This window comes from Tersicoccus phoenicis, from assembly GCF_001968835.1.
GTDB classification, from domain to species: domain Bacteria; phylum Actinomycetota; class Actinomycetes; order Actinomycetales; family Micrococcaceae; genus Tersicoccus; species Tersicoccus phoenicis.
In genome coordinates this window covers 1-56679 of record NZ_MRDE01000007.1, presented here as the reverse complement: position 1 = coordinate 56679, position 56679 = coordinate 1, and the positions used below count along the sequence as shown (strand labels likewise).

The window sequence follows — 56679 nt, the reverse complement described above, 5'->3', positions numbered from 1 at the left end:
CCGACTCGGCATCTACAACGCCGCCGAGAACGCCGGCGTCGTCCTCGGTCCCGTGCTCGGTGGCACCGTGCTCGCGGTGACGATGTCGGACTTCGGCGGCTCGTTCGTGATCTGTGGTGCCGTCGGCCTCCTGGCCCTGGCCGCGATGCTCCGGCTCCCCGACGACGAGATCAGCAGCGCCCCACCACGTGAGTCCGGCGCACCGGCGGGCATCGCCGCCGGCCTGCGCACGCTGGCGCGAGGAGTGCGCGAGATCGTGGCCGACCCGGCCATCCGGCTCGTCAGTCTCGTCGAGGCGGTGCTCTGGATCGGGATCGGCTCCCTGCAGGCGTACCTGCCGATCTACGGCGTCGGCGTCGGGCTGTCCGTGTGGCAGATCGGTCTGCTCGCCGGTGGCCAGGGCGTCGCCTCCGTCGTGAGTCGACCCCTGATGGGGCGCTATTCCGATCGCCTCCCGACCCGCGTTCCCCTGATCGTCGCCGGAGTCGCGCTCTGTGTGGTCACGTTGATCGCGATCCCGTACACCGGCGACTTCCTTCTGCTGCTCCTGTTCAGTGTGATCTTCGGGCTCGGGACCGGGATCGTCACACCGTCGACCATGGCGATGATCGGCGATCTGGTCACGCGCGGCAACTACGGGTCCGCGATGGGTGTCTTCGGTAGTCTCTGGGACGCCGGACACGCCCTGGGTCCGGTTCTCCTCGGACTGCTCGTCGCGTGGCTCGGATATCGCACCTCCTGGCTGGTCATGGCGCTCGTCATGCTCGCGGCTCTGGTGGTGTTCCTGAGCGGCACGGCACGGCTGCGTGCACGGCACCACCCGGACCGGCGACGACGGGAGAAGAATTCGTGACACCGTCCCCGCGGCTGCGGGCCTGGCGCTTCGTCGTCATCGTCGGGTTCATCAGCCTGCTCGCTGATCTGGTCTGCGACCGTCGCCGATCTTCCGGCCCTGACCACGTTCACGATCATCGTCCAGGCGCGGTGGCGGTGGCCGTGTTCCTGGCTGCCTGGCTCGCAGGGACTCTGCGCCACGGCCGTGACGGCGGGTGATGTCGTGTCGACAGGGACATGTCGCGGCCATGCCCTTGCGGCGAGGCGGCGAACGTGCAAGCGTGAGCAGTGCGGTGATGGAGCTCACCGGGGCCACGGCCCGAACGACCGACTGGTTGATGGCGCCTGTGACGAGAGGAGTCACCGGTGCCCGGTCAATCCGAGAGCGGCTTCACCAGCATCCTGACGCCGGGGAACTTCCGTTCGCTTTCCGTCCAGTCCACCGACACGGTGCGTGACCTGGCCCTGGATCGGGTCTTCGAACGGATCGGCGGGAGCACACCCACAGCGGCTCACGCCTTCGGTACGCTGCTCACCGCGGTGGGCGACGTCCGCTACCGACAGGACGTCTTCCGCGCCCTGGAGGAGCCCGCCCTTGCCGACGCCGTGGCCGGATTCCTGACGTCGATGACGGCGAGCGATCGGTGTGAGAGCGCGGCGTCCCGCGCCTCCGGCCCCTACCTGGCTGAACTGTGGCACCTCAACGCGCTCACCGGCTACGTCGCGGCGGTCGAGAACTTCGACGAGGCGTTGACGGCGGCACTGACGCAGTCCCCGGTCCGTTCGACCGGCTGGGACGGTCTGCAACGGCATGTGGCCGTCTACCGCGCGTCGGCGGTCTTCGGCTCGCTGGCCGTCCGGGCACCGCGCCTGCGGGAGGACATCTCCCAGGCCCGGCACAACCTCCTGATCCGGGACGGCGGCAAGGTCGCCGTCGCCGCCACGGACGACGAAGCGGATCTCGAGCAAGCGGTGCTGTCCGTCTTCGCCCGGTTCCGCCACGGCGAGGCCGCCGACCACCACACGGTGTTCCGCGAGCCGGCGATCGACCACGTGCAGGCGTGGATCCTGGAACGAGCCGCGCAGATCCATCCCGGGCTCTTCTCGTCGTTGGTGTCACTCGCGCGGGACACCGGGACGTACCGGGACCCGGCCATCGCCCGATTCGTCGACGAGGTGCCCTTCTACCTGGCGTACCTCGATCAGCTGGCGCCGCTGCGCCGATCCGGTCTGGTGACGTGTTATCCAACCGTGTCGACGAGCCGCAAGGACATGCACGTGACCGACGGCTGGGACCTCGCCCTGGCCGCCCGCGCGGTGGCACAGGGAGATCGGGTGGTGACCAACGACCTGCACCTGACCGGCCCGGAGCGGATCCTCGTGATCTCCGGCCCGAACCAGGGTGGGAAGACGACCACCGCTCGCATGTTCGGCCAAGTGCACTATCTGGCCGCCCTGGGGTGCCCGGTCCCGGGCCGGACGGCTCAGCTGTCCCTGTGTGACCAGGTGCTCACCGTCTTCGAGCGCGAGGAACGTCTGGACACGCTCGAAGGCCGGCTCGGTGACGAGGTCGACCGCCTGCACGCGGTCTTCGCCCGGGCCACCACCCACACCGTCATCGTCGTCAACGAACTGTTCGCGTCGACGGCTCTGCACGACGCGCGGATCCTCACCGCGGACGTCCTGCGGCGGATCTGTGCCCTGGACGCGCTGTCGGCCTGCGTCACCTTCATCGACGAGTTGTCCCGCCTCAACGAGCACACCGTGAGCATGGTCGCTCGCGTCGACACCGATGACGCCGCCGTCCGCACCTTCCGGGTGGAGCGACGCGTCGCTGACGGCCGTGCGTACGCTCGCGCCCTGGCCGCCCGACACGGGCTGACGCTCGACCAGATCCGCAGCCGCCTGGACCGCTCCGGCGTGGCGCTCGAGGAGCACCGGCCATGAAGGTGCAATTGATGGATCCGGGAGATGATACCGAGCTCGGCGACGACGACCCGCCGTTCGCCGAGGACGTCGCGGCAGACCTGCACCTGCACTACCTGTGGGATGCCATGAGCGGCGGCGATCCCTTCCTGCGTGCCGTGGCACGCGCGGCCCTGCTCCGTCCCCTCGCGGATCCGGGCACGATCCGGTACCGGCAGGAGGCGCTGGCCGACTGCCTCCGGCACCCCGCGACGATCGCCGAACTCTATGACATCGCCGTCGACGCGGTGACCATCCGGCGCAGTCTGTTCCTGCTGCCCGTCCACGGTCATCCCGACCTGGAGCTGTCCACGGCGGTGCGGATGCTGACCGAACTGGCCGATCGGCTCGACCGGCTGCGCCGGGTCCGCGCGCCGGTGACCGGCGGCTTCGCGTCCCCGGCGTTCCGCCGGTTCTTCGCCATGATCGAACAGGAGCTCGACGACGCATTCATGGCTCGGCTGCGCCGCACGCTGCGCGAGCTGTCATTCCCGCAGGGGCTGCTGACGAGCGCGGGAATCGGGCCGGGTGGTGAAGTGGTGAGCCAGATACTGCGGCGGCCCCGGGAGGAGAACCGGCGCCTGTTCGATCGGACGCCGATGAGGCGACCGGTGTTCTCGTTCACGTTGCCCGACCGGGACGAGGCGGGGGCCAACGCACTGGCTCGACTCCGAGACCGCAGCGTGAACGATGTGGCCAACGCCGCCACCCAGTCCGTCGACCACGTCCTCGCGTTCTTCACCGCGCTGCGCACCGAACTCGCGTTCTACCTCGCCTGCGGCAACGCCGTCAACGCCCTCCACACACTCGGAGCCCCGACCTGCACCCCGGACCCGTGGGCCGCCGACGCGACCGTGGCCATCGGCCTCTACGATCCCTGCCTGGCGCTGCGGACGGGCCGGGCACCCGTGGGCAACTCGGTGGACCTGCACTCGGACCTGCTCGTGATCACCGGTGCCAACCGTGGTGGGAAGTCGACGTTGCTGCGGTCTCTCGGCACCGCGCAGCTGATGATGCAGGCGGGGATGCCCGCACCGGCGCGGGACCTGGCGATGCGGCCGGTCGGTCAGGTCTACACCCACTGGGCGCGGGAGGAGGACGCCGAGCTGCGTCGAGGCAAACTGGACGAAGAACTGGGCCGGATGGGCAGGATCATCGCCGTCATCCGCCCCGGAGACCTGCTGCTGTGCAACGAGTCGTTCTCCGCCACGAACGAGGCGGAAGGCTCCCAGCTGCTGCTCGACGTGACGCGGGCTCTCGTCGACGCCGGTGTCCGGGTGCACAGCGTGACCCACCTGTACGAGTTCGCCCGCGCCGTCGAGCGGATCCCCACCCTGCGACCGGACTTCCTGCGCGCTCCCCGCACTGACGCCGCCGACCACCGTTTCCGGTTGGTACCCGGGCCTGCGCTGATCACCAGTTTCGGGCTCGACGTCTACGACCAGGTCTTCGGCGGTCACGATGCGACCGCGGCGGTCCACCGGCCCACTTCGGGCCACGGATCCGCGGGATGCCGATGCAACTCCGGCGACCCGGATCCCGAGCCGGGGGCCCGGGCATGACCGGCCCGACCGAGCCGTCCCGGTACGACCTGCCGCTGGCCCCGGACCCGGACCACGACCTGAGCGTCGACGAGGTCCGCGTGCTGTGGTCCTTCATCCACGGCGACATCATGAACAGCCAGTTCCGTGCCCGACTGCGGGCGCACCACGGACCGTGCGAGCGGCATGCCTGGGCCTACGCGGTGACCGAGATCGAGTTGTGGGAACAGGGCGCCGGTCGGCGCGGCGGACACCAGCCGTTCGACGTCGCCGTCCTCTACACGGACCTGCTCGAGGAGATGTCCACGCGCCTGCGGCGGCAGCGGCGGCGCCGTCGTGACCGGATCCTGCGCCGGGACGGGACCTGCCTGATCTGCGACGACGTGCGCGGCCGGCAACCCACCCGATTCGTGGTCACGCACGCCGGCTTCGACCCCGCGAAGCTGGCCGCGGAGGCCAACCGGATGCGCTACACGATCGCGTGGCTCCGGGAGACCGCGCCCTGCTGGTCCCCGCTCGTGTGCCCCGACTGCACCGACCAGCCGACCACGACCGGTGCCGCGATCAGGTGCCGACCCCACCTGGTGCTGCACCACGCCGACCTCACGGACCACGTCCTGCACTCCGAGCTCGATGCGCTCGACCTCTGGACCGCCCGGCTGCGGGCCCTGCTGGGTTCCATGACCGCCGGGGGCCGGCCGTCCACACCGGAGGAGGACGCCGCCTGGGTGGCGGCCGTGGCGTGGTTCAACGGCTGGCGGTTCCCCTTGACCGTGGTGCCACCGATACCGAACGATCGGAGTCGGGACACCGGGTCGCGCAGCACCACCCGGCCGTCAGCGTCACCTGACCAGTGACGACCAGCAGCGACGACCAGCAGTGGTCGAAGGAAAGGACGCGTCATGGCGCAGCAGCAGCTCACGTTCACCGAGGTCTCGGCACTGGAGATCCTGGACTCCCGTGGTAACCCCACCCTCCAGGTCACCGTCACCACCGGCGACGGTGGTCGCTACCGGGCCGGGGTCCCCTCCGGCGCGTCCACCGGCACCCGGGAAGCGGTGGAACTGCGGGACGGCGATCCGGAGCGGTACGGGGGCAAGGGCGTGACGAAAGCGGCGGCCGCCGTCGACGGCGAGATCGCCGACGCCCTGCGCGGGCAGCGTTGGACCTCGCTCCCCGACGTGGACGCCGCGCTCATCGACCTCGACGGTACGGCGACGAAGTCCCGGCTCGGCGCGAACGCGCTGGTCGGGGTGTCGATGGCCGTGGCTCGCGCGTTCGCCGGGAATGGGCCGCTGTGGCAGTCGCTGCAGCCGGAGGGTGTGCTGCCCCGGCTCCCGGTCCCCCACTTCAACGTCCTCAACGGCGGAGTGCACGCCCCGAACGACCTGGATTTCCAGGAGTTCATGATCGCGCCCGTCGGAGCGCCGTCCCTGCCGGAGGCCCTGCGTGCCGGGGCGGCGGTGTACGCGCGCCTACGGGCACTGCTGGCGGCCCGCGGTGACGCGACCGGCCTGGGTGACGAGGGCGGCTTCGCGCCGAACATCGCCCTGCCGGAGGACGTGTTGCGCCTCATCGTGCAGGCCATCACCGAGGCCGGCTACGAGCCCGGGCGCGACGGCGTCGCCATCGCCCTGGACCCTGCCTCCAGCGAGTTCTCGCGGGACGGCAGCTACCACGTCGCCGGGGAAGCCCTGAGCAGCGACGACATGATCGCCCGCTACGAACAGATGGTCACCGACTTCCCGGTCTGGTCCCTGGAGGACGGCCTGGCGGAGGGCGACTGGGACGGGTGGGCGAAGCTGACCACGCGGCTCGGGGACCGCGTTCAACTCGTCGGGGACGACATCTTCGTCACCAACCCGGCGATCATCACGGCGGCCGTCGAGCGGCGGATCGGCAACTCCTGCCTGATCAAACTCAACCAGATCGGCACGGTCACCGAGACGCTGGAGGCGCAACGCCTGTGCCGCGACGCCGGGTACACCCAGATGATCTCCCACCGCTCCGGTGAGACGCCCGACCCGTTCATCGCGGACCTTGCGGTGGCCACCGGAACGGGGCAGATCAAGGCCGGCGCCCCCGCCCGGGGCGAACGGGTCGCCAAGTACAACCGGCTGCTGGAGATCTCCGCCGCGGCCCCCGACCTTCCGTTCGGTTTGGCCGACTGACCCGTCGACCGGCGCTCCTGCACTCCCTGGTCAGCCGAGCGCGTCAGCCGAGGACCGGGAAGGCCACCGCCACGATCCGTTCGAGGGCGGCCTCGTCGGCCAGGGCGGGCATCCGCACCTCGCGGCCGGCGACGACGTAGAAGAACGCCGCGTCCACCTCGGTCAGGGGGATGCCGTGCAGCCGCGACCAGGCCAGCCGGTACAGGGCCAGTTGCACCGCCTTGTTCTGCAGGTCCCGGCCCGTGGGCACCGCTCCGGTCTTCCAGTCGATCAGGTCCCACCGGCCCTCCGCGTCCCGGAACACCGCATCGATCCGGCCACGCACGACGACGGAGCCGACCCGGGTCTCGACGGGAGCCTCGACCGCCGCGGGCGTCATGGCGGCGAACCGGGACGCCTGGAAGGCGGCGATCATGCTCGGCAGTCCGTGGCCGGCGTCGACGTGCGCGTCCGCCTGCCCGGGGAAGTCACCGAGGTCGAGCATGCCCGGTTGGCCGTACCATTCCTCGACCCAGGCGTGGAAGGCGGTGCCCTGGCGCGCCGCCGGTGAGGGCCGTCGTGGGACGGGACGCCGCAGCCGGGCGAGCACCGCGGCCGCGTCGTCGTCCAGTTCGACCAGCGTGGACGCGGAGATGTGCGTGGGCGGCTCGGCCCGGCTGGTGGTCGGCGGGGCGAGGAACCGGTCCAGCAGTACCGTGGTCTCGCGCTCCCAGCGAGGATCGGCGTCCGGGCCGGCCGGGACCCGTCGACCGCCGGACAGCGCCGCCAGCACCTCCGAGGCGGCCCGCTCGAGGGCAGGACGTCGGCTGCCGCCGGGCCGCAACCGCCGACCGTGGGCGTCGACCGGGGAGTCCAACGGGTCGTACGGCCAGCGGGCGGTCTCCGGTTGGTCGGCGTGCGGATTGGTCGCACCGGCGTCCTCGACCCAGATGCCGCGGACCACCACGGGGGCCGCCGTGTCCTGCCCGGTCAGGGTCTCGCCGGACGCGTCCTGCCCGGTCAGGGTCTCGAGTTCACCGAGGAACGGTGAGAGGGCGGAGGGCTTCTTGTTGCCGCCCCGCCACCGCGCGGAGGTGAGCACGAGGTGGCGCCGGGCGCGGGTGATCGCCACGTACGCCAGCCGTCGCTCCTCCAGTTCCGCGTGCTCACCGGCCCGATCGGCGTAGTCCTTCTCCGCCTCGACGAGGCTCTTCAGATCGGGCTGGTCGAGGTCCCACTGGGGCAGGTGCGCGCAGTCGCCGCGCAGCGGCCACGGCAGAGCCAGCTTGTCCGAACTCCACCGGGTCTTCTTGTCCGACGGGAACACGCCCACGCTCATCCCGGGCACGACGACGGCGTCCCATTCGAGCCCCTTCGCGGCGTGGGCGGTGAGCAGCTGCACGGCGTCGCTGCGCACGTCCGGTTGCGCCGTCTCCAGCCCGTTCTCCTCCTCCTTCGCCGCCTCCAGCCAACCGAGGAAGGCGACCACGTCGATCCGCGGACTGCCGGCCAGGAATGCCGCGGCGGCGTCGGTGAACGCGTCGAGGTTGCCGCGCGCCTGGTGGATGCTGACGCCGGGACGGGAGGCGACCTCGATGTCCAGCAGCATGGTGCGTTCCACCTGCCCGAGGAGGGTGGTCAACTCGTCCCCGAGGTAGCCGCGCAGGTCTCGCAACTCCGCGGCGAGACGGGCCAGCCGGTCCCGGCCTGCGGTCGAGAGGGACCGGCCGTGCGTCGACTCCCAACCCGGATCGGGCAGCCAGTCGATCGCCTCGATCAGGCTGGCCGCGTCGACGGTGTCGGACTCCACCAGCCGCGCTTCCTCCGCGGTGCCCGCGGTGGCCGCGTCCAGCTCCTCCCGCTGCCGGAGGGCCTTCTCCCGACGGGACGCCAGCACGCTCGACCAGTCCCGCAGCGTCATCAGGTCGCGCGGCCCGATCCGCCACCGCGCTCCGGCCATCAGCCGCATCAGGGCGTCCGATCGGCCCGGGTCGGCGAGCACCTGGAGGGTGCTGACGACGTCGACGATCTCCGGGGTGTCCAGCAGTCCCCCGAGGCCGACCACCTCGACGGGGATGCCACGGTCGGTCAGGGCCCGTCGGATCGGCTCGATCTGTGCCCGGGTGCGGCACAGGACCGCGACCGTCGGTGGTGCCGCCCCCGTCGCACCGGCCGCACCGGCCGCACTGGACCCACCGGCGGCACCAGCGGCTGTGCGGGCGGTGGGGGTGAGGTCGGGCCGCAGCGAGCAGATGTGCCCGACGATGGCCTCCGCCTCGTCCTCGGTCGTGGCGTGGTGCTCGATGACCACGCGCCCGGGACCGGCGCCGGGGCGCGGCTGCAGCGGTGGAACGGCTCCGGCGGCCCGGTTCCCGTCAGTGCCGGACCCGTCGGCGCCCGACAGCGGCGCGGAGACCAGATTCGCGGCGTCGAGGATGTGCTGGTCGTTGCGCCAGGCGGTGGTCAGGTACAGGGTGCGGGCGCGCTGCACGGAACCGTCCGGCGCGACCCGCGGGAAGTCCGCACCGAAGCGGTGCAGCTGTCCCGCGGACGCCCCGCGGAACCCGTAGATGGACTGTTTCGGATCGCCGACGGCGGTCACCGGGTGGCCAAAGCCGAACAGTGTCTTGAACAGGACGGCCTGGGCGTGGGAGGTGTCCTGGAACTCGTCGAGGACCACCACGGGGTACCGGGCCCGTTCCGCGGCCACGACCGCGGGCACCTGCTGCGCGATGCGGGCAGCGATGCACACGAGGTCGCCGTAGTCCAGCACCTCACGCCGGCGCTTGGCCTCGTCGTACTTCGCGACCAGACCGGCGATGGTGGCGAGGGTGCGCAGCCGGTCCAGCGCCTTCGTCGCGGCGTCGGTGGTCCGCGTCGGTTTTCCGGCGACGTACGGGAGTCCGGCGAGCCGGATGACCGTGTCCGTCAGCCACGCCTCGACCTGCGCGGGATCCTTCAGGTGCTCGGCGCACTCGGAGGCCATCTGCAGCACCCCGGTGACCAGGGTGCTCTTGGCGCTGACGAAGTGCTCGTGTTCGCCGTCGTACGCCTCGACCACCTGGCTGGCCAGCTGCCAGGCCTGCGCCTGACCGATGACGACGGCGTCGCGCTCCACGCCCAGGCGCAGCCCGTGGTCCTGGACGATGGACGCCGCGTAGGAGTGGTAGGTGCTGATCTGCGGGTCCAGGGCGGCCGCGCCGTCGGCGTCCGCGGTGGCGGGCAGCAGCCCGACCGCGCGGAGCCGGCGCAGGGCCGAGCCGACGCGGGTGGCCAGCTCGCCGGCAGCCTTGCGGGTGAAGGTCACGCCGAGGATCTGGTCCGGGGAGACCAGCCCGTTGGCGACGAGCCAGGTGATGCGCTGGGACATGGTCGCGGTCTTTCCCGACCCGGCGCCCGCGACGACGAGAAGAGGTTCCAGCGGAGCGGCGATGATGGCGGCCTGTTCCGGGGTGGGCGGCGGGCTGTCGAGCGCTTCGGCGAGCCGTTCGGGGGTGATCAGCTCGTCCCGCGACCCGCCGTCGCGGGTGTCGCGCGCTCGAGCGGTGGCGCTCATTCGGTCACCTGGCGTCCGGCTGCGCACAGCGGGCACACGCCGGGCAGCGTGCAGTGCGGCCGCTCGCCGGGCTGGTGCCGGGCCTCGAACGTCGCCCCGGTCATCGTGCTCGCAGCGGACCGGACCAGGTCCGGCGCCCAGGTCTCACCCTCGGCGAGAGGTGCCTGCGGCTGGACGCTCACCTTCTTCTCCCCGGTGCCAACGTTGACCAGGGCCGCGCCGCCGGGCCGGTCGCCGTCGGCGAAGCCGCCGGCAGCGACGGCCACCTGGTAGGCGCCCAGCTGCGGGTGAGCAGGCATCTCGTCGCTCCTCGGTTTGCGCTTGCCGGTCTTCAGGTCGGCGATGAAGAGGCGGCCCTGGTCGTCGATCTCGAGCCGGTCGACCTGGCCGCGTAGCACGGCGTGCACCGGCCCCTGTCCGGCGGCGCCGTCGACCGGGTGCAGTTCGACCGTGAAGTCCTGTTCCACGTGCAGCAGGACCCGTCCCTGCGTGCGGCTGAGACTGACGTACTCGGCGAACCGGTCCACCATGGTGCGGGCGCGTTCGTATTCCTTGTCCGTCTCCCACGACTCGGGCAACGCCAGCTGCGCCCACCGGCGGGACAGCTCCGCGCCGAGATCGGCCCGGGATCCTTCGGGCAGGTGTTCGGCGATGCCGTGGACCAGGGTGCCGAGGCTGCGGGCGAAGTCGGTGGCCTCCTGCCCCCCGGCCGTCTGGACGAACCAGTTCAGCGGCGAATCCTGCACGGCGGTGATCCGGGACGGCGAGACCGTCACCGTCTCGCCGGCCGCCACGATCGGCTCGTCGGTGCTCAGCGGCAACAACCCCCACCACGCGCCGGGATGGGCGCCCGGCACGACGACGCCGTTCTCACCACCGCCGGGGGTGTCCTGTCCGACGGCAGCGAGCCGAGCGAGTTGGGCCACCGCGGCGGAGCGCTCGGCCGCGTCGTCGGACTGGGCGTACTGGCGCAACTCGGCCACCAGGGCCCGGAGGGTGACCGGCCGGCCGACCGTGGTGTGCGGCCGGGGCCCGGTGGGGTCCGGCCACGGGTCGACGAGGTCGAGGAAGGCGGAGGGTTGCTCGTCCTCGGCGTCGACCCCCACGCAGATCAACCGCCGGCGGGCGCGCGAGACCGCGACGGAGAAGCTGCGCAGCTCGTCGTGCCGGATCTGCCGGAGCCGGGCCTGCACGTCGCGCTGCGCGGCGACCTCGGGACCGGCATCGAGGATGTCGACGAGTTCGGTGGAACCGAGCAGTTCTCCGCGCAGCCGGGGATTCGGCCAGACGCCGTCCTGCAGCCCGGCGACGATGACGATGTCCCACTCGCGGCCCGCGGCGGAGGCGGGGGTGAGCAGCTCGACGGCATCGCCCACGGGGGCACGGTCGGCGAGCGTGTCCATGGGCACCTCCTGCCCGGCCACGTAGTCGAGGAACTGGGCGGGCGAGGCACCGGGGAGCTGATCGACGTACCGCTCGGCGGTCTGGAAGAGGGCCATCATGGCGTCCAGGTCCCGGTCGGCTCGCTCCCCTACGGCACCCCCGCCGAGGGCCTCCCGCACCCAGCGGCGTTCCGCGCCGGACGCCTGCCACAGTGCCCACAGCACCGTCTCCGGCGTCGGGTCGGTCTGCTCGGCGGCCGCGGTGCCGGCGGCGAGCATGGCGGCGATCACCCGCGCCGGCTGCGCGTCGCGGGTCAGGCCGGCGAGCGCACCCGGCGCCTGCAGCGCCTCGATCAGCAGCTCGTCACTGGCGCGCCCGCCGCCGGCCTCCAGTTCGGCGGCGCGCAGCTGCTGCCGCAACCGGCGCAGTCCCAGGGCCGACCCGCCACCGAAACGCGAGGTCAACAGGGTGATCGCCAGCTCCGCGGTGAGCGGCCGGCGACCGAGGCTGACGGCGTACAGATCGAGCAGGGCCGCGACGGCCACCTCGTCCCGGACGGGCCGCTCCGCCGCCGGCAGCCGGATCGGCACGCCGTGCTGTGTCAGCGAGCGGGCGAGCGAGGTGAGCTTCCCTCCGGTTCGCGCGATCACCGCCAGGGACGCCCACGGCCGTTGCTCGTGCAGATGTGCTTCCAGCAGCCGTTGGGCCACGAACCGGGACTCGTGCAGGTCGGAGGCGACGACGTGCGCCTCGACGGCGGCGTCCGGGGCGGTCACGCCCGCGCCGGGCCGGGGGTCCAGCACGCGCCCGTGTGTCCCGCCGCCGGTCACGGGGATCCGGTCGGCGACCCGACGCCAGGCGGCGCTCGTCCCGGTTCCCAACCGCCAGGAGGTGGTCAGGGTGCGGGTGCGCAGGCCCGGCAGGTGATCGTCCAGCCCCGCGAGCAGGTCGGGGCGGGCGCCGCGGAAGCCCTGGACGACGGACTCGGCGGACGCGGTGAGGACGATGTCGGTGTCCGCGCCGATCACGTACAGCAGTTCGTGGATCGCCGGCGTGGCCTCCTGCAGGTCGTCGACCAGGATGAGGGCGAGCCGGGCGCGTTCGGCGGCGAGGAAGGCGGGGTTCTCCTGCAGCACCCGCCGGGCCTCGGTGATGATGCCGGCCGGGTCGAAGGCCTCGGGCATCCGCAGGTCCAGCACGTCCCGGTACTCCCGGTACAGGCGTGCGGCGGCGACCCAGTCCGCCCGGCCCCGGGCCTCACCGAGCCGGCCGAGGTCCTCGGCGGTCAGCCCGTACTCGGTGAGCCGGTCGAACAACTGACGGACCTCCTGCCGGAAGCCGCGGGTGCGCAGCGCGTGCTCCAGGTCGGTGGGCCAGACCAGGGGTGCACCGTGACCGGCCCGGTGCCCGGAGAGCAGGTCGGCGATGATCTGGTCCTGCTCGGCTCCGGAGAGCAACCGCGGCGGTGCGGGCAGCGCCAGGAACTTCTCCACCCGGGCCCGGCGCAGCAGGTCGAAGGCGTAGGCCTGCCAGGACCGGGCCGGGGAGGAGGCAACCGTGCGGTCCAGCCGCGCCGTCAGGGTGTCGCGCAGCCGGGTGGCGGAGCGACGCGACGGGGCCAGCAGCAGGACGCCGGCGGCGTCGGTTCCGGCGTCGACGGCGTGTACCGCCCGTTCGATCAGGACCGTGCTCTTGCCGGTGCCCGGCGCGCCGAGGACCACCAGGGCGCCGTGACCGGCGGGCGCCTCGGCGACGGCCCGCTGGTCGGCATCGAGCACGGGAGCACCGGACAGCGCACCGGTCGCCTCCACCACGTCGCTGCTCATGCCTCGATCCCATCATCGGCCACCGACAGAACTGACGGCGGCTCCTCCGGCGTGTCCGCGTCCCACCAGCCGTCCGCTGCCAGGGACCGATCCAGGCGAGCGAGTTCGTCCGGCGTGGGCTGCCAGCGGGCCTGCCGCATGCGCACCCGCGGCGCAGCCCGGTCCACGCCCCCGCGGACCGGCATCAGCGGTGTCCCTTCCCGCTCGTACGCGGCGGCAGCACGCGCCGCGAGCGGCGGGAAGACGGTCCCGTCGGCACGGAGCACCCGCCACCAGGCCACCTCGTCACCGTGGTGGCTCATCACCCGGCCGACCGTGCGCGGTCCCATGCCGTCCAGCAGGTCCGCGATGTCGCCGTAACTGAGCACCCGGCCCTCGGGGATGGCCGCGGCCACGCGGAGCACCGCCGTCTCGAACCCGTCACGCACCCCACCAGCGTAGGCGTCGGCACGGACGTCTCTGGCCATCGGGCCGGTCCGTGGCCGGTCCTCGCCCGATCCACGCAGTTCTGTCGGGGCGCGCCGGTACCGTGAAGGCCATGCCCAGCTGGCACCTGCTTCCCCGCGCGGCGTTCGACCTGGAGACCACCGGGCGCGATCCCGCCACGGCCCGGATCGTCTCGGCGTCCGTCGTCGTCGTCGACTCGGCCGGTCGGTTCATCGGGCGGCACGAATGGCTCGCGGACCCGGGCGTGGAGATACCGGAGGCGGCGAGTACGGTCCACGGAATCACGACGGCGCGGGCACGGGCCGAGGGCCGCCCGGCCCCGGTGGTGATCGCGGAGGTGACCGCGTCCCTGCGGGAGCTCTTCGACGCGCGGATCCCGGTGCTGGCCTTCAACGCCGTCTACGATTTCACCGTGCTGGCGCAGGAGTGCCGCCGCTGGGCGCTGCCGGACCCGCCGCACCCGATGCCCGTCCTCGACCCGTTCCAGATCCACCGAGAGCTGGAACGGCGCCGGGAAGGTGGCCGCAAACGCACGCTGGTCGCCCTGTGCGACGAGTTCGACGTGCCGCTCGCGCACGCGCACACGTCCGCGGCGGACGCGGCGGCGACCCTGGGGCTGGCGGACGCGCTGGCACGTCGCTGGCCGGAGCTGCAGATGCCGGCCCGCTGGCTGCACGAGTTGCAGATCGTCTGGCTGCGGGAACGCGCCGAGCGGCGGGCCGCCCATCTGCGCCGCGAGGGCTGGGCGGAGGCGGACATCCCGGGCCCGCACCCGTGGCCGGTCGGCTGAGGCGCGGCCGAGGACCGCGGGCGACGCGGGGCAGGGAGCCGGGCGGAACAGGAGGCGAGGCTTCAGAGCACGTCGGAGAGGAACTGCCGCAACCGGTCGGTCCGCGGCTCGCCGAAGACCTGACGCGGCGTCCCGGTCTCGACGACGATGCCGGCGTCCATGAACGTCACCGCATCGGCGACCGATCGGGCAAATCCCATCTCGTGGGTGACGACGACCATCGTCATGCCCGAGGAGGCCAGGTCGCTCATCAACGCGAGGACGCCCTTGACCAGTTCCGGATCCAGCGCGGAGGTGGCCTCGTCGAAGAGCATCAGTTCCGGCTCCATGGCCAGCGCTCGGGCGATCGCCACCCGCTGCTGCTGCCCGCCGGACAAGGCGGAGGGCCGGGCGCCCACGCGGTGAGCCAGACCCACCCGGTCGAGCTGGCGCCGTGCTGCCTCGCGCGCCCGCTCCTTGTCCAGGCCGCGCAGTTTCCGCAGGGCGAGAGCGACGTTGTCACCGACGGTCATGTGGGGGAACAGGTTGAACTGCTGGAAGACCATGCCGATCCGCTGTCGGTAGGCGTCCGGGTTCGCGCCGAGCACGGACTCGCCGTCGAGCGTGAGGTCACCACGGTCCGGTTCGATCAGCCGGTTCAACACGCGCAGCAGGGTCGACTTGCCGGACCCGGACGGCCCGATCACCGCGGTCGTCGTGCCCGCGGGGGCATCGAGATCGACGCCGCGCAGCACGTGGTTCGACCCGAACGACAGGTGGATGCCGGTGGCGCGCAGGTGGCCGGCGCGAACGGTGTCCGCGGGCGGGGAAGCGGGTGCGGGGGTGCTCACGGCTGTCCTCCTGGGGTCACGCCGGCGGGGCTGCCGGCGGGGCTGGTGCCGGCGTCGGCGGTGTCGCTCGAGGTCGGGCCCTCGCGCCGTCCTTCCCGGAGCCGGCGGTCGATCAGGTTGACGAGGTGGGTCAGCGGGATGGTGAGGATGAGGTAGAGGATGCCCGCGGCGACCAGCGGGGACAGGTTGCCGGTGTTGGCGGCGGCGTCGTTGCCGATCCGGAAGATCTCCCGCTGGCTGGCGAGCAGGCCGAGGAAGAAGATCAAGGACGAGTCCTTGATCAGGGCGATGAACTGGTTCACCAGGGCGGGCAGCACCCGGCGGATGCCCTGCGGGATGATCACCAGGCGCATCGTCGCCCCGTAAGGGAAGCCGAGCGCACGGGAGGCCTCCATCTGCCCCTTCTCGACGCTCTGGATGCCGGAACGGAAGATCTCCCCGATGTAGGCAGCCGCCATCAGCGACAGCGCGAGGATGCCGAGTGGATACGGGTTGGTGCTACCGGTCAGCTGCCGGATGACCGGGCCGAGCCCGATGCCGATGAGCAGGATGATGACGGCGGCCGGCAGGCCCCGGAAGATGTCGGTGTAGACCCGCGAGAGCCACCGCGGCAGGGCGTGCCGGGAGATGCCCATCACCGCCAGCAGCATGCCGAGCACGCAGCCGATGATGCCCGAGGTGATCGCCAGGATCAGGGTGTTGGGCAGCCCGACGGTGAGCAGATCCGGGATGACCTGCGCCATTGCCTTCCAGTCGAAGAAGGTGGCGATCAGCTGTGACCAGGCGTCCATGGGTCTCCCCCTGTCGTGTGGTTGGAGGCTGCCTACTTGACGGTGACGGCCTTGCTACCCGGCTTCCAGTCCGCCGGGGTCTTCCGGTCCGGGTACCACTGCTTGGTCAGCTTCGACCAGGTGCCGTCCGCGATCACGGCGTCCAGGCCCGAGTTCAGCGCGTCGATCAGGGCCGTGTTGTCCTTGGCGACGGCGTAGGCGGTGAAGTTCTGGGTGTTGACGACGCTCTCCCCGATCTTCGTGCCGTCACCGGGCTTGACCTGACCGGTGGCCTGCTGGGACGGGGCCACCCAGGCGTCGATCTGGCCGTTGCGGACGTTGGCGTAGACGGTGTTGTAGTCGTTGAAGCGGACCGGTTCCAGGCCGAGCGTGTTGGTCACGTAGTCGTCCTGCACGGTGCCCTGCACGACGCCGATCCGGGTGCCCGACTTCAGATCGGCGAACTTCTGCACCGGCGCGTCGTTCTTCACGACCACGGCCATGTAGCCGAAGTCGTACCCGTTGGTGAAGCCCACGTTCTGCCGCCGCTTGTCGGTGGTGGAGATCGAGGACGACCCGACGTCGAACTGCTTGTTGGACACCTGGGACAGCAACGCCGAGAAGTCGGTGGAGGCGAACTCGACCTTCAGGCCCAGCTTGGCGCCGATCGCCTTGAGCAGTTCGTTGTCGTAACCGGTGAAGACGCCGTCCTTGATGAAGATGTTCGGCGGCGCGTCGGACAGGGTGCCGACCCGCAGAGTGCCGTCGGTGATCAGGTTCAGCTTCGACTTGTCGATCTGCGCGACCGGCGTCACGTTGGCCGTCGTGTACTTGTCGGTGTTCTTCTGGTCGCTGCCGGCCAGGGCGTTGGCACCGGTGCTGGCACCCTGCGAGGAGCCGCCGGCGCAGGCGCTCAGGCTCACGGCCAGGACGACGGCGGTCATCGCCGTGGTGATGGACTTCAGACGGCGGGGCAGGGCCACGGGTGTCTCCTCGGTGCGAGCGGCGGGGCGGGTTCACACCCCGCCGTGATGGTGGATGCGCATCGATGCGCGGCGGCGCGTCCCTGCGACGGGAACCGGCCGGGGTCGGCGAGCGACCGATGCGCCGGCCACGGAACGTGATCGCCCGGCCGACGGCATCACTTCAGAATAGAGGCCGGGCGGCGCCGGAACGACGATCCATGTCACGAGATGTCACCTCAGGGGCGTGCTGTTCGTCACGCGCGGTAGATGCGATGCTTGTATCGCACGGGGAAGGCGGTGGTGATCATGGCGATCTCGATCAGACTCACACCAGAGGACGAGGCAAGACTCACGGAGCTGGCCCGTCGGACGGGGCGCTCGAAGACGTTCTACATGCGTGCGGCGATTCACGAACTCCTCGATGATCTCGAGGAGCGCTACTGGGCGGATTCCGTCGTGCGGGACTGGGAAGAGGCCGGCAAGCCGAGCCGGCCGGCGGAGCAACTCTGGGATGAGCTGGACGTGTGAGCCGGTGGCGGCTGAGCACGTCCCCGCAGTTCGACAAAGCTGCTCGTCGACTCGATCGTGCGGTACTGCGCCGAGTCAAGGCATACCTGGACGCCGTCTGTGCGCTCGATGACCCGCGTCAACGGGGCAGAGGACTGACCGGGGACCTCGCAGGGTACTGGCGTTACCGGGTGGACGACTGGCGCGTCATCGTCGAGATCCGCGATGCCGAGCTGGTGATCATCGCCGTCGGGCTCGGGCATCGCTCCGAGATCTACCGAGACCGGTAACGCGTCCACCACGCTCACCCGGCCGGCTGAGCCGCCGCGGCGGCCTGCGCGGCCGCGGGTAGCGCCGCGACCACCGTCTCCACCGCCTCGTCGTCGTGGGCGGAGGAGAGGAACCAGGCCTCGAACACCGACGGCGGCAGGTACACCCCGGCGTCGAGCATGGCGTGGAAGAACGGCGCAAACCGGTAGGAGTCCTGGGCCTGCGCCTGCGCGTAGTCGTGCACGCCGGTGTCCGAGGTGCCGAAGGCGACGCTGAACAGGTTGCCGGCGTGCTGGATCGAGTGGTCGACGCCGGCGGCGTCCAGGGCGGTGTGCACCTCGGCCTGCAGCTGCCGGGACAGCCCGTCGACGGTGTCGTACACGGTGTCGTCGGCGTGCTGCAGGGTCGCGACACCGGCGGCCATCGCCACCGGGTTCCCGGACAGGGTGCCCGCCTGGTAGACGGGACCGAGCGGGGCGAGGAACTCCATCACATCGGCCCGCCCGCCGAGCGCGGCGGTGGGCAGACCGCCGCCGATCACCTTGCCGAAGGTGAACAGGTCGGGCGCCCAGGCCCCGCCCGCGCTCAACCCCCAGTACCCAGCGGGGTGGACGCGGAAGCCGGTGAGCACCTCGTCCAGGATCAGCAGTGCACCGTGCTCGGCCGTGATGCGGCGCAGGCCCTCGTTGAAGCCCGCGCCGGGCTCGACGACGCCCATGTTCGCCGGCGCGGCCTCGGTGATGATCGCGGCGATCTGCTCCCCGCGTCCGGCGAAGAGCTCCTCGACGGCGGCCAGGTCGTTGTACGGCAGCACGACCGTGTCGGCGACGGTGCCGGCGGGCACGCCGGCGGAGCCGGGCAGGCTGAGGGTGGCGACCCCGGAACCGGCGGCCACCAGCAGGGCGTCCTCGTGCCCGTGGTAGCAGCCGGCGAACTTGACCACGAGGTCCCGGCCGGTGAACCCGCGGGCGAGCCGGATCGCCGTCATCGTCGCCTCGGTGCCGGTGGAGACCATCCGGATCCGCTCGACGGCGGGTACCCGCTGCTGCACGAGTTCGGCCAGCTGGGCCTCGGCCGGGGTGGACGCGCCGAAGGACAGGCCGCGGTCGACGGCGGCGTGCACCGCGGACACCACCCCGGGGTGGGCGTGCCCGAGCAGCAGCGGCCCCCAGGAGCAGACCAGGTCGACGTACCGGTTGCCGTCGGCGTCGCGCAGCCACGGCCCGGAGCCGGACACCATGAAGCGCGGCGTCCCGCCGACGGACCCGAAGGCCCGCACCGGCGAGTTGACGCCACCGGGCATCAGGGCTTGGGCGGTGGCGAACAGGTCGGCGGAGGTGGTCATCGGCTCAGCCCTTCAGTCGGCGGGCGACCTCGGTCGCCCAGTAGGTCAGGATCAGGTCGGCGCCGGCCCGCTTGATGCCGAGCACCGACTCGTCGATGGCAGCCTCGCGGTCGATCCAGCCGTTCGCGGCGGCGGCCTCGATCATCGCGTACTCGCCGGAGATCTGGTACGCCGCGACGGGCACGGTGCTCATCTCCGCCACGTCCCGTAGGATGTCCAGGTAGCTCATCGCGGGCTTGACCATCACCATGTCGGCGCCCTCGTCGAGGTCCAGCTGCGTCTCGTGGATCGCCTCCCGCCGGTTCGCGGCGTCCATCTGGTACGTGCGCCGGTCGCCCTGCAGCGCGGACTGCACGGCCTCCCGGAACGGGCCGTAGAACGCGCTGGCGTACTTCGCGGAGTAGGCCAGGATCGCGGTCTCGGTGAAGCCCGCCGCGTCCAGCGCGCCGCGGATGTGGGCGACCTGGCCGTCCATCATCCCGGACGGGGAGACGACGCGGGCGCCGGCCTCCGCCTGGGCCACTCCCATCCGGCCGTAGATCTGAAGGGTCGCGTCGTTGTCGACGGCGCCGTGCTCGTCCAGGACCCCGCAGTGACCGTGGTCGGTGAACTCGTCCAGGCACAGGTCGCTCATCAGCACGACGTCGTCGCCGAACTCCCGGGACAACTCCCCCAGGGCCCGGTTCAGGACCCCGTCGGGCCGGGTGGCGCCGCTGCCGACCGCGTCCTGGCTGGTCGGCACCCCGAACAGCATCACGGCGCCGACACCGGCGTCCGCGGCCTCGTGGACGGTGGCCTTGAGGCTGTCGATGCTGTGGTGCGTCACGCCGGGCATGGCGCTGATCGGCTGCGGTTCGCTCAGCCCCTCCCGCACGAACATGGGCAGCACCAGGTCGGCGGGGTGCACCCGCACCTCCGCGGTCAGACGGCGCAGGGCGGGTGTGGCGCGCAGTCGGCGCGGGCGGTGCAGCGGGAAACTCATGAAGGCCATCTTCTCTCGGTCGGGGACGGGGTCGGTGCGGGTGCCGGCCGATCTCGCGGACGGCGAACTCTGCCGACGGGATCGGCTCCGGCCGCGGCGGTGAGCCCGGTCACTGCGGAGGGTCGGCCGCCGGCAGCGGATCGGTGGGTTCCCGGTGGACGGCCCGGACGACGGCGCGCACGAGGTCCTCGGGACGGGTGGTCGCGGCGACGGCGGCCGGGGTCGTGCCGACTTCTTCGGCGGCCCGGGCCGTCGTGGTGCCGATCGCGACGAGCGGGCAGGGGTCCCCGGCCGCGAGCCACCGGCGGGCCGTGGACGGCGAGGTGGCGACGACGGCGTCCGGGCGGGCGTCCTGCGCCTCGGCGACGGTGCGCGGATCGCCGTCGCCCCGCGGGCCGGGAGACGACAGGGACCGGTCCGCGTCCGCCGGGTAGTCGACGGTGTGGTAGGCCGTGACGGTCTCCACCGCCCAGCCGGCACTCGTGAGCCGGTGGTGGAGCGTGCCGGCCGCGAGGTCGGAGTGGGGCAGCAGGACGGGCCGCGCGGTCTGCTCGCGGGCCGGCCACGCCGCGGCCAGGGTCTCGGCGCTGGACGGGCCGTCCGGCACCAGGTCGACGTGCACGCCGGCGGCTGCGAGGGCGTCGGCGGTGGCGGGCCCGACGGCGGCGACCCGCACGCAGCCGCCGCTCAGCAGGTCCGGGAGGGTGCGGCCGAGAGCCCCGGCCCGGCCGGTCAGGGCGGTGACGGTCGTGGCGCTGGTGACCGCAAGCCAGCCGTAGCGGCCGCCGCCCAGGCCCGCGAGGGCGGCGTCGAACCGCGCGACGTCGTCGGGCCACGAGAAGTCGATGACGGGCACCGCCAGCACCGTGGCCCCGGCGTTCCGCAGGGCCGCGCCGAGCAGCCCGGCGCGGTCCGGTCCCCGGGTGAGCGCGACCACCCGGCCGGCGAGGGGTCGGCCCGGGTCGGCCGGCCGCGGCGCGGGGCTCACTGGTCGTCGGTGTCCGTGGGAGCGGTACCCGTCCGGTCGGAGTCCATGACCTCGCCCCCCGACGCGACGCCACGGCCGATACCCGCCGCGCCCCCGAGGGTGGCATCGGCCGGTATCAGGTCGGCGGCCCCGGCGTCGAGCAGCGTCTCGGCGAGCCGGATCCCGAGCTCGCGTGCCGCGGTGACCGCCTCGGCCCTCAGAGCACCGGACGCGTCGGTGACCGGTCCGGACGCCATCGTGCTCGCGGAGCGCCGCAGCAGCCGGGTGCCGTCGGGCGAGCCGACCACCGCATCCAGGTGCAGCGCGCCGTCCTGGACCCGGGCGAGCGCCCCGACGGGCGCGGAACACCCCGCCTCGAGCCGCGCCAGCAGCGCCCGTTCGGCGGTGACAGCGGCGCGGGTCTGCCCGTCGTCGAGCGCGGCCATCGCGGCGGCGAGTTCCCCGCCGCTGCCTTGCCCACCGCTGCCTTCCCCACCGCGGGCCAGGTCCTCGCTGCGCACCTCGACGGCGAGCGCTCCCTGGCCGGGAGCGGGCAGCATGACGGACGGGTCGAGGAAGTCGGTGACCGCGTTCAGCAGGCCGAGCCGGGACAGGCCGGCCGCGGCGAGGACGACGGCGTCGAGCTCGCCGCTGGTGACCCGGCCCAGCCGGGTGGGCACGTTCCCGCGCAGGTCGACGACGGCCAGGTCCGGTCGGGCGGCCCGCAGCTGGGCGGCGCGGCGGGGGGAGCCGGTGCCCACCCGCGCGCCCGCCGGTAGCTCGGCGAGGGCGAGCCCGTCCCGGGCGCACAGCACGTCCCGCACGTCGGCCCGGGTCGGCACGGCGGCGATGGTCAGGCCGTCCGCGGGCGCGGAGGGGAGGTCCTTGAGCGAGTGCACGGCGACGTCGCAGTCAGAGTGCAGCAGGGCGTCCCGCAGCGCGGTGACGAACACACCGGTGCCGCCGATCTGCGCCAGCGGGGCCCGGTTGACGTCGCCCTCGGTGCGGACCCGGACCAGCTCGACGTCGAACCCGCCGAGCTCGGCCAGCGCGTCCCCCACCATGCCGGACTGGGTGACGGCCAGGTCGCTGCCGCGCGTGCCGAGCCGCAGTCGGGTGCCGACCGGGACCAGCGGTTCACCCACGGTCGGGGGCCCCCGCGGGAGGAACGCCGGGTCCGGGGGACGGCGCCGCGTCGGCCGGCGGACCAGCCGGGTTGACGGACAGGTCGCACGCGTCGGACCCGGCGACCGTCGGTACCGCGCGCCGCTGGTTGGCGCAGCAGCCCGGCCGGCACACGTCGTACCAGGGTCCCAGTGCGGTCTCGGCGGGACGCGGGCCGCCCTCGACCCGTTCGGCAATCAGATCGGCTAGCCCGGTGATGAACGCGGCGTGGGTGCCCGGGGTCGGGGTGCGCACCGCGGCGAGGCCGAGATCGGCGCAGGTCTGCAGGGCCTCGGTGTCCAGGTCCCAGACGACCTCCATGTGGTCGCTGACGAACCCGAGCGGCACCAGCAGGACGCCCGCGACGCCGCGCCCGGGCAGTTCGGCCAGGGCGTCGTTGACGTCGGGCGCGAGCCATGGCACCTGCGGCGGACCCGACCGGGACTGGTAGACCAGCGACCAGTCGATGTCCCCGCCGCCGTCGCTGCCGGTGGCCCGCTCCATGATGACCCGGGCATTGGCCAGGTGCTGGGCGACGTAGGCAGAGCCCTGCTCGAACTCCCGGTCCCGGGGGCCGGAGGCGGCCGCGTCGGTGTCCGGGATGGAGTGGGTGCAGAACAGGACGTGGATCCGCCCCTCCCGCCCGGCCTCGGCGAGCTTGGCGCGGACCTGTCCGAGGCCGACGGCGACGCCCTCCACGAAGGGGGCGAGGAACCCGGGGTGGTCGAAGTACTGCCGGACCTTGTCGATCCGCAGCTTGCCGACCAGGTCGCGCTCGAGCAGCGCCTTGCCGAAGTCCTCCCGGTACTGGCGGCAGCTGGAGTAGCTGGAGTAGGCGCTGGTCGTGATGGCGAGCACGCGCCGGTGTCCGTCCGCGTGCGCCTGCTCGAGCACGTCCCCGATGTAGGGCGCCCAGTTGCGGTTGCCCCACAGCAGCGGCGTCTCGATGCCGCGGGCGGTCAGTTCCGCGGACAACGCGGCGTGCAGGTCCCGGTTCAGGGCGTTGATCGGGCTGACGCCGCCGAAGTGCCGGTAATGGTGCGACACCTCCTCGAGTCGCTCGTCCGGGATGCCGCGACCGCGGGTGACGTTGCGCAGGAACGGGATGACGTCGTCCTGTCCTTCCGGACCGCCGAAGGAGGCGAGGACGACGGCGTCGTACGCGGCGGGCGGCTGTTCGGGGGCGTGTTCGGTCTCGAGCGCGGGCGTCGTCATCGCAGCACCCCCGCGACGTCGGCGGGGTCGATCCGGCGGCCGGTGTAGAAGGGGACCTCCTCGCGCACGTGCAGCCGGGCGTCCGCGCTGCGCAGGTGTCGCATCAGGTCCACCAGGTCGGTCAGCTGCGGCGCCTCCAGACCGAGCAACCACTCCCAGTCGTTCAGCGCGAAGCACTGCACGGTGTTGGCGATCACCTGCGGGTAGTCCCGGCCGGCCAGCCCGTGGTCGCGCAGCATCCGGCCTCGATCGGCCGGGTCCAGCAGGTACCAGTCGTAGGAGCGCACGAACGGGTAGACGCACATCCAGTCCTCCGCCGGCACCCCGCGGAAGTAGGACGGCGAGTGCTCCTTGGCGAACTCGGCCTCCCGGTGCACGCCCATGGACGAGAACACGAGCCGGGTGGCGGCGAGCGTCTCGGTGCGGCGCAGCGTGCGCAGGGCCTCCTGCAGCGCGTCGGGCTGCTGCGCGTGCATCCAGACCATGACGTCGGCGTCGGCGCGCATCCCCGACACGTCGTAGAAGCCGCGGACGGTCACGCCCTGCTCGGCGAGCGTGCCGGTCAGGGCGCCGAGCTCGCCCACCGGTGCGGCCGGCGACGGCGATGCGGTGCGGGCGAAGACCGCCCAGAGGGTGAAGGGGTCGCCGGTGGACACGGCGGAGGCAGGGGTCTGCAGGTCGGGAGCAGTGGTCATGCTCCCCAGTCTGCCCCGATCGATCGGTCGATGCGAACCGGGTCGACGTGATTTTCTACAAGTCGTCGAAAATCTGGGCGGCCTGGGCCCGGCTGTCCGCGACGACCGCCGCGAGCCCGTTCCCGGCGACCCAGCCCCCGACCACGGCGAGCGCTCCGCGCCCGGTGCCGGCGGCGCGCGCGGCGGTGCGGATCCGCGCCACCCGGCCGGCGTGGCCCAGGCCGGCGGCGGGCAGGGCGCCGGGCCAGCGGACGACGTCGCCGTCCAGCACCGCGGCGGCGTCGATCCCGTCCCGGCCGAGGCCGAGCAGCACCCCCGCGTCGTGGCGGGCGGTCTCGAGCACGTGCGCGTCGTCGGCGTAACGGGCGGCGTGCTCACCGGGCCGGCCGTAGGAGAGCCGCAGCACGTGCGTGCCGGGGCCGGCGGTCTGTGCCAACCAGTCCCACTTCGCGGTGGCGTGAGTGAGGGCCTTCGCCTCGACACCGGCCATGTCGGCGCCGACGAGCACGCCGGTGCCGCGGGGATGGGCGTCCAGGGCCGGGCAGCGCAGGACGAGCGTGGCCAGGGTGACCGGGGCACCGACGGGGGTGGGTAGGTCCGCCAGGGACGGGAGGGCGCTGCCGAGCAGCGGGATCGCCGCACCGGCACCGGCGGCCAGCACCACGCGGTCGGCCAGTACCGTTCGTGTCCGGGCGGGTTGCCCCGGTGCCGCGGCGGTGACTTCCCAACCGTCCCCGGAGCGCCGCAGCCCGGTGACCGGGGTGCCGGTGCGGATCCGCCCCCCGGCGTCCTGGATGCGGTGCACGAGCGCGTCGACGATCCGGTGCATCCCGCCGCGGATCGAGGCGACCGCCGAACCGGCCTTCGCGGTGCCCCGCAGCCGGGCCACACCCGCGGCCAGCGAGCCGGTGTCGGCCATCGCGGCCAGCAGGCCGGGCGCGACGGTCTGAGGGTCGAGCTGGTCCGGGTCGGCGGCGTGCACGCCCGAGACGATGGGCCGGACGAGCCGGTCGAGGACCTGCTCCCCCATCCGGCGTCGCACCAGCTCACCGAGACTGGTCGGGGCGGCAGCGCCGGGACGCAGTTCGGCCGGGATCGGGTCGATCGCGTCGCGCCGGACCCGGTCCAGGGCGGCCGGCCCGAGAGCGGCCCGCAGGGCGGGGTCGTCCAGGTCGGTGGGGATGCCCAGCAGCCCTGCCCGGGGCAGTGGCCAGGTGCCGTCCCGGTGCGCGATCCAGGCTCCGGTCGGGTCCGGGGCCACGATGTCGGCCTCGAGGCCGAGGTCGCGCGCCAGGTCGGCGACGGCGGGGACACGGGTGGCGAAAGACTCGGCGCCGGCGTCGAGGGCGAGCCCGGCCACCTCGTGCCGGGCCACGCACCCGCCGGCGACGGCGGCGGCGTCGAGCACGAGCACGTCCAGGCCCGCGGCAACGGCCCGTTCGGCGACGAGCAGCCCGGCGACGCCGGCCCCGATCACGCACACACCGGCCCGCTCGACCCGGTCGACGACGGCCGCGGCGCTGGGCCGCGGCGTCGGTTCGCTCACTGCGGCACCTCGTGGACGAGGTCGACGACGCGGGTGAGCACGTCCGGTTCGGTCGACGGCGGGACGCCGTGGCCGAGGTTGACGACGTGGCCGGGCGCCGCGTCCCCCCGCCGCAGCACGTCGCGCACGTGGGGCTCGAGCACGTTCCACGGCGCGGCGAGCAAGGCGGGGTCGATGTTGCCCTGCAGGGGTACGACCCCACCGAGCCGGCGGGACGCCTCGTCCAGCGGCAGCCGGTAGTCGACGCCGACGGCGGTCGCGCCGGCGGCATGCATCGCGGGCAGCAGTTCACCGGTGCCGGTGCCGAAGTGGATCCGCGGCACGGGCAGGTCCGCGACGTGGGCGAACGCACGGGCGGAGGCCGGGGCGGCGTGGGCTTCGTAGTCGGCCGCCGAGAGAGAACCGGCCCAGGAGTCGAACAGCTGGCAGGCCGAGGCGCCCGCCTCGAGCTGCGCACGCAGGAACGCGCCGGACAGGTCGGCCGCCCAGGTGGTCAGCGCCTGCCAGGTCTCCGGGTCGGCGTGCATCAGGGTGCGGGGACCGAGGTGGTCGCGGGATGGGCCGCCCTCGACCAGGTAGGCGGCGAGGGTGAAGGGGGCGCCGGCGAAGCCGATCAGGGGGGTGCCACCCAGCTCGCTGACGGTCAGGGCGACCGCCTCCCGGATCGCGGTGAAGTCGACGTCCTCGAGGGACGGCAGGGCGGCGACGTCCGACGCGGTCCGCACCGGGGAGCCGAGCACCGGCCCACGGCCGGGCACGATGTCCACGTCGACGCCGGCGAGGCGCAGGGGCACGACGATGTCGGAGAAGAAGATGGCCGCGTCTACGTGGTGCCGACGGACGGGTTGCAGGGTGATCTCGGCGGCCAGGTCGGGACGCAGGCAGGACTCGAGCATCCCGACGCCCTCCCGCGCGGCCCGGTACTCGGGCAGGGATCGGCCGGCCTGCCGCATGAACCAGACGGCCCGCGGCCCGGTCCGCTCGCCGCGAAGTGCTCGCAGCAGGGCACTGCCGGTGGTGCGGCCGTCCGCGAGCGGGTGGTCAGCGGGCAGCACGGGGACGGGGGCGTCGTTCATGATCCACGATTCTGCCCGCCGGGCCGGGCACACGGCGAATCCCACCCGCCGGGCCGGGCGCCCGAGGTGACCGACATCCCTCCGCCGCGGCCGTCCCGGAACCCGGTGCAGCGGTTACCATGGACGCGTTGTGCCTCTTCTCTCATTGGTCGCGTCCCACGCGGATCAGGATCTCGAGACCATCGCCCGACTGAGCGATGGCCATGCCGGTCTGCCCAGCCGACTGATCGATGGCACCGACATCCACGGCGTGGTCTCACTCGCCACCTGCAACCGGTTCGAGTTGTATCTCGACGTCGATCGGGATGCCGACCTGGACGCGGTCCGCAACGCCGTCGTCGAGACGGTCGCGGCGGACGCACCGGTGAGTCCGGAGACCGCCCGCACGGCGTTCCGGATGCTGAGCGGCCGCACCGTCGCCGAGCACCTGTTCGCCGTGGTCGCCGGGCTGGATTCGGCGGTCATCGGCGAACGGGAGATCGCCGGTCAGGCCCGCCGGGCGCTCGGTTCCGCGCAGGCCCACCATCACGCCACGGGCGCATTGATCCGCCTGTTCGAGACGGCCGCGCGCACCGGCAAGGACGTCGGGGCGTCGACCACACTCGGGGCGCGTGGCCGCTCCATCGTCTCCGTGGCGCTGGACCTGGCCGCGGACATCGCCAGCGCCCCACTGGCCGGGGCCACCGCCGTCGTCATCGGCACCGGCGCGTACGCCGGCGCCACTCTGGCCTCGCTGCGCGAACGTGGCTGCACCGACATCCGGGTGTTCTCCGGGTCCGGCCGCGCAGCCGCGTTCGTCGCCAAGCGTGGCGGCACCGCCGTCGACGTCGCCGGTCTGCCCGCCGCCATCGCACAGGCCGACATCCTCGTCGGCTGCAGTGGCTCCCGCCGACGGGTCACCGCCGAGCAGTTGGCCGCCGCCCTCCCGGACGGGCATCCCCTCACGGTCGTCGATCTCGCGCTCTCCCGCGACTTCGAACCCGAGGTCGGCGACCTGCCCGACGTCGAGCTGATCACCCTCGAGTCGGTGCGCCTGGCTGCCCCGAGCGAGGCGACGCTGCCGGTGCTGCAGGCGATGGACATCGTCTCCCACGCCGCCGCCGACTTCCACGACAAGCAGGCCGCCCGCGACGTCGACGGTGCCATCGTGGCCCTGCGCCGGCACACCATGGCCGTGCTCGAGACCGAGCTCGACCGGGTACGCGCCCAGCACGGCTGCACCGCTGCCGCGGAGGAGGTCGAGTTCGCGATGCGCCGCATGGTCAAGTCCCTGCTGCACGTCCCGACGGTACGCGCGAAGGAACTGGCGGCCCGCGGCGAGCAGGACACCTACATCGAGGGTCTGCGCGCCGTCTACGGCATCGAGCCGATCAGCCGGGCACCCAGGCGCCTCGACGCTACGGCGGCCGCGACGGTTCCGGCTGTGCACCCCGCCGACCTCCCCCGGCAGGCCACCGGTACCGACGACGCCGGCGTGGACCCGGAATGTGACGTGTCGAGCTGCCCGTTCCCCCCTGACGCGCCACCCCTTGGACTGAGCACTCCTACTCGGCGGTAAGCTGACCGCACCCGGGGTCGTCGGCACCGCCGACGCCCGGGTCAGCGGTCGTCGTCCCGGCAGAGGAGCGTGCGGACATCATGGCCTCGGAGACCCCCGCATCCCCCGGGCGTAGCACCCGGCTGCCGCGCGAGGAGCGCCGCCGGCAGCTGCTCGCCGCCGCCCACCACGTGTTCGTCACCCACGGGTATCACGCCGCCGCGATGGACGAGATCGCGGTCACCGCGCACGTGAGCAAGCCCGTGCTCTATCAGCACTTCCCCGGCAAGCTCGAGCTCTATCTCGCCCTGCTCGATGAGCACCTCGCCGGGCTGACCACCCAGCTCAAGCGGGCACTGACCACCGCCGAGACCAATGCCGAGCGGGTCCGCAACAGCGTCGCCGCCTATTACGAGTTCGTCGCCCGGGATGATCAGGCCCACCGGTTGGTGTTCGAGTCGGACCTGCTGAACGACCCCGCCGTCGCCGCCCGCCTCGAGGAGTTCCATCGCGCCTATGCCGAGGCGGTGGGCCGGGTGATCGTGGAGGACACCGATCTGCCGCTGGACCAGGCCGTCATGCTCGGCCGCGCCCTGACCGGTTCGGCCCAGGTCAGCGCCCGTTACTGGGTGCAGGCCGGGGGCATCGACCAGGCCACCGCGGTGGACCTCATCGCCCGGCTGGCCTGGCGCGGGATCGGCGGCTTTCAGCGCAGAGCGGACGATCCGGGCGCTGACGGGGCCCACCCCTAGACTGGAGCCGATGTGGCCCCGGCCCGCTGATCACCCGGTCACGGTCGGCGCAGCCACGACTGACCGCTTGCGAACGTGAGGAGACCACGGCGTGGAGATCAAGATCGGCATCCAGAACGTGGGCCGGGAGATCGTCTTCGAGTCGGACCAGACCGCGGACGCGGTTGCGGCGGCCGTGGCCGAGAGCCTGGCCAAGGGCACGGTGCTGACGCTGACGGACACCAAGGGCCGCCAGATCATCGTTCCGAGCGCGGTGCTCGCGTACGTGGAGGTCGGCACCGAGGAGCAGCGCCGCGTCGGTTTCGGCGCACTGCTGTGATCCACGGCGACGCGACCGCCACGGCCCCGACGTAGGCCGCGGCCGTGGCGCACACGATCCCCTGGATCCGCCCGGAGGACGCCCAGCAGGAGCTGGCCGAGTCTCTTGCGGCGTTGCGTGCCGCCACGAACGTGCCCGCCGCGTTCTCCCCGGCGGTGCTCGGGGAGACCGCCGCCGCGGTCCGTGATTACCAGTTGCCGGAAACCGACGCCACGAATGTCCCGTTCGTCACCATCGACCCGCCCGGCAGCCTGGATCTGGACCAGGCGCTGCACATCGAGCGTGCGCGGGGCGGCTACCGGGTTCGGTACGCCATCGCGGACCTGCCCGCGTTCGTGCCACTGGGTGGTGCGCTCGACGCGGAGACCCGCCGTCGCGGGCAGACGTTCTACGCCCCGGACGGCAGGATCCCCCTGCACCCGGCCGCGATCAGCGAGGACGCCGCGTCCCTGCTGCCGGGCCGGACCCGGGGGGCCTACCTGTTCACCCACCGGCTCGACGCCGACGGCGCCGTCACCGACACGTGTCTGACCCGCGCGGCCGTCCGCAGCCGCGCCCGGCTGGACTACGAGTCCGTCCAGCGCAGCCTCGACGACGGCACCGCCGACGAGCTGCTCACGCTGCTGCGCGAGGTGGGCCGGCTCCGGGTCGAGCAGGAACGGCTCCGCGGTGGGGCGAGCCTGAACCTGCCCGAGCAGCAGATCGTCCGCTCGGACGGCGGCTATGCCCTGCGCAGCCGGCCGACCCACCCGATCGAGGACGCCAACGCCCAGATCTCCCTGCTGACCGGGATGAGCGCGGCCCGGATGATGCTCGACGGCGGGGTGGGGGTGCTGCGGACCATGCCGGCCCCGGACCCGGGATCGATCGAGCGCTACCGCGATCAGGCCCGGACACTGGGCCACCCGTGGCCGGCCACCACCAGCTACGGCGAGTTCCTGCGCAGCCTGCGCCCGGACCGGGCGGCTGATCTCGCCCTGCTGCACGCGGCCACGTCATTGTTCCGCGGTGCCGGCTACACCGCCTTCGACGGCGCGCCGCCGCCTCATCCCGAACAGTCGGCCGTGGCGGCCCCGTACGCGCACACCACCGCCCCGCTGCGCCGCCTCGTCGACCGTTTCGTTCTGCCCGTCTGCCTGGCCATCGTCGAGGCCCGGCCGGTGCCCGACGAGATGCGCCGGGCTCTGCCCGACCTGCCCGAACTGATGCGGGACTCCGACCGTCGGGCCGGGGAGCTCGACCGGTCCGCTCTCGAGGCCGTCGAGGCGGCCGTGCTCGCGGCGCACGTCGGCCAGCACTTCGACGCCGTCGTCCTCGTCGGCACCGAGAGCGGTGCCGGCAACGGGACCGGGAACGGTCGCGGGCACACCGACGCGGCCGACGTGCCCGCCGGAACCACGGGCAATGGCAACCGGCCCGCACCGTCGGGCACGATCCAGCTGCTCGATCCCGTGGTGAGCGCCCGATGCACCGGGACCATGACCACCGGGTCCCGGGTCCGGGCCCGGTTGACGTCCGCCGACATCCGCCGGGGCAGCGTCAGGTTCGAGCTCGCCTGACCCGGGTTCAACGCCCGACGGGCGTCGGCGTGATCCGGGTCGCACCGGCGAACCGTCCGGAGGCGGTAGAATGAGCCCGTATTCACGGATGCCCGGTCGTCAGCACGTGTACCGACCGGTGCCGCCACCGCCGCGGTCACGAGGTCGCGAGTCGGCGACTCCCGGTCTTGATCCGGCGAGATGCGGCACCGCAGACAGACCGCCCGGAAGCACGGCCCCGCCCTGCGGCAGCGCCAGCCGGCACCCACCGGCGGCGACAACGCCGCCGACGGACCGTGCGGGCAACCGGCGGACCTTCGCCGGCGTTTCCCCGCGATCGGCTTCCACCACGCATGCGGACGCACGCCACCGGGCCGCCCGAGCCCGGGGTCGGCGAGACGTCCGCGGACAGATCAAGGAACGCCACCGAAGTGACCGAGACCCACGCGCACGACACCGTCCTGACGGACGACACCGGAACCGAGTCCCTCGCACCCGAGGAGACCGTCGTCAGCACCGAGGAGGCGCGCGCCGCGCGCCCCGAGACCTTCGCGGACTTCGACGTCCGCCCCGACATCGTCGAGTCCCTCGCCGATGCCGGGATCATCCACCCCTTCCCCATCCAGGCCATGACCCTGCCGGTCGCCCTCGGCGGCCACGACATCATCGGCCAGGCCAAGACCGGCACCGGCAAGACGCTGGGCTTCGGCATCCCCGTCCTGCAGCGGGTCGTCGGACCGGAGGACCCGGGCTACGCCGAGCTGCCGGCCCCGGGTGCCCCCCAGGCGCTCATCGTCGTGCCGACCCGTGAGCTGGCCGTCCAGGTGGCCGGTGACCTGACCACCGCCGCGAAGAAGCGCAACGCCCGCGTCACCGTGATCTACGGGGGACGCGCCTACGAGCCGCAGATCGAGGCACTGCAGCAGGGCGTCGACGTCGTCGTCGGCACCCCGGGCCGGCTGATCGACCTGCTGCGGCAGCGCCACCTCGTCCTCAAGAACGTCAAGATCGCCGTCCTCGACGAGGCCGACGAGATGCTCGACCTCGGCTTCCTGCCGGACGTCGAGCGCCTGATGGCGGAGCTTCCCGACGTGCGGCAGACGCTGCTGTTCTCCGCCACCATGCCCGGGCCCGTGGTCGCCATGGCCCGCCGCTACATGAGCCGGCCGACCCACATCCGGGCCGCCGACCCCGACGAGGGCGTCACCAAGGCCGACATCCGCCAGGTCATCTACCGGGCCCACTCCCTGGACAAGGACGAGGTCGTGGCCCGCATCCTCCAGGCCGAGGGTCGTGGGCGGACCATCATCTTCACCAAGACCAAGCGCTCGGCCGCCAAGCTGGCCGATGAGCTGACCCACCGCGGATTCGCGGCCGGCGCCATCCACGGTGACCTCGGTCAGGGCGCCCGCGAGCAGGCGCTGCGGGCCTTCCGGAACAACAAGGTCGACGTGCTCGTCGCCACCGACGTCGCCGCCCGCGGCATCGACGTCACCGACGTCACCCACGTGATCAACCTGCAGTGCCCCGAGGACGAGAAGACCTACCTGCACCGGGTCGGCCGCACCGGTCGAGCCGGCAACAAGGGCACCGCGGTCACGTTCGTCGACTGGGAGGACATGCCGCGCTGGGGGCTGATCAACCGCGCGCTGGGCCTGGACGTGCCCGAGCCGGTCGAGACCTACTCCTCCTCCGAGCATCTGTACACCGATCTGGACATCCCGGCCGGGACCAAGGGCCGACTGCCGCGCAGCAAGCGCACGCATGCGGGCCTGGATGCCGAGGAGCTCGAGGATCTGGGCGAGACCGGCAAGCGGGGCGGCTCGTCCGACCGCTCCGGCGGCCGCGGCCGTTCGGGCTCGGATCGTTCGGGCGGGCGCTCGCGTTCCGGTGGCCGCAACCGTTCGGGCGGTGGCGCCGGGCGCGACGGCGAGCGCGGTTCGCGGTCGTCCGAGCGGCCCGCCGCCGAGCGATCCTCCGAGCGGGGCGCCTCGGAGCGGCCCGCCTCCGAGGGCGGCGAACCGACGTCCGGTGAGCGGACCCGCTCCCCGCGGCGTCGCACCCGGACCCGCCGCCGCAACGGCGAGGTCGTGCAGGGCACGCCGTCCCCCGCTGCCGACTGAGGTGACCGCGTCGCACCACGCGCCTTCCCCCGGCGCTTCCCCGGAGGGCTCGCCTCTGGCCTGCTGGCCCCCGGAGGGTGACCTCGTGGTGCAGGCGGACAACGCCGCGTACCTGCCGACGCTGCCGGACGCCTCGTTCCGGATGATCTACATCGACCCGCCGTTCAACACGGGTCGCTCGCGGCACCGGCAGACCATGACGCTCACCCGCTCCCCCGACGGGGCGGGTGAACGTCGCGGCTTCCACGGCCGCTCCTACACGACGCTCAAGGGCGATCTGACCAGCTACGACGACGCGTTCGGCGACTACTGGGAGTTCCTCGAACCGCGACTGCTGCACGCGTGGCGGCTGCTCACCGACGACGGCACCTTCTACCTGCACCTGGACTACCGCGAGGTGCACTACGCCAAGGTGCTGCTCGACGCCCTCTTCGGCCGGGAGTGCTTCCTCAACGAGATCGTCTGGGCCTACGACTACGGCGGCCGCAGCACGCGGCGCTGGCCCGCCAAGCACGACACCATCCTGGTGTACGTCAAGGACCCGCAACGGTACTGGTTTCGACTCCACGGAGGTGAACCGGGAGCCCTACATGGCCCCCGGCCTGGTCACCCCGGAGAAGGCGGCGCGCGGCAAGCTGCCCACCGATGTGTGGTGGCACACCATCGTCTCCCCCACGGGCCGGGAGAAGACCGGGTACCCGACGCAGAAACCGGTCGGGCTGCTGCGGCGGATGGTCGCCGCGTCCTCCGCGCCCGGGGACTGGGTGCTGGACTTCTTCGCCGGCTCCGGCACCCTCGGGGCGGCGGCGCGGGCACTGGACCGCCGGTTCGTGTGCGTGGACGACAACCCGCCGGCGATCGAGACGATGCGCCGCCGATTCGGCGACACCGCCCACTACCTCAGCCTCTGACCGGTCGGCGTGGCTCAGGACGGCGAACGGCCGTGCCCGTGGCCTGCTCCTCGATCGCGGCGAGCACCGCCGGGTCGGTGGTGTGCTCGCCGAGCCGATTCGGCTTGCCGTGCCCGTGGTAGTCACTGGATCCGGTGACGAGCAGCCCGTGCCGCGCGGCGTACTCGCGCAGCCACCGCCGGCCGGCCGGCGGGTTGTCCCGGTGGTCGACCTCCACGCCGGCCAACCCGGCGTCGACCATGGTGTCGAACACGTCCTCGGCGACCACCCGGCCCCGGGCACTGGCGAGCGGGTGAGCGAACACCGGGACGCCGCCCGCCCGCCGCACCAGTTCCACCATGTGCGCCGGATCCGGTGCGTGGTGACCGACGTAGTACCCCGCGCGCGGGTGCAGCATGCTGGCGAAGGCCTGCGACCGGGTCCGGACGACGCCGACGTCGACCAGCGCGTCGGCGATGTGCGGACGGCCCACGGTCGAGCCCGGCGCGACGAACCGCTGCACGGTGGGCCAGTCGATCGGGTAGTCCGCAGCGAGCAGGCCCACCATCCGCTCCGCCCGGACGAGCCGGGAGGCGCGGCTGGCCTCGACCGTGGCGAGCAGGGCGGCGTCGTCGGGGTCGTGCAGATAGCTGAGCAGGTGGACGCTGACCCGGTCCGCCGTCTGGCAGGTGATCTCCATCCCCGGCACGAAGGCCAGCCCGAGGCCGACGGCGGCGTCCCCGGCGGGCCCCCAGCCGGCCGTGGTGTCGTGATCGGTCAGGGCGAACGCGGTCAGACCCGCCTCGGCAGCCTGCTCCGCGACCACCGCGGGCGAACCCGTCCCGTCCGAACGGGACGAGTGGGTGTGCAGGTCGATGGTCATCGACCCATCTTCCCACCGGGAGTGATGCCCCGGCCCGGCGGGAAACGCCGCAGCTGGCACTCGGCCGACGCCGCGGTGAGAGAATGGCACGGTGATGGAATCCCAGCAGCAGCCCGACCCGTCCCTGTCCGCCGACGCTCCCACCGCCGAGACCTCGAGCGCCGCCCAACCCCTCCAGGACCGGGTGAACAACCGCTCGCAGCGGCCCGAGTCGAAAGCGTTCAAGGAGTTCATGGCGGGCCAGTGGGCGCCCGCCGACACCGCCACGCCCGAGCGGGACGCCGTCGCCCCGTTCGCCGCCGAGCGTCGCCGGCGGATCTCCGCCGCGTTCCCCGGCGAGCGGCTCGTGCTGCCGGCCGGGCCGCTGAAGGTCCGCTCCAACGACACCGACTACCGGTTCCGCCCGCACTCGGCGTTCGCGCACCTGACCGGACTGGGCGTCGACCACGAGGCCGAGGCCGTCCTGGTGCTGGAGCCGGTCGAGTCGGGTACCGGTGACGACGGCGGCGGCCACGAGGCCACCCTGTACTTCCGCCCCCTGGCGGGCCGCGACTCGGAGGACTTCTACGCCAGCGCCCGGTACGGCGAGTTCTGGATCGGCCCTCGCCCCACCCTGGCCGAGCTCAAGGCCCGGCTGGGACTGCGCACCGCGGACCTGTCCGAGCTGGAGGTCGCGGTCACCAAGGATGTCGGCGTCACCGCGATCGGCGGCACCGGGGTGCGCCTGGTCCGGGAGGTCGACCTGGACGTCGACGCGCTGGTGGACACCGCGCGGATCAACACCGGCGTCGACCTGCCCGAGGCGGACGCGCTCGACGGCGCGCTCACCGAAGCCCTCTCGGAACTCCGCCTGATCAAGGACGAGCACGAGGTGGAACGGCTGCGCGACGCCGTCGGCGCCACCGTCCACGGCTTCGAGGACGTCGTCGCCGCCCTACCCCGCGCCGTCGCCCACCGCCGCGGCGAGCGCGTCGTCGAGGGCGCCTTCTTCGCCCGGGCCCGCCAGGACGGCAACGACCTGGGTTACGAGACGATCGCCGCCGGGGGGCCGAACGCGACCATCCTGCACTGGATCCGCAACAACGGAACCGTGCGCGACGGCGAGCTGCTGCTGCTCGATGCCGGTGTCGAGGACGAGTCCCTGTATACCGCCGACGTCACCCGCACCCTACCGGCCAACGGCCGCTACTCGCCGGTGCAGCGTCGCGTGTATGAGGCGGTGCTCGCCGCCGCGGACGCCGCGTTCCAGGCCGCCCGGCCGGGCAACCGGTTCCGGGATGTGCACGCCGCCGCCATGACGGTGCTGGCGCAGAAGCTGGACGAGTGGGGTCTGCTGCCGGTGAGCGTCGAGGAGGCGCTCAGCCCCGAGGGCCAGCACCACCGCCGCTGGATGCCGCACGGCACCAGCCACCACCTGGGCCTGGACGTGCACGACTGCGCGCAGGCGAAGCGGGAGCTCTACCTCGACGGCGTGATCACCGAGGGCATGGTGTTCACCATCGAACCGGGCCTCTACTTCAAGGCCGAGGATCTGGCCGTGCCCGAGGAGTACCGCGGCATCGGCGTCCGGATCGAGGACGACGTGCTGATCACCGCCGACGGCAACGAGAACCTCTCCGCCGCCCTGCCCCGCACCGCGGACGACGTCGAGGCGTGGATGGCGGGCATTCTCGGCTCGGCCTGAGGGGCACTGGTGTGAGCCGGTTCCGGTGTGTGACGAGCCGCGACGAACGCCGCCGGATCGCTGCGGCAGAGGCGCTCGTCATCAAGGACGATCCGGTCGACCTGGCCGAAGTTCGGGCGATCCAGGAAGACATCGCCGCGCTGCATGAGGGGTGAGGTTCACCGGCTCCCCGCACCACGATCAGTGGTCGCGCTGTTGCCCGTCGGGGCTCTGCACGGCGCCGTCCGCGCTGTCGTCGGCGGAAGACGTTCCCGCCGGCCGGGACTCGTCGTCCCCGCCACGATCGTCCGCGGCGGCCGTGCGCCCGACCGCCGAGGAACCGGCCGCCGAGGCTCCGGAGCGCTGCTGCGCCTCATCGACCCGGACCCCGAACTGTGGCCGTCCGTCCGGCAGATCGGGGAACTGACCGCGCGGGGTCGACCGGTCGGCTCCAGCGTCGCCGGCACGCGGATCGCGGTTGTCCGGTCGCTGACCGTCGAACGGCTCGTCGCCGCGGCCACCCTGACCGCCACGCTGGGGCTGGTACGCCGGACCGGTGTAGGGGCCCGGCTCACCGCCGGGGCGACCACCCTGTGGCTGCCCGGGGACCGGTTGCCCGGAAACTCCCGGCCGCGGCGGCGGGGCCCAGGGGTCCGAGGGCCGGCCCTGCTGCGGGGAACCCACGGGCGGCTGCCCCGGTTGGGGCGGCGCCCCCCAGGGGCCCGGCTGACCGGGGTTCCCCGCGGGAGGCTGGCCGTACGGACCCGGCTGCGGCGGCCCGTACTGGGGCCCGGCCGGCGGCCGGCCCTGCGGACCGCCCTGGGGGCCGCCGTACTGTGGGCCCTGCGGGCCTTGCATACCCGGCGTCGTGGCGGTACGGGGATCTCCCGGAACCTGGCGCACCTGCAGGTTCTGCAGTTCGTTGCGGGCCTGGCCGGACACCTCCCGATCGACGACGACGTCGAACGAGGAGGCGATCACCTGGCTGGTCGAGGAGAAGTCGCGCTTGCCGCGCTGCATGGCGTAGCTGACGACGCCGATGATCATCCAGAACACCGCGCCGATCAGCACCGAGGGGATCAACGCCGCGAGCCCCCCGCCGCTGCCGCCGAACAGCGAGAACAGCAGGCCGATGAACAGACCGAACATGGCGCCGCTCGCGGCACCGGAGAGGGCCACCCGCGGGTAGCTGAGCTTGCCGGTGACCACCTCGACGCTCTTCAGGTCGTTGCCGACGATGCTCACGTGTTGCACCGGGAAGTCGTGATCGGCCAGGTAGTCGACGGCTTTCTGGGCGTCCAGGTAGGAACCGTACCGGCCGACGGTCTCGCCGTCGGGCAGGCTCCGGCCCCGGAGGGACGCATTTGCTCCACTGAACATGTTGGACATGGGGCCATTCTCTCCCGATCCCCTGACCGATTGCCATGAGCGTCCTCGGAGCGGCCCGCAGGCCGCGTCACAACCGGGGCGGCCCGACGGCCGGTCACCGCCGATACGGCCCGCTCCCGTACCCTGAAACGGTGACGAATTCTCCCTCCCTGGTCTTTGTCGCGCGGTTGCTCGGCATGGACGTGTTCGAGCCGCTCGGCGAGCGCCTCGGCCGCCTGCGCGACGTCGTCGTCGTGCACCGCAGCGCGACCCGCCCGCCGCAGGTGGTGGGCATCATCGTCGAGGTGCTGGCGAAGAAACGCGTGTTCGTCGCCATGACCCGGGTGACGTCGATCGACAACGGTCAGATCCTGATCACCGGCCTGGTCAACTTCCGTCGCTTCCAGCAGCGCGGTGCCGAGATCCGCATCGCCGCGGAGCTGTTCGACCGCAAGGTCACCCTCACCGACGGCAGCGGTATCGCGACCATCGAGGACATCAGCATCGAACGTCAACGCAACGGTGACTGGTACTGCTCGCAGATGTTCGTCCGCCGCGGGCACAGCACGTCCCGGCTGCGGTCGCTGCGGCGCGGGGCGGCGCTGACCATCGACTGGTCGGACGCGTACTTCGAGGACCAGGCCGAGCCGCAGGGTGCGGTGCAGTTCCTCGCGGCGCACGAGGACCTGAAGGACGCCGACCTGGCGGACATGATGCACGAGATGAACGACAAGCGGATGCTCGAGATCGCCGCGGAGCTGCAGGACGACCGTCTCGCCGACGTCCTCCAGGAGCTGCCCGACGACGACCAGGTGCAGATCCTCTCCGCCCTGGAGACGGACCGCGCCGCCAACGTGCTCAACGAGATGGAGCCCGACGACGCCGCGGACCTGCTCTCCGATCTGCCCGAGGAGCAGAAGGAGGAGCTGCTGCAGCTGATGGAGCCCGACGACGCCGAGGACGTGCGCCGCCTGCTGGAGTACGAGGAGGGCACGGCGGGGTCACTGATGACCCCGATCCCGGTCATCCTGCCGCCCGAGGCCACCGTCGCCGAGGCCCTCGCCCACGTCCGACGGGAGGACATCTCCCCCGCGCTGGCGTCCGCCGTCTTCGTCGCCCGGCCACCCCTGGAGACCCCGACCGGCCGTTTCCTCGGCGTCGTGCACATCCAACAGCTGCTGCGGTTCCCACCGCCGGAGGCGCTGGGCAACCTGGTCGACAGGAACCTCGAACCGGTCACCGACCACACGTCCATCGTGGACGTGTCCCGGACGCTGGCCAGCTACAACCTGAATTCCCTGCCCGTGGTGAACGACGACGGGCGGCTGGTCGGCGCCGTCACCGTCGACGACGTGCTCGACGCGCTGCTGCCGCAGGACTGGCGCAGCCACGACGACACCCCGGCCGCCTCGCGGAACCCGGGTACACCGACCGGAACGCCGCTGGTTCGCGGGGCCGGCAAGGCAGGATCGACGCGGATCGGAGGCCGCAGTGGCTGAGAACTACCGGCTCAAAGGCTCGGGCCTCGACACGCCGCAGGAGGCCCGCGCCCGGCTGCTGCCCCGGTTCACCCCGAACCCGGACGCCTTCGGCACCTGGACGGAGAACTTCGCGCGTTTCATGGGCACCCCGCAATTCCTGCTGTACATGACGGTGTTCGTCATGGTGTGGCTGGGCTGGAACACGTTCGCCCCCGAGCCGCTCCAGTTCGACCCGCGGAGCCTGAACTACACGCTGCTGACCCTGATCCTGTCCCTGCAGGCCTCCTACGCCGCCCCGCTGCTGCTGCTCGCGCAGAACCGGCAGGACGACCGGGACCGGGTGGCCCTGGAACAGGACCGTCAGCAGGCCGCCCGGAACCTGTCGGACACCGAGTACCTGAACCGGGAGCTCGCCTCCGTGCGGATCGCGCTGCGCGAGGTCGCCACCCGCGACTTCATCCGCTCGGAGCTGCGTTCCCTGCTCGAGGACCTGCAGGCGGAGGACGACGACGGCAGCGACCAGCGGCGATCCCGGGAGAAGGCGGCGGGACGCAGATGACCGGGGCCACGTGACCGGGGAGCCCGGCGGCACGCCGGCGTCCCGGCAGGCCATCCTGCAGGACGCGATGGCCGCCCTCGGACGGGTGCAGGACCCCGAGCTGCGGCGGCCCATCACCGACCTGGGCATGGTCGAGGATGTCGACCTGCGGCGGGGAAGGCTGACCGTCCGGGTGCTGTTGACCATCGCCGGCTGCCCGCTGCGCTCGACCATCGAGTCCGACGTGCGGGACGCCGTCGCCGGGCTGCCCGGCGTGGAGGCCGTCGACGTCGTGACCGGCGTGATGACACCCGAGCAGCGGCAGCGACTCAAGGACGACCTACGGTCTGGGGGCCGGGCGAACCCGTTCGACGCGGCCGCCCTGACCACGGTCTACGCGGTGGCCAGTGGCAAGGGCGGGGTCGGCAAGTCCTCGGTCACGGTCAACCTGGCGGCGGCACTGGCCGCGGACGGGCTGCGGGTGGGGATCATCGACGCCGACGTGCACGGCTTCTCGGTGCCGTCCCTGATGGGTGTGCTCAGCTCGCCCACCCGGGTCGACGAGCTGATCCTGCCGCCGGTCGCGCACTCGACGAAGCTGATCTCCATCGGCATGTTCGTCGAGGGCAATCAGGCGGTCGCGTGGCGCGGGCCGATGCTGCACCGCGCGCTGGAACAGTTCCTCACCGACGTGTACTTCGGAGATCTGGACGTGCTCCTGCTCGACCTGCCGCCCGGCACCGGGGACATGGCGATCTCCGTGGCCCAGCTGCTGCCCACCGCCCAGTTGCTGCTGGTGACGACACCGCAGTCCGCGGCCGCCGACGTGGCCGAGCGGGCCGGCATGCTCGCCGGCCGGACGGGACAGTCGGTGGCCGGGGTGATCGAGAACATGGGCCCGATGACGCTGCCGGACGGCACCGTCCTGGACGTCTTCGGCGCCGGCGGGGGTGCCGCCCTCGCGGACCGGCTGAGCGCGACGCTCGGGACGGAGGTGCCGTTGCTCGGCACCGTCCCCCTGGACCCCGCGCTGCGCCGGTCCGGGGACGCGGGCACGCCCGTGGTGCTGGCGGACCCGGGGTCTGCGTCCGCGACGGCGCTGCGGGGGATCGCCGACGGTCTGCGCGGCCGTGGCCGGGCCCTGCCGGGACGTCCGCTGCCGTTCTCACTGCGCTGACGCGCCGTTCGTTGCCGCCTACTCAGGTGGCGTCGATGTCCCACGGCGCCCGCTGGCCGGGAGCCAGTCCGGGCTGCTCGGCGGCCGTCGGCACGGGCCACTGCACCGCTGAGGCACGGGCCACGGGCGATGCGACCGATCCGGCCGCCGCCGGCCCGTCGTCGAACAGGGCCTCCCGGACGATCCGCCGCGGGTCGTACTGGCGGGGATCGAGCTTGCGCCAGTCGACGTCGTCGAAGTCGTCGCCGAGCTCCTCCTTGAGCTGCTGCCGCGCGCCGGTGGCGACCCGTTTGATCTCCCGGGTCAGGCGCGCCAACTGCGCGGCGTACTCGGGGATCCGCTCGGGGCCGAGCAGGAGGATGGCCAGGATGGCGAGGACGATGAACTCGGAGCCATTGATACCCAGCACGGCTCACACCCTATCGGCACCGCGCCGGTCCACGCGTCCCGGCACCGTCACGGCTGTCCCAGCAGGCGGTTCAGCCCGCGGGTCACCCGGGCCACCACACCGCCGTCGGCAGGGGCCGACCGATCGACCTGCGCCCTGTCGGCGGCCGCGATCACGGACGCGACCTTGACGGCATCGTCCGCGGAGGTGTCCGACCGCAACGAGTACACCGAGTCGGCAACCCGGAAGACGACGGTCGACGCCGTCCCCGAACTGGAACGCGCTACCCAGATGTCCATCCCGTCGCGGGTGGTCCGACTGTAGGCTTCGGCCGTGACCGGCCGACCGGTCACGCCGTCGACCGGGGCCGCTCCCCTGCCCTGCGGGCCGGGGTGCTGCTCGACCAGGGTGACGGCGTGGGCGGTGCTGCGCAACTCCGCGACGACGGCGGGTTCACCGCCCCGCTCGGTGAGCTGGGTGGACTCGAGCCAGTAACCCGCCGTGCTCAGGTCGGGGCAGGTCCATCCGTCACGGCGCAGAGACTCGACGTCGCCACTGCTGAGCGTGCGCGTACCTCCGTTGGCGAGGATGACGTCCAGACCGGGACGAGGAGCGCTTGCCGACGCACCGGTGGGACGCTGACCGCCCAGATACCACGCCGCACCGACCAGCACCATGCCGGCCAGCACCCCGAGCACGACCAGCGAACGCAGGAACTTCATCATGCCGGGCCGACCCGCGGTATCCGGGACAGAGCGATCACCGGCAGGACGCCGGTTCGGTCGCCGGGGACCGGCTGTCCCCGCTGCCGGGACGGGTCGCGGTGCGCGAGCGCGTCCCGCAGCTTCGCCCTCCCCCGGTGGATCCGCGACCGCACGGTCCCCAGCTTGAGTCCGAGCGCGTCGGCAACCTCGTCGTACGAGTAGCCCTCCAGGTCGCTGAGGACGACCGCGGCGCGGAACGCCGGGGTGAGCTGGTTCAACGCGGCCAGCACGTCCGCGTCCAGGTGGCCGAACTCGAAGGTGCGTTCCGGTCCCGGGTCCGTCGAGGCGAGCCGGTCCGCGCCGTCCTCACCCAAAGACTCCATCCGCAGTCGCGAGCGGCGCCGGGCGGAGTCGAGGAACAGATTGGTGGTGATGCGGTGCATCCAGCCGGCCAGCGACCCGGGCTGGAACGTGTCGAGGGAACGGAAGACCCGGATGAACGTCTCCTGCACGAGGTCCTCCGCGTCCTGCCGGTTACCGGCCAGCCGGTACGCCAGCCGGTACACCCGTGGGCCGTGCTCACGGACCAGGTCGTCCCACGAGGGCGCCACCCAGGTCGCGTCCTCGCGCGCGGTGCGTATGGAGGTCGTCATGTCCACTCCCCCTCGTTCCGGCTGTATTCGCCCTCCATGGTGGTCGATCAGACTGGATGTTCACTGAGCGGGGCCCCGATGTTCGCGCCCGCCGCGGTCGCGGTGGCCCGCGCAATTGGCTTCACCGTCGGGCCGGGGCCGATGCCCTAGGCTGAAGCGGACCCGCCCGTCCGGCGCGGGTGGACAACGGGACGGTCAGAGAGTGAGCGCATGAGTGCGGAGAAGTCGGCCAGCTGGTCCTATGCGGAGCAGTTGCCCACCGAGGACGAGGTGCTGCTGCGGGCCCGGGAGCGGTCCCACGAGCTCGGTGTACCGGCGGTCTCGACCGGTGTGGCCGCGACGCTGACCGTCCTCGCCGCCGCGTCGAAGGCCCAGACCGTGGTGGAGGTCGGCACCGGTGCCGGCGTCTCCGGCGTCGCCCTGCTCGCGGGCCTGCCCGGCACCGCGGTGCTGACCACGATCGACGTCGACGTCGACCACCTCAAGGCCGCGCGCGAGTCCTTCGCCGACGCCGGCGTCGCGACCAACCGCACCCGGACCATCTCCGGCCGCGCCTCGCAGGTGCTGCCCCGGCTCACCGACGGCGCCTACGACCTCGTGTTCATCGACGCCGACAAGCCGTCCACGCCCACCTACGTCGAGCAGGCCACCCGGCTGCTCAAGCCGGCGGGCCTGCTGATCGTGAACAACGCGCTCAACCACGACAAGGTCGCCAATCCGGCCGCCCGGGACGAGGTGACCACGGTGATGCGCCGCGTCGAGCGGACGCTGCGGGAGGACGAACGGTTGCACACGGCCCTGCTGTCCACCGGCGACGGGTTGCTGCTGGCCGTGCGCCGCTGACGTTCACGTCGTCGCGCGGCACCGGGACGCGAAGGACGCCCGGCGGGGGCCGCCGGGCGTCCTTCGACAACGATCAGATGGTCAGCTGACCTGCTCGGTGACGCCGACCAGGCACTCCTTCAGCGTCGAAGCCTCCTCGGCGTTCAGCTCCACCACGAGCCGGCCGCCGCCTTCCAGCGGAACCCGCATGATCAAACTGCGGCCTTCCTTGGTAACCTCCATCGGACCGTCACCGGTTCTCGGTTTCATGGCCGCCATGCGGGTACTGTCCTCTCCCTCTCGATGAGCCGGTCCAGGCGCCGGCGTGCGGTCAACGTCCCGCCGCGTGATGCGCGGACCCGGGGTTGACCGGCTCCATTATTCCAGTATCGCCGCCGTGGTCCGAATCACGTTGCCGACGTCGGCCCATCGGCGAGCGCGGAACCGGCACGAACCGGGAACGGGTCACGGCGGATAGTCCCCGCCACCGGGCAGCTCGCTGAAGCGCCACAGCCAGGCCACCCACACGATCTGCAGCGCGAAGAACGCGACGCCCAGGGTGATCCGGTAGGCCCGAGACCGGGAGACGAACACGGCCGCGAGCGCCAGCGGGAACAGCGGCAGCAGCAGCCGGAAGGTGCTGGTCTGCGGTTGCAGGACGGCCGCGAGGTACAGGGCGTAGCACAGGCACCAGCCCTGCAGGTCGGTGCCCAGCCGCCGCACCGGCCGGCTGAGCAGGGCCGCCGCGACGACGACGCCGACGGTCACCACCGTGACCGGGCCGAAGACGGGACCGAACAACCAGCGGCCCGTGTCGAACCACGGCGCGAACAGGACGAGCCCGCCGCCCCGCCAGGCCGTCTCCGTGTCCGTGTAGGCGCGGACCTCCCCTGTCACCAGCCAGGCGATCACCGGCCACGCCCAGCCGCCGGCCGTCGCGACCGCCAGCAGCACGAGACCGCGAACCCGCTCGGCCCACGGGAAGTCCCCGGAGCGCCACCGCAGCAGCAGGTGCACGGCCACCAGCAGGGCGAACGGCAGACCGGCGGGCCGGGTCAGGCACATGGCCACGACGACGGGGGCGGCGGCCAGGTACCGGTGCCGGGCCAGCAGGTACAGCCCGGCCGCGAGCAGCAGCAGGTGCAGCGACTCCGCGTAGGGGATCTGCAACACGGCTGACACCGGGAACAGGCAGATCAGTGCGACGGCGGCCAGGCTGTCTCCCGGTCCGGCCACGAGCCGGAACAGGCGGTGGATCACCAGGACGGCGCCCAGTCCCGCGACCACCGCGACCGTCGACGCCAGCGTCGTCCACCCCAGCCCGGTCACGGCGGCAAGACCCCGGACCAGGAACGGGAACACCGCGTAGAACGCCCACGGGTTGGCCTGGGCGCTGCCGTCCGGGTTGCGCGGAATGGCCGACGGGTACCCCTGATCGAAGATCCGCTGGTACCAGGCGCTGTCCCAGAAGTTGATGAACGGCCCGTAGCCCGGCTGCGCGGGCCCCCAGGGGTTGGCGCCCTGCTGCCGGGCGACCGCGAGGAACACGCCGGCCGTCACCAAGCGGGAGAGCGCATACACCAGGCCCACCTGCAGCCACCAGGGCCAGCGGCCGACGACGGCTCTCGCCCGGCCGGTCAGGACCGCGAGCCTCCGCCCGCGCCGTACCGGCGCCTCCCCCGGCGGTGGTGACTGCCCCGGTGCCGGGGGAGCGGGGGGCGCGTCGGCGGTCGCCGTCGCCCGGTCGGCCGCCGGGTCCGCCATCGGCACCGGCGGCCAGCCGCTGCGGGGAGTCAGCGGCCGGGTCGCCGGGTCGGTCACCGGGTCGGGGCGGTCGGGTCGGGGAGTGCTCACGCCTGGCTGCGGTCCGGTCCGTCGGCCGCCAGCCGGCCTTCGAGCTCGTTGATCCGCTGGTCTCGGGCCACGAGGGCGTCGCGGAGCACGTCGAGCACCTCGTCGACCTGCTCCATCCGATAGCCGCGCAGGCCGAGCGCGAACCGGACGCCGTCGACCTGTTCGGCCAGTCGCTCACCGGGGACCGACGGATCCAGCAGTACGGGCGGTGCGGTGGCCACCGGCGTGGCGAGCACCTCCGCCTCCGGCCGGTCCAGGCCCAGCAGGGCAGCGCCGCGGCGCACCGCTGCACCGGGCACCCGCCCGACCGCCACGAGCGCGACCGCGCCGAGCACCAGCAGGGCCAGGACGACGAGCAGCAGACTCACGCTGACCATGGTGCCAGACGGGGCTGGGAGCCGCCGCGACGTCAGGAGTCGGCGGCCCGGTCGGGCGCCCGGTCGTCCGGTCGGTCGTCACGGTCGGGTTCGCGGAGGAGCACGAAGGACCGTAACGGGGCGGGACGCACGTCGTGCACCTCGGTGAAGCCGCGGCTCTCGTAGAATGCGCGCTGGCGATCCTCGTCGTCCGTGGTGAGCACGATCTGACGGATGTGCTCACTCCGGGCGAGCACCGCATCGAGCAGGGCACCGCCGACACCCGCGCGCTGGTGGTCCGGGGCTACCAGCAGGTCCTGGACGTAGACGACGGTGTGGCCGTCGGCGACGGTGCGGACCAGCCCGATCAGCTGGTCCGTGCCGGTCTCCCGCGCCGTGAGCACGCAGGCCGACCCGGCGACGGCGGCTTCAAGCCGGTCGAGGTTCTGGGTATACGCGGTCCAGCCGACGGCCGCGTAGAGCCGGGCGAGCTCGTGCCGTCCGGGTCGCTCCTCGGCCACGGTGACGCTCACGGTCGTGCGATCGTCGGTCATCGGCTCCATGCCGGACATGATGCCAGCCAGCGGCACACCCGACGTCAGACGTCGACCGAGCCGGCTCCGGAGTAGGGGTCCGTGTCGCGCAGCACAGCCGCGACGGCGTCGTCGGGGTCGTCCACGAGGCTGACCAGGTCCAGGTCCTCCGCCGCGATCATGCCCTCGGCGAGCAGAGTGGTGCGCGCCCAGTCCCACAACGGTGCCCAGAAGGCGGTGCCGACCAGCACGACCGGGAAGCGGGTCACCTTGCGGGTCTGGACGAGGGTGAGGGCCTCGAACAGTTCGTCCAGGGTGCCGAACCCGCCGGGCAGCACCACGAAACCGCGGGCGTACTTGACGAACATCGTCTTCCGGGCGAAGAAGTACCGGAAGTTCACACCCAGGTCCACCCAGGCGTTCAGGCCCTGCTCGAAGGGCAGCTCGATGCCCAGGCCCACCGACCGGCCCCCGGCCTCGCAGGCGCCCTTGTTGGCGGCCTCCATGGTGCCCGGGCCGCCGCCGGTGATGACGGCGAATCCGTTCCGGGCCAGCCGGGAGGCGATCTGCTCGGCGAGTTCGTACTCCCGGCTGCCCGGGTCCACGCGCGCCGAGCCGAACATGCTGACCGCGGGGCCTAGGCCCGCGAGCGCCCCGAACCCCTCGACGAACTCCCCCTGGATCCGCAGCACCCGCCACGGGTCCTGGTGGGTGAAGTCCTCGCCGTCCGCGTTCTGCAGCAGGTGCTCGTCCGCGGTGCCGTGCGGCTCCGGGTCCGTCCGCAGCTCCAGCGGCCCCCGGCGGTGCGGCCGCGGCCGGGACCGGTCGTCGTCGTCCGCGGCGGAGGTGTCGACATCAGCGCTCATCCGTTCAGGCTAGTCACCTCGGGCCGCGATCGACGCACCCCACCCGGCACCGTGGCCAGCCTGCGACGATGCCGTGACGACGCCGCGACGACGCCGTGACGACGCCGTGATCCCGGGCGTGCGGCGCGGGTCACACCGGATCCGTTACATTACTTCCATGGCAACGCACCCCGGGCCCGACACGTCCGACCCGGTCGCGAGCGGCTCGACGCCGCTCGTTTCCATTTCCGGCGTCGACAAGTACTACGGCGACTTCGCGGCGCTCAAGCAGATCGACCTGCACATCCCCGCCGGTCAGGTCGTCATCCTGATCGGACCTTCCGGGTCCGGGAAGTCGACCCTGTGCCGCACCATCAATCGGCTCGAGACGATCCAGTCCGGGCAGATCAGCATCGACGGCAAACCCCTGCCGGCCGAGGGCAAGGGCCTCGCGGCCCTGCGCGCCGACGTCGGGATGGTCTTCCAGTCGTTCAACCTGTTCGCCCACAAGACCATCCTGGAGAACGTGACCCTGGGCCCGATCAAGGTCAAGGGCGTCAAGAAGGCCGAGGCCGAGGCGGAGGCCCGGCGTCTGCTGGACCGGGTCGGGGTCGGCGCGCAGGCCGACAAGCTCCCCGCCCAGCTCTCCGGCGGCCAGCAGCAACGCGTCGCGATCGCCCGGGCTCTGGCGATGAAGCCCAAGGTCATGCTGTTCGACGAGCCGACGTCGGCCCTGGACCCCGAGATGGTCAAGGAAGTGCTCGACGTCATGGTCGAACTCGCCAAGGGCGGCATGACGATGATCGTGGTCACCCACGAGATGGGCTTCGCCCGTACCGCCGGGGACCGGGTTGTGTTCATGTCCGACGGCGAGATCGTGGAGGACACCGACCCGGAGAGCTTCTTCACCAACCCGCGGAGCGCGCGCGCCCAGGACTTCCTGTCCAAGATCCTGTCCCACTGAGTTCCCGTCCCACTGACGTCCCTCATCACCGTTCACCATCCCGGGCCCGGAGGGCGGCCCGGGCGGCGGACCGCAAGGCCGCCACGAGGAAAGGAAAACCATGCGAATCAAGGCAACGCTGCTGGCCACCATGGCCGCGTCGGCACTGGCGCTGAGCGCCTGCGGTGGTGGCGGGTCCGGTCCCGGCGCCTCGGGGGGTGCCGGCGGAGGGTCCGCGTCCCCGGCGGTCTCCTTCCCCGTCGCGTCCAACGTCGACCTGACCGGCAGCCCGACCTACGACAAGATGAAGTCCGCCGGCAAGGTGGTGATCGGCGTCAAGGAGGACCAGCCCGGTCTCGGGTACAAGGACGCCCTCACCGGCGACCGCACCGGCTTCGACGTCGAGATCGCCCGCTGGACGGCCGCATCGCTCGGCTTCTCGCCGGACCAGATCGAGTTCAAGGCCATCCCGTCGGCCCAGCGCGAGAGCGCGATCAGCAACGGTGACGTGAACCTGTACGTCGGCACCTACTCCATCACGGACAAGCGCAAGCAGCAGGTGGACTTCGCGGGCCCGTACCTCACCACGGGTCAGGGTCTGCTGGTGAAGAAGGACAACACCAGCATCACCGGTCCGGACAGCCTGGCCGGCAAGACCGTCTGCTCGGCGACCGGGTCCACGCCGATCCAGAACATCAGGGAGAACTACCCGAAGGCCAAGACCACCGAGTTCGACACGTACTCGCAGTGCGTCGACGCGCTCAAGAACGGGCAGGCCGACGCGGTGACCACCGACGAGGCCATCCTCATCGGCTACGCGGCCCAGGACCCGGAGAACCTCAAGACCGTGGGCAAGCCGTTCTCCACCGAGAAGTACGGCGTCGGGCTGCCCAAGGGCGACAAGGCGCTGCGGACGTTCATCAACCAGATGTTCACCAACGGCAAGGACACCTGGACGAAGATCTACGACGCCACGCTCGGCAAGTCGGGGATCAAGGTCGACCAGCCCGCCGTCGAGAACTACTGAGCGACGCCGGCCGACACTCCGGCGGACACCGCCGGAACCGAGCCGGCGCGGGGGCGCGACCCCGCGCCGGCTCGGCACCGGTGATGACGCCGACCCGGTCCACTCACCGGTCGCTGAAAGGTCGACTCCCTCGTGAACATCCTGCTGGACAACCTCGACCTGTTCGTCGACGGCTTCCGCACCACGCTCGTCCTCTTCATCTTCTCCGCCGTCTTCGCACTGCTGCTGGGACTGGTGGTGGCCGCGTGCCGCGTTTCACCGGTCACCCCGCTGCGCGCGCTCGGCACCATCTACGTCAACACGGTGCGCAACACCCCGTTGACGCTGATCCTGTTCTTCTTCGCCTTCGGGTACCCGCGCCTGGACCTGCCCGGCGCGGGCAGCTACGTCGTCCTGGCCATCATCGGCCTGTCCCTCTACACCGCGACCTACATGGCCGAGGCGATCCGCTCCGGCATCAACACGGTGCCCGTGGGGCAGGCGGAAGCCGCCCGCGCCATCGGCATGCCGTTCAGCATGACCATGATCCAGGTGATCATGCCGCAGGCGCTGCGGGCCGTCGTACCGCCGATGATGAACGTCTTCATCGCGCTGCTGAAGAACACCACCGTGGCCGCGGGCTTCTCCGTCGCGGAGGCCGGCGCCATCCGGGCGAACCTGTCCGAACGGGGTGAACCGGCGATGGGTTCGATGCTGTGGGTGATCGCCGGTTTCGTCATGCTGGTGCTCATCCTCTCCGGCGTGCAGCGCTGGTTCGAGAAGAAGTGGAGCCTGACCCGATGACCTCCGTCCTCTACGACGTGCCCGGGCCGCGCGCCCGCCGGCGCAACGTCGTCCTCGGCGTCGTCGGCCTGCTGGTCGCGCTCGCCGTCATCGGATTCGTCGTCTACCGGTTCGCCGTCACCGGTCAGTTCTCGGCCCGACTGTGGAGCACGTTCGCCTACCCGCAGGTACAACAGGCCTTCCTGGACGCGGCGATGAACACGCTGCGGGCCTTCGCCCTCGCGTCGGTGCTCAGCGTCGTCGTGGGTCTCGTGCTCGCCGTCGGCCGATTGTCCGACCGTCGCTGGATCAACCGACCGGTCGGCTGGATCACCGAGCTGTTCCGGGCGATCCCGGTGCTGCTGCTGATGGGCGTCGTCTACTACGGTCTGCCCAGCATCGGCGTGGACGGGATCACCCCGTACATCGCGGTCGTCGCGGGTCTGACCTCGTACAACGGCTCCGTGCTGGCGGAGGTCTTCCGCGCCGGGATGCAGGCCATCCCCCGTGGTCAGGTCGAGGCCGGGTACGCGATCGGCCTGCGCAAGAGCCAGGTCACCGCGCTGATCCTGCTGCCTCAGGCGGTCCGGTTGATGCTGCCGGTGATCATCTCCCAGCTCGTCGTGGTGATGAAGGACACCGCCCTGGGGTTCATCGTCACCTACAACGAGATCCTGTACTACGCCAAGTACCTGGGCGGCCAGGCCCAGCTCGGCTTCCCGATCATCCCGAGCGCCATCGTCGCCGCCGTGCTCTACATCGGCATGTGCTTGATCCTCTCGGGCATCGCCAAGCTCCTCGAACTGCGGCTGGGCGGCGCGCGCCGGTCGTCGGGCCGCCGTGCGATCATCCGTGCGGCCGTCGACGACGGCGCGGCCGTCTGAGGTAGGCACCCCGGTCCCGATGACTGACGCCGGGTGACGGTCCTCGCACTCTGGCCCAAACAGTGACCCCCTTGTCCGGGCCAGAGCGCCAGAGCCCGAACATTGCCCCTCGTGTTCGGGCTGGCGTGCGAGCGGGAGTGCAGACCTGAACCGACCAGGAGTCGCGTGGGATGACGGCCGGGCCGCTCAGGTCCGGGTCCGGCTCACTCCGGTGATGGTGATCGCCAGAGCGGCCTCGACCCGGGTCACCGCCTCGGCCAGTTCGCCGGCACGCGGACGTCGCGTGCCGGCGAACCACGACACCTCCAGCGTCCGGCGCGGCCCGCTGCCGGCCAAGCGCCACCAACCGGTGATCCGGCCGTCCACCAGCAGGGGCGGGCGCACCTGGCCGTTGGCGGCGCTCCACAGCAGGGCGTGGTGATCGGCGGCGACGAACCGGTCCCGGAACCGGGGCGCGTACCCGCAGAACAGCGCGTCGAACTCGGGGAGCAGGACCGCTCCCGGCAACTGCCGCGGCGCCGGGGCGTCGCGGACGTCGAGATACCGCCGTCCCTCGGGACCCGGGCGGACGGTGAGGTCGGTCCGCTCCCCCAGGCGTCCGACGGCGTCGTCCACCACCCCGAGCCCGAGACCGGACCACCACGCGAGGTCCTCGCGGGTGGCTGGCCCGTGGGCGCGCAGATGCAGCAGCACCGCCTCGACGAGCGCCTCCCGCATCGGCGGCAGGGGGCGGCCGGTGAGCGCCGCGGCGGCCCGGTATCCGGGCACACCCTGCCGGTCCCAGCCACCCCGCAGCGGGCGCCGGACGAGACCACCGTGCCCGAACGAGAGGTAGCGGCCGGCCTGGTTCGCGATTCGGCCCGCGTCCGCACCATGGCGGCCCAGCCAACCGGCGAGGTGGTCGTGCAACTCGTCCGGGGTGCGCCACGCATCGGCGGCGAAGGCCTCGGTCGCCGCCCACAGGTCCTCCAGCGCACCGTCGGCCAGCCGGGTGCCGTCCTCCCGCAGCAGGGTCCGCTCCCAGAGCCGGCGCTGCCCCACCCGGGTCACCGCGTCGAGGATCCGGTGCTGAGCCGCGGTCGACGTGTGGACGGTGCCGCGCACCGTGCTGCCGCGCACAACGTCGCCGGCCTCGTAGGCGGCGGTCAGCGACGCGTGCGTGACGATCGGCGACCGGGCCGCCAGGCCCAGGAACGCCGACCGCGCGGTCTGGGTCTGCACGGGACCGACCCGGTCGAGCAGGTGCTCAGCGGGAAGCGGTTCGGTGGGGAACTGCCGGGCGAGGCTCAGCGCGGCCAGCTCGGTCAGATCCAGCGGGTCCTCCATCGTGTTCCCCCTCCGACGACCCGGCACACGCGAACCGGCAGGGTCCGCGCTGCAAGAATTCACCGTCAGCCTAGGAGAATGGCCGTCATGACGCCCGCTTCTCCGCCCCCGGTCCCCGCCGGTCTGCAGGAGCGGCGCCGTCTCGGCCCGCTCTGGGGATCATGGCTGGACCGGCTGCCGCGCCTGGCCGCTGACCTGCTGGGCGAATGGGCACTGACCGTCGACGGCGACCCGCTGCACGGCTGGTGTTCCCTGGTCCTACCGGTGCGCACGGCTGAGGGTCGGGACGCCGTCCTGAAGCTGAGCTTCGACGGGGACGACGAATCCCTGCACGAGGGGCAGGCGCTGACGTTGTGGAACAGGGCGGTGAACGGTGACGGCGACGGCGCCGTGCGGCTTCTCCGGGCCGACCCGCGGCGCCGTTGCCTCCTGCTTGAACGCCTCCACCTTCGGGACCTCACCTCCGTGCCGGTGGAGAAGGCCGGGGACGTGATCGCCGCGCTCTACCGGCGCCTGCACCGACCGGCCGGTCCGCCCTTCCCGGCCCTGACCGAGGTGGCCGGCCGGTGGCTGGACGAATTCGACGCACTCGGGCCGGACATCCCGCTGCCCCGAGGTCTGCGGTCGCAGGCGCTCGCACTGGGACGGGACCTGCTCGTCGACCCCCCGGGCCGGCCCGTCCTGCTGCACGGCGACCTGCACTGGGAGAACGTGCTCGCAATCGACGACGACGCGGACGGGTCGACCCCGGACCGTTGGCGGGCCATCGACCCGAAACCCGTGGTCGGCGATCCGCACCTCGAACCGGCGCCCTTGATCTGGAACCGCTGGCGGGAACTGCAGCGGCACCGCCGCGGCCCGCGTGCCGCCATCCGCGAGCGGCTCGAGCTGGTCACCGACGCCATCGGTCTGGACCGCGACCGGGTACGGGACTGGTTTCTGGTCCGTGTGATGCTGACCGCGAGCTGGACCGTCACCGACGCCCGACAGGCGTCCCGGGCGCTCACCGAGTCCGAACAGCGGGCCATCACCTGGTGCGTGACGATGGCCAAGGCCGTCCAGGACTGACGCCCCGACCCTCACCGGCACCCGCGCCAGCTCGTGCAGATGTGTCCCATCCGGGCCGCACGGAGCCTGCGATCCAGCACATCTCCGCGAGCCGGCGGGAAGGGATGAGCTGGTGGGGAGACCGTCTCAGCGCTCGGTCAGCCAGCGGAGCAGGACGGCGTGGCAGGTGCGGATCGCCTCCGGGTCCACGTGCTCGTCGTCGGTGTGCGCGAGCAGGGCGTCCCCGGGCCCGAAGTTGACCGCCGGGACACCCAGGGCGCTCAACCGCGCCACGTCCGTCCACCCGTACTTCGGCAGCGGTTCCGCCCCGACCATGGCGACGAAACCGGCGGCGGCCGGATGGTCCAGTCCGGGCCGGGCGCCGGCCGCGCCGTCGGTGCGCACGACGTCGAACCCGTCCAGCAGGTCCCGCACGACGGCGTCGGCGGCGTCGACCGTCTTGTCCGGCGCAAACCTGTAGTTGACCTCGATCACCGTCTCGTCCGGGATGACGTTGCCGGCCCGACCGCCGGCGATCCGGACCGCGTTCAGGCTCTCCCGGAAGGCCAGGCCGTCGACGGTGACGGTGGCCGGGGCATGATCACGCAGCCGGACCAGCACCTCGGCCGCGTCGTGGATCGCGTTGTGCCCCATCCACGCGCGGGCCGAGTGGGCGGCGGTGCCGTGCAGGCGCACCTCGAACCGGGCGGTGCCGTTGCAGCCGCCCTCGACGGTGCCGTTGGTCGGCTCGAGCAGGATCCCGAAGTCGGCGTCGAACCAGTCCCGGTGGTGCTCGACCAGCCGGCCGAGCCCGCTGAAGGCCGCCTCGACCTCCTCGTGGTCGTAGAACACCCAGGTGACGTCGCGAACCGGGGCGGTGACCGCGGCGGCCAGGGCCAGTTGGACGGCTACCCCGCCCTTCATGTCGGTGGCCCCGCGCCCGTGCAGCATCCCGTCGCGCCGGGTGGACGGGACGGTGCCGGTCGCCCCCGCGGTCGCCGGCAGTGGCACCGTGTCGAGGTGCCCGGCGAGGATCACCCGCTCGGCGGCCCCGGTGCTGGTGCGGGCCATCAGGGCGTCCCCGTCGCGGACCACCTCCAGGTGGGCGAGCGGTCGCAGCGCGGCCTCGACCGCGTCGGCCAGTCGCGTCTCGTCGCCGGAGACGCTCTCGATGTCGATCAGGCGGGCGGTCAGCTCGGCGACGTCGATGCCGGGGTCGATGCCGGGGTCGAGGTCGAGGCGGGTGCCGGGGTCCGTGTCGGTGACGGGGCGCGGCGCGGAAGTGCTCATCGGCCCATTCAACCGCACCCGCCGTCATGCCCCGTCCGGGCGGGTTCCCGGTCGATACACTGGAGCCCATGACCTCCCCGACCTCCGTTCCTGCGTCCGCCGTGCCCGGCGAATCCGTCGACAGCGCCGTCACCGAGCGGCACGCCCACGGGGACGGCCTGGCCACGGTCACCGACGACGGCGTCGTGCTCGACGTCTGGTACCCGGCGCCCGCCCTCGGGGAACGCACCGACCAGGAGCCGAGGGCGGAGACCGCGAGCCTGGCCGCCCTCGCCACGGACGGGACGGATCCGGACCGCGGCACCAGCCGCGTCGTCGTGCACACCGATGTCGACCTGACCGCGCCCCCGGCCGACACCGCCGACGCGTACCTGCGGTTGCACCTGCTCTCCCACCGGCTGGTCGCCCCGAACCAGCCCAACCTCGACGGCATCTTCGGCAAGCTGCCCAACGTGGTGTGGACCAACCACGGGCCGTGCAGCGTGACCGGCTTCGAGCTCACCCGTGCCCGATTGCTGCGTCGGGGACCGGTGACCGTACACGGCGTCGACAAGTTCCCCCGGATGGTGGACTACGTCCTGCCGCACGGGGTACGGATCGCCGACGCGGACCGGGTCCGGCTCGGTGCATATCTGGCCGACGGCACCACGGTGATGCACGAGGGCTTCGTCAACTACAACGCCGGCACGCTCGGCCACGCGATGGTGGAGGGCCGGATCTCCGCGGGCGTCGTCGTGGGCCACGACTCCGACGTCGGCGGGGGCGCCTCGATCATGGGCACCCTGTCCGGCGGCGGGAAGGAGCGGGTGCGGATCGGCGACCGGGTGCTGCTCGGCGCCAACTCCGGAGTCGGCATCAGCATCGGTGACGACTGCGTGGTGGAGGCCGGCCTGTACCTCACCGCAGGCACGCTCGTCCGGCTCGCCGCCGACGACGACGGCCGGGTCGTCAAGGCGGTGGACCTCTCCGGTGTGCCCGGGCTGCTCTTCCGCCGTCATTCGGCGACCGGCGAGGTGCAGGCGCTGCCGCGCAACGGCGGTACTGTCGTCGCCCTGAACGCCGACCTGCACGCCAACTGAGAGGGTCATGGCCTCCCGCACCGCGCACGGCGCCACCGCCCGCGGGCGGCGCAGACCGCGCCGCGCCGCGTGGTGGGGTGGTGTCCTCCTGCTTGTCGCCGTCGTCGCCGTCGTCTCCGCGGTCGTCACGCTGACCGGCGCCCTCTCCCGCAACACCGCCCTGATCACGGAGGAGTGCACGGTGGTCAACGGCTCCGTCACGTACCGGCTCCAACCGGACCAGGCCGCCAACGCCGCGCTCATCTCCGGGATCACCGTGCGTCGCAACCTGCTGCCGCGAGCGGCGTCCATCGCCGTCGCCACGGCGCTGCAGGAGTCGAAGCTGCGCAACATCACGTACGGGGACCGGGACTCGATCGGCCTGTTCCAGCAGAGGCCGTCCCAGGGCTGGGGCACCGCCGAGCAGATCATGGACCCCGGGTACGCGACCAATGCGTTCTACAACCATCTCGCGGCGATCCCCGGCTACGAGCGGTTGCCGATCACCGAGGCCGCGCAGCGCGTGCAGCTCTCCGCCTACCCGGACGCGTACGCCCGGCACGAGCCCGTGGCCCGAAGCTTCGCCAGCGCGCTGACCGGTCAGTCGCCGGCCGCCCTGGCCTGCACGCTGCGCCCGCCCAGCACCAACGCCTCCCCCGCCGGGGTGGTCGGGGCGGCCGTGGCGGTCTTCGGTCCGCGGAACGTCTCCGCGGAGGGGCCGACGGCGGTGATCACCGCCTCCGGCACCGACGGCTGGGCGGTGGCGCAGTGGGCGGTGGCCACCGCGGCCCGTCTGCAGGTGACCGCCGTGGAGTTCGACGGGAAGCGGTGGGAACGCGGCCGGGGCTCGTGGGCGCCCGCGACCAACGTCGCGAATGACCGGGTGCGGATCACCGTCGCCCAGTCCTGACCTTCCCGGGCCCGGCGTCGTGTTCCTCAGCCGTGTGGGCAGCTTCGGTTTGTGTCGTCGTTTTCGCTGTGGTCCGTGTCGGGTCAGGTGGTGCCGATGACGAGGGTGCTGCGGGCGGCTTCGACGACGTCGTTGGTGATGACGTCGAGCTCGTTGATCTTCAGAACGCGTTGGATCTGTGGGA

At 72.4% G+C, this 56679-nt stretch carries 52 protein-coding genes and 2 pseudogenes (1 of these 54 only partly in view); 27 read left to right on the top strand and 27 right to left on the bottom strand.

Going from position 1 to position 56679, the window contains the following annotated elements:
- The 5 genes from BKD30_RS01530 to eno form a co-directional block, all read left to right on the top strand.
- Nucleotides 1-853, top strand: partial view of an MFS transporter gene (locus tag BKD30_RS01530; protein ID WP_076701023.1) — the 3' portion only. 416 nt of this gene lie to the left of the window's left edge; the window shows 853 of its 1269 coding nt (coding positions 417-1269); its start codon lies beyond the left edge, outside the window; the stop codon is at nt 851-853.
- 347 nt (nt 854-1200) lie between these two features.
- Nucleotides 1201-2781 carry a MutS-related protein gene (locus BKD30_RS01525; RefSeq protein WP_076701020.1) on the top strand — a complete coding sequence of 527 codons (1581 nt, stop codon included), beginning with the start codon at nt 1201-1203 and terminating at the stop codon, nt 2779-2781.
- Entirely contained in the window at nt 2778-4361 is a 1584-nt protein-coding gene (locus BKD30_RS01520; protein WP_076701017.1) for a MutS-related protein, read from the top strand. The genes BKD30_RS01525 and BKD30_RS01520 overlap by 4 nt, the downstream gene beginning before the upstream one ends.
- Complete coding sequence (locus BKD30_RS01515) at nt 4358-5197, top strand: hypothetical protein (RefSeq protein WP_143588005.1); 840 nt, start codon at nt 4358-4360, stop codon at nt 5195-5197. The genes BKD30_RS01520 and BKD30_RS01515 overlap by 4 nt, the downstream gene beginning before the upstream one ends.
- A gap of 45 nt (nt 5198-5242) precedes the next feature.
- On the top strand, nt 5243-6511 hold the full coding sequence (eno, locus tag BKD30_RS01510) for a phosphopyruvate hydratase (RefSeq protein ID WP_076701012.1): 1269 nt from the start codon (nt 5243-5245) through the stop codon (nt 6509-6511).
- Nucleotides 6512-6554: 43 nt separating this feature from the next.
- Here eno and BKD30_RS01505 read toward each other — a convergent pair whose 3' ends face one another.
- From BKD30_RS01505 to BKD30_RS01495, 3 genes are read right to left on the bottom strand one after another with little or no spacing between them, the layout of a single operon-like run.
- Nucleotides 6555-10046: an ATP-dependent helicase gene (locus tag BKD30_RS01505; protein ID WP_076701009.1), complete on the bottom strand. Its 3492-nt coding sequence runs from the start codon at nt 10044-10046 to the stop codon at nt 6555-6557.
- Nucleotides 10043-13255, bottom strand: coding sequence for an ATP-dependent helicase (locus tag BKD30_RS01500; RefSeq protein ID WP_076701007.1), 3213 nt, complete (start codon nt 13253-13255; stop codon nt 10043-10045). Before BKD30_RS01500 ends, BKD30_RS01505 begins: the two co-directional genes overlap by 4 nt.
- On the bottom strand, nt 13252-13722 hold the full coding sequence (locus BKD30_RS01495; protein ID WP_083955907.1) for an MGMT family protein: 471 nt from the start codon (nt 13720-13722) through the stop codon (nt 13252-13254). Before BKD30_RS01495 ends, BKD30_RS01500 begins: the two co-directional genes overlap by 4 nt.
- Nucleotides 13723-13793: 71 nt before the next feature.
- Between BKD30_RS01495 and BKD30_RS01490 the strand changes: the two genes are divergently transcribed.
- Nucleotides 13794-14492 carry an exonuclease domain-containing protein gene (locus tag BKD30_RS01490; RefSeq protein WP_076701054.1) on the top strand — a complete coding sequence of 233 codons (699 nt, stop codon included), beginning with the start codon at nt 13794-13796 and terminating at the stop codon, nt 14490-14492.
- A 62-nt stretch (nt 14493-14554) separates the two neighbouring features.
- Here BKD30_RS01490 and BKD30_RS01485 read toward each other — a convergent pair whose 3' ends face one another.
- The 3 genes from BKD30_RS01485 to BKD30_RS01475 are packed head-to-tail and all read right to left on the bottom strand — an operon-like array spanning nt 14555 to nt 17036.
- The gene (locus BKD30_RS01485; protein ID WP_076701053.1) at nt 14555-15268 is read right to left on the bottom strand and encodes an amino acid ABC transporter ATP-binding protein; all 714 of its coding nucleotides are present in this window, start codon (nt 15266-15268) and stop codon (nt 14555-14557) included.
- Between the two features lie 50 nt (nt 15269-15318).
- The gene (locus BKD30_RS01480) at nt 15319-16113 is read right to left on the bottom strand and encodes an amino acid ABC transporter permease (RefSeq protein WP_083955905.1); all 795 of its coding nucleotides are present in this window, start codon (nt 16111-16113) and stop codon (nt 15319-15321) included.
- 32 nt (nt 16114-16145) lie between these two features.
- Nucleotides 16146-17036, bottom strand: a complete 891-nt coding sequence (locus BKD30_RS01475; protein WP_076701050.1) for an ABC transporter substrate-binding protein — start codon at nt 17034-17036, stop codon at nt 16146-16148.
- A gap of 327 nt (nt 17037-17363) precedes the next feature.
- Here BKD30_RS01475 and relB point away from each other — a divergent pair, with 327 nt between their 5' ends.
- Together relB and BKD30_RS01465 are read left to right on the top strand one after the other, a co-directional pair.
- A complete protein-coding gene (relB, locus tag BKD30_RS01470) occupies nt 17364-17585 on the top strand; it encodes a type II toxin-antitoxin system RelB family antitoxin (RefSeq protein ID WP_076701048.1) in 222 nt (73 codons plus the stop codon).
- Nucleotides 17582-17854 (top strand): type II toxin-antitoxin system RelE family toxin, encoded by a 273-nt coding sequence (locus BKD30_RS01465; protein ID WP_076701004.1) that lies wholly within the window; start codon nt 17582-17584, stop codon nt 17852-17854. The genes relB and BKD30_RS01465 overlap by 4 nt, the downstream gene beginning before the upstream one ends.
- A 14-nt stretch (nt 17855-17868) precedes the next feature.
- Here BKD30_RS01465 and hemL read toward each other — a convergent pair whose 3' ends face one another.
- The 8 genes from hemL to hemE all read right to left on the bottom strand — a co-directional run bounded on the left by hemL (nt 17869) and on the right by hemE (nt 26824).
- Nucleotides 17869-19179: a glutamate-1-semialdehyde 2,1-aminomutase gene (hemL, locus tag BKD30_RS01460; RefSeq protein WP_076701002.1), complete on the bottom strand. Its 1311-nt coding sequence runs from the start codon at nt 19177-19179 to the stop codon at nt 17869-17871.
- Between the two features lie 4 nt (nt 19180-19183).
- Nucleotides 19184-20161: a porphobilinogen synthase gene (gene hemB, locus BKD30_RS01455; protein ID WP_076701045.1), complete on the bottom strand. Its 978-nt coding sequence runs from the start codon at nt 20159-20161 to the stop codon at nt 19184-19186.
- Between the two features lie 109 nt (nt 20162-20270).
- Nucleotides 20271-21149 (bottom strand): uroporphyrinogen-III synthase, encoded by an 879-nt coding sequence (locus tag BKD30_RS01450; RefSeq protein WP_076700999.1) that lies wholly within the window; start codon nt 21147-21149, stop codon nt 20271-20273.
- Entirely contained in the window at nt 21146-22273 is a 1128-nt protein-coding gene (gene hemC, locus BKD30_RS01445) for a hydroxymethylbilane synthase (protein WP_076700996.1), read from the bottom strand. The genes BKD30_RS01450 and hemC overlap by 4 nt, the downstream gene beginning before the upstream one ends.
- Nucleotides 22266-23507, bottom strand: a complete 1242-nt coding sequence (locus BKD30_RS01440; protein WP_076700994.1) for a ferrochelatase — start codon at nt 23505-23507, stop codon at nt 22266-22268. Before BKD30_RS01440 ends, hemC begins: the two co-directional genes overlap by 8 nt.
- The gene (gene hemQ, locus BKD30_RS01435; protein WP_076700991.1) at nt 23504-24202 is read right to left on the bottom strand and encodes a hydrogen peroxide-dependent heme synthase; all 699 of its coding nucleotides are present in this window, start codon (nt 24200-24202) and stop codon (nt 23504-23506) included. The genes BKD30_RS01440 and hemQ overlap by 4 nt, the downstream gene beginning before the upstream one ends.
- Before the next feature lie 55 nt (nt 24203-24257).
- Nucleotides 24258-25748, bottom strand: a complete 1491-nt coding sequence (locus BKD30_RS01430; protein WP_235861254.1) for a protoporphyrinogen/coproporphyrinogen oxidase — start codon at nt 25746-25748, stop codon at nt 24258-24260.
- Complete coding sequence (gene hemE / locus BKD30_RS01425) at nt 25745-26824, bottom strand: uroporphyrinogen decarboxylase (protein WP_076700987.1); 1080 nt, start codon at nt 26822-26824, stop codon at nt 25745-25747. Before hemE ends, BKD30_RS01430 begins: the two co-directional genes overlap by 4 nt.
- A 130-nt stretch (nt 26825-26954) precedes the next feature.
- On the opposite strand from hemE, the gene BKD30_RS01420 reads away from it, so the two are divergent.
- From BKD30_RS01420 to BKD30_RS01395, 6 genes and pseudogenes are all read left to right on the top strand, one after another.
- A complete protein-coding gene (locus tag BKD30_RS01420) occupies nt 26955-28382 on the top strand; it encodes a glutamyl-tRNA reductase (RefSeq protein ID WP_083955904.1) in 1428 nt (475 codons plus the stop codon).
- An 80-nt stretch (nt 28383-28462) separates the two neighbouring features.
- A complete protein-coding gene (locus BKD30_RS01415) occupies nt 28463-29113 on the top strand; it encodes a TetR/AcrR family transcriptional regulator (protein WP_076700982.1) in 651 nt (216 codons plus the stop codon).
- A 91-nt stretch (nt 29114-29204) separates the two neighbouring features.
- Nucleotides 29205-29432 (top strand): DUF3107 domain-containing protein, encoded by a 228-nt coding sequence (locus BKD30_RS01410; RefSeq protein WP_076700979.1) that lies wholly within the window; start codon nt 29205-29207, stop codon nt 29430-29432.
- 44 nt (nt 29433-29476) lie between these two features.
- Complete coding sequence (locus BKD30_RS01405; RefSeq protein WP_076700976.1) at nt 29477-30991, top strand: RNB domain-containing ribonuclease; 1515 nt, start codon at nt 29477-29479, stop codon at nt 30989-30991.
- 410 nt (nt 30992-31401) lie between these two features.
- Nucleotides 31402-33093, top strand: coding sequence for a DEAD/DEAH box helicase (locus BKD30_RS01400; protein ID WP_076700974.1), 1692 nt, complete (start codon nt 31402-31404; stop codon nt 33091-33093).
- A 55-nt stretch (nt 33094-33148) separates the two neighbouring features.
- A pseudogene (locus BKD30_RS01395) lies at nt 33149-34004 on the top strand (DNA-methyltransferase).
- Here the strand turns inward: BKD30_RS01395 and BKD30_RS01390 are convergent.
- Nucleotides 33994-34866 carry a PHP domain-containing protein gene (locus BKD30_RS01390; protein WP_076700971.1) on the bottom strand — a complete coding sequence of 291 codons (873 nt, stop codon included), beginning with the start codon at nt 34864-34866 and terminating at the stop codon, nt 33994-33996. The pseudogene BKD30_RS01395 and the gene BKD30_RS01390 overlap by 11 nt on opposite strands.
- A gap of 94 nt (nt 34867-34960) precedes the next feature.
- On the opposite strand from BKD30_RS01390, the gene BKD30_RS01385 reads away from it, so the two are divergent.
- Complete coding sequence (locus BKD30_RS01385; protein ID WP_076700969.1) at nt 34961-36550, top strand: aminopeptidase P family protein; 1590 nt, start codon at nt 34961-34963, stop codon at nt 36548-36550.
- A gap of 11 nt (nt 36551-36561) precedes the next feature.
- Complete coding sequence (locus tag BKD30_RS16420; protein WP_218189232.1) at nt 36562-36705, top strand: hypothetical protein; 144 nt, start codon at nt 36562-36564, stop codon at nt 36703-36705.
- 25 nt (nt 36706-36730) lie between these two features.
- Here BKD30_RS16420 and BKD30_RS01380 read toward each other — a convergent pair whose 3' ends face one another.
- Complete coding sequence (locus BKD30_RS01380; protein WP_076700966.1) at nt 36731-37918, bottom strand: general stress protein; 1188 nt, start codon at nt 37916-37918, stop codon at nt 36731-36733.
- Between the two features lie 131 nt (nt 37919-38049).
- On the opposite strand from BKD30_RS01380, the gene BKD30_RS01375 reads away from it, so the two are divergent.
- The 3 genes from BKD30_RS01375 (at nt 38050) to BKD30_RS01365 (ending at nt 41093) form a co-directional block, all read left to right on the top strand.
- The gene (locus BKD30_RS01375; RefSeq protein ID WP_083955903.1) at nt 38050-39396 is read left to right on the top strand and encodes a magnesium transporter MgtE N-terminal domain-containing protein; all 1347 of its coding nucleotides are present in this window, start codon (nt 38050-38052) and stop codon (nt 39394-39396) included.
- A complete protein-coding gene (locus BKD30_RS01370; protein ID WP_076700964.1) occupies nt 39389-39937 on the top strand; it encodes a DUF1003 domain-containing protein in 549 nt (182 codons plus the stop codon). The genes BKD30_RS01375 and BKD30_RS01370 overlap by 8 nt, the downstream gene beginning before the upstream one ends.
- A 67-nt stretch (nt 39938-40004) precedes the next feature.
- The gene (locus tag BKD30_RS01365) at nt 40005-41093 is read left to right on the top strand and encodes a P-loop NTPase (RefSeq protein WP_076701040.1); all 1089 of its coding nucleotides are present in this window, start codon (nt 40005-40007) and stop codon (nt 41091-41093) included.
- A 22-nt stretch (nt 41094-41115) separates the two neighbouring features.
- Here BKD30_RS01365 and BKD30_RS01360 read toward each other — a convergent pair whose 3' ends face one another.
- Genes BKD30_RS01360 through sigE form a run of 3 tightly spaced genes read right to left on the bottom strand, consistent with a single transcriptional unit; the run spans nt 41116 to nt 42838 of the window.
- Nucleotides 41116-41502 carry a Sec-independent protein translocase family protein gene (locus BKD30_RS01360; RefSeq protein ID WP_076700961.1) on the bottom strand — a complete coding sequence of 129 codons (387 nt, stop codon included), beginning with the start codon at nt 41500-41502 and terminating at the stop codon, nt 41116-41118.
- Between the two features lie 47 nt (nt 41503-41549).
- The gene (locus tag BKD30_RS01355) at nt 41550-42206 is read right to left on the bottom strand and encodes a hypothetical protein (protein WP_143588004.1); all 657 of its coding nucleotides are present in this window, start codon (nt 42204-42206) and stop codon (nt 41550-41552) included.
- A complete protein-coding gene (sigE, locus tag BKD30_RS01350; protein ID WP_076701037.1) occupies nt 42203-42838 on the bottom strand; it encodes an RNA polymerase sigma factor SigE in 636 nt (211 codons plus the stop codon). The genes BKD30_RS01355 and sigE overlap by 4 nt, the downstream gene beginning before the upstream one ends.
- A 210-nt stretch (nt 42839-43048) precedes the next feature.
- Between sigE and BKD30_RS01345 the strand changes: the two genes are divergently transcribed.
- Nucleotides 43049-43681 carry an O-methyltransferase gene (locus tag BKD30_RS01345; RefSeq protein ID WP_076700956.1) on the top strand — a complete coding sequence of 211 codons (633 nt, stop codon included), beginning with the start codon at nt 43049-43051 and terminating at the stop codon, nt 43679-43681.
- An 81-nt stretch (nt 43682-43762) separates the two neighbouring features.
- Here the strand turns inward: BKD30_RS01345 and BKD30_RS01340 are convergent, their stop codons facing one another.
- The 5 genes from BKD30_RS01340 to BKD30_RS01320 all read right to left on the bottom strand — a co-directional run bounded on the left by BKD30_RS01340 (nt 43763) and on the right by BKD30_RS01320 (nt 47269).
- A complete protein-coding gene (locus BKD30_RS01340) occupies nt 43763-43939 on the bottom strand; it encodes a DUF3117 domain-containing protein (RefSeq protein ID WP_076700954.1) in 177 nt (58 codons plus the stop codon).
- A 186-nt stretch (nt 43940-44125) separates the two neighbouring features.
- The gene (locus BKD30_RS01335) at nt 44126-45514 is read right to left on the bottom strand and encodes a hypothetical protein (RefSeq protein ID WP_235861252.1); all 1389 of its coding nucleotides are present in this window, start codon (nt 45512-45514) and stop codon (nt 44126-44128) included.
- Nucleotides 45511-45891, bottom strand: a complete 381-nt coding sequence (locus tag BKD30_RS01330; RefSeq protein ID WP_083955902.1) for a DivIVA domain-containing protein — start codon at nt 45889-45891, stop codon at nt 45511-45513. Before BKD30_RS01330 ends, BKD30_RS01335 begins: the two co-directional genes overlap by 4 nt.
- A gap of 32 nt (nt 45892-45923) precedes the next feature.
- Nucleotides 45924-46424: a GNAT family N-acetyltransferase gene (locus tag BKD30_RS01325; protein WP_083955908.1), complete on the bottom strand. Its 501-nt coding sequence runs from the start codon at nt 46422-46424 to the stop codon at nt 45924-45926.
- A gap of 44 nt (nt 46425-46468) precedes the next feature.
- A complete protein-coding gene (locus BKD30_RS01320) occupies nt 46469-47269 on the bottom strand; it encodes an LOG family protein (protein ID WP_076700951.1) in 801 nt (266 codons plus the stop codon).
- Between the two features lie 157 nt (nt 47270-47426).
- Here BKD30_RS01320 and BKD30_RS01315 point away from each other — a divergent pair, with 157 nt between their 5' ends.
- The 4 genes from BKD30_RS01315 (at nt 47427) to BKD30_RS01300 (ending at nt 50864) form a co-directional block, all read left to right on the top strand.
- Nucleotides 47427-48212, top strand: coding sequence for an amino acid ABC transporter ATP-binding protein (locus BKD30_RS01315; RefSeq protein WP_076700949.1), 786 nt, complete (start codon nt 47427-47429; stop codon nt 48210-48212).
- A gap of 100 nt (nt 48213-48312) precedes the next feature.
- Entirely contained in the window at nt 48313-49218 is a 906-nt protein-coding gene (locus tag BKD30_RS01310; RefSeq protein WP_076700946.1) for a glutamate ABC transporter substrate-binding protein, read from the top strand.
- A gap of 132 nt (nt 49219-49350) precedes the next feature.
- A complete protein-coding gene (locus tag BKD30_RS01305) occupies nt 49351-50001 on the top strand; it encodes an amino acid ABC transporter permease (RefSeq protein ID WP_076700944.1) in 651 nt (216 codons plus the stop codon).
- The gene (locus BKD30_RS01300; RefSeq protein ID WP_076700941.1) at nt 49998-50864 is read left to right on the top strand and encodes an amino acid ABC transporter permease; all 867 of its coding nucleotides are present in this window, start codon (nt 49998-50000) and stop codon (nt 50862-50864) included. Before BKD30_RS01305 ends, BKD30_RS01300 begins: the two co-directional genes overlap by 4 nt.
- Before the next feature lie 186 nt (nt 50865-51050).
- Here BKD30_RS01300 and BKD30_RS01295 read toward each other — a convergent pair whose 3' ends face one another.
- A complete protein-coding gene (locus BKD30_RS01295; protein WP_076700939.1) occupies nt 51051-52190 on the bottom strand; it encodes a winged helix DNA-binding domain-containing protein in 1140 nt (379 codons plus the stop codon).
- An 87-nt stretch (nt 52191-52277) separates the two neighbouring features.
- Between BKD30_RS01295 and BKD30_RS01290 the strand changes: the two genes are divergently transcribed.
- Complete coding sequence (locus BKD30_RS01290) at nt 52278-53258, top strand: aminoglycoside phosphotransferase family protein (RefSeq protein WP_076701025.1); 981 nt, start codon at nt 52278-52280, stop codon at nt 53256-53258.
- A 126-nt stretch (nt 53259-53384) separates the two neighbouring features.
- Here the strand turns inward: BKD30_RS01290 and dapE are convergent, their stop codons facing one another.
- Nucleotides 53385-54527: a succinyl-diaminopimelate desuccinylase gene (gene dapE, locus BKD30_RS01285; protein WP_076700936.1), complete on the bottom strand. Its 1143-nt coding sequence runs from the start codon at nt 54525-54527 to the stop codon at nt 53385-53387.
- Nucleotides 54528-54595: 68 nt separating this feature from the next.
- Between dapE and dapD the strand changes: the two genes are divergently transcribed.
- Together dapD and BKD30_RS01275 are read left to right on the top strand one after the other, a co-directional pair.
- The gene (gene dapD, locus BKD30_RS01280; RefSeq protein WP_076700934.1) at nt 54596-55606 is read left to right on the top strand and encodes a 2,3,4,5-tetrahydropyridine-2,6-dicarboxylate N-succinyltransferase; all 1011 of its coding nucleotides are present in this window, start codon (nt 54596-54598) and stop codon (nt 55604-55606) included.
- A 7-nt stretch (nt 55607-55613) separates the two neighbouring features.
- On the top strand, nt 55614-56495 hold the full coding sequence (locus tag BKD30_RS01275; RefSeq protein WP_076700931.1) for a hypothetical protein: 882 nt from the start codon (nt 55614-55616) through the stop codon (nt 56493-56495).
- 83 nt (nt 56496-56578) lie between these two features.
- On the opposite strand, the pseudogene BKD30_RS16580 reads toward BKD30_RS01275, so the two are convergent.
- A pseudogene (locus BKD30_RS16580) lies at nt 56579-56679 on the bottom strand (AAA family ATPase); the annotation flags it as partial.

Excerpts from the sequence above, each read along its gene's own strand:
- hemE (WP_076700987.1), bottom strand. The coding sequence starts at position 26,824 with ATGAACGACGCCCCCGTCCCCGTGCTGCCCGCTGACCACCCGCTCGCG.
- BKD30_RS01385 (WP_076700969.1), top strand. The coding sequence starts at position 34,961 with ATGGAATCCCAGCAGCAGCCCGACCCGTCCCTGTCCGCCGACGCTCCC.
- eno (WP_076701012.1), top strand. The coding sequence starts at position 5,243 with ATGGCGCAGCAGCAGCTCACGTTCACCGAGGTCTCGGCACTGGAGATC.
- BKD30_RS01505 (WP_076701009.1), bottom strand. The coding sequence starts at position 10,046 with ATGAGCGCCACCGCTCGAGCGCGCGACACCCGCGACGGCGGGTCGCGG.
- BKD30_RS01345 (WP_076700956.1), top strand. The coding sequence starts at position 43,049 with ATGAGTGCGGAGAAGTCGGCCAGCTGGTCCTATGCGGAGCAGTTGCCC.
- BKD30_RS01520 (WP_076701017.1), top strand. The coding sequence starts at position 2,778 with ATGAAGGTGCAATTGATGGATCCGGGAGATGATACCGAGCTCGGCGAC.
- BKD30_RS01330 (WP_083955902.1), bottom strand. The coding sequence starts at position 45,891 with ATGGTCAGCGTGAGTCTGCTGCTCGTCGTCCTGGCCCTGCTGGTGCTC.
- BKD30_RS01515 (WP_143588005.1), top strand. The coding sequence starts at position 4,358 with ATGACCGGCCCGACCGAGCCGTCCCGGTACGACCTGCCGCTGGCCCCG.
- BKD30_RS01480 (WP_083955905.1), bottom strand. The coding sequence starts at position 16,113 with ATGGACGCCTGGTCACAGCTGATCGCCACCTTCTTCGACTGGAAGGCA.
- BKD30_RS01475 (WP_076701050.1), bottom strand. The coding sequence starts at position 17,036 with ATGACCGCCGTCGTCCTGGCCGTGAGCCTGAGCGCCTGCGCCGGCGGC.
- BKD30_RS01300 (WP_076700941.1), top strand. The coding sequence starts at position 49,998 with ATGACCTCCGTCCTCTACGACGTGCCCGGGCCGCGCGCCCGCCGGCGC.
- BKD30_RS01500 (WP_076701007.1), bottom strand. The coding sequence starts at position 13,255 with ATGAGCAGCGACGTGGTGGAGGCGACCGGTGCGCTGTCCGGTGCTCCC.
- BKD30_RS01365 (WP_076701040.1), top strand. The coding sequence starts at position 40,005 with ATGGCCGCCCTCGGACGGGTGCAGGACCCCGAGCTGCGGCGGCCCATC.
- BKD30_RS01325 (WP_083955908.1), bottom strand. The coding sequence starts at position 46,424 with ATGACCGACGATCGCACGACCGTGAGCGTCACCGTGGCCGAGGAGCGA.
- BKD30_RS01495 (WP_083955907.1), bottom strand. The coding sequence starts at position 13,722 with ATGGCCAGAGACGTCCGTGCCGACGCCTACGCTGGTGGGGTGCGTGAC.
- BKD30_RS01380 (WP_076700966.1), bottom strand. The coding sequence starts at position 37,918 with ATGTCCAACATGTTCAGTGGAGCAAATGCGTCCCTCCGGGGCCGGAGC.
- BKD30_RS01440 (WP_076700994.1), bottom strand. The coding sequence starts at position 23,507 with ATGACGACGCCCGCGCTCGAGACCGAACACGCCCCCGAACAGCCGCCC.
- hemB (WP_076701045.1), bottom strand. The coding sequence starts at position 20,161 with ATGAGTTTCCCGCTGCACCGCCCGCGCCGACTGCGCGCCACACCCGCC.
- relB (WP_076701048.1), top strand. The coding sequence starts at position 17,364 with ATGGCGATCTCGATCAGACTCACACCAGAGGACGAGGCAAGACTCACG.
- dapD (WP_076700934.1), top strand. The coding sequence starts at position 54,596 with ATGACCTCCCCGACCTCCGTTCCTGCGTCCGCCGTGCCCGGCGAATCC.
- BKD30_RS01340 (WP_076700954.1), bottom strand. The coding sequence starts at position 43,939 with ATGGCGGCCATGAAACCGAGAACCGGTGACGGTCCGATGGAGGTTACC.
- dapE (WP_076700936.1), bottom strand. The coding sequence starts at position 54,527 with ATGAGCACTTCCGCGCCGCGCCCCGTCACCGACACGGACCCCGGCACC.
- BKD30_RS01390 (WP_076700971.1), bottom strand. The coding sequence starts at position 34,866 with ATGACCATCGACCTGCACACCCACTCGTCCCGTTCGGACGGGACGGGT.
- BKD30_RS01295 (WP_076700939.1), bottom strand. The coding sequence starts at position 52,190 with ATGGAGGACCCGCTGGATCTGACCGAGCTGGCCGCGCTGAGCCTCGCC.
- BKD30_RS01355 (WP_143588004.1), bottom strand. The coding sequence starts at position 42,206 with ATGATGAAGTTCCTGCGTTCGCTGGTCGTGCTCGGGGTGCTGGCCGGC.
- BKD30_RS01290 (WP_076701025.1), top strand. The coding sequence starts at position 52,278 with ATGACGCCCGCTTCTCCGCCCCCGGTCCCCGCCGGTCTGCAGGAGCGG.
- BKD30_RS01275 (WP_076700931.1), top strand. The coding sequence starts at position 55,614 with ATGGCCTCCCGCACCGCGCACGGCGCCACCGCCCGCGGGCGGCGCAGA.
- hemL (WP_076701002.1), bottom strand. The coding sequence starts at position 19,179 with ATGACCACCTCCGCCGACCTGTTCGCCACCGCCCAAGCCCTGATGCCC.
- BKD30_RS01315 (WP_076700949.1), top strand. The coding sequence starts at position 47,427 with ATGGCAACGCACCCCGGGCCCGACACGTCCGACCCGGTCGCGAGCGGC.
- BKD30_RS01415 (WP_076700982.1), top strand. The coding sequence starts at position 28,463 with ATGGCCTCGGAGACCCCCGCATCCCCCGGGCGTAGCACCCGGCTGCCG.
- BKD30_RS01320 (WP_076700951.1), bottom strand. The coding sequence starts at position 47,269 with ATGAGCGCTGATGTCGACACCTCCGCCGCGGACGACGACGACCGGTCC.
- hemQ (WP_076700991.1), bottom strand. The coding sequence starts at position 24,202 with ATGACCACTGCTCCCGACCTGCAGACCCCTGCCTCCGCCGTGTCCACC.
- sigE (WP_076701037.1), bottom strand. The coding sequence starts at position 42,838 with ATGACGACCTCCATACGCACCGCGCGCGAGGACGCGACCTGGGTGGCG.
- BKD30_RS01310 (WP_076700946.1), top strand. The coding sequence starts at position 48,313 with ATGCGAATCAAGGCAACGCTGCTGGCCACCATGGCCGCGTCGGCACTG.
- BKD30_RS01490 (WP_076701054.1), top strand. The coding sequence starts at position 13,794 with ATGCCCAGCTGGCACCTGCTTCCCCGCGCGGCGTTCGACCTGGAGACC.